This window comes from Kitasatospora sp. NPDC041988 (assembly GCF_055588525.1).
On the sequence record NZ_JBVJCO010000021.1, the window covers coordinates 1 to 55,426 of the forward strand.

The following is a 55,426-nucleotide window of genomic DNA, read 5'->3' on the forward strand; positions in this document are numbered from 1 at the left end:
CACCACGGTCGTCACGGTTGAAGCCACCGCCGCGGTTGTCACGGTCACCGAAGCCACCGGAACGGCCACCACGGTCGTCACGGTTGAAGCCACCGGAGCGGCCACCGCGGTCGTCACGGTCACGGTTGAAGCCACCGCCGCGGTTGTCACGGTCACCGAAGCCACCGGAACGGCCACCACGGTCGTCACGGTTGAAGCCACCGGAGCGGCCGCCACGGTCGTCACGGTCACGGTTGAAGCCACCCGAACGGCCACCACGGTCGTCACGGTCACGGTCACGGCCGAACGCCGGGCGCTCGGTGCGCGCCTCGCGGTACGCCGGGGTGCGCTCCTCGGCCACCGGGGCGGCGGTCTCGACGACGGTCTCCGAAGCCTCGGCGGAGTCGGCCTCGGCGGCCGGCGCCTCGTCCTCGATGCCCAGCTCGGCCCGCTCGCGCGCGGCACGGGCGGCCAGACGGTCGGCCTCCTCGCGCAGCTCGGTGGCGCGGCGCTGCGCGCGCTCCAGCTGGCGGGTCATGTCGGCGAGCTCGCGCTCGGCGGCACCGGCGATGCCGGCCGCGCTCTCGGCCTGGACCTCGATCAGCGAGCGGGCGCCGGTGATCTTGGCGACCTCGGCGTCGAAGGCGTGGTCGAGGATGTGGCGCGAGGCGTCCACGCCCGCGTCCTCCATCAGGCGGAACACGCCACGACGCTGGTGCGGCAGCACCAGGGTGACGACGGCGCCGGAGCGGCCGGCCCGCGCGGTGCGGCCGGAGCGGTGCAGGTAGTCCTTGTGGTCGCCGGCCGGGTCCACGTTCAGGACCAGGTCGATGCCGTCGACGTGGATGCCGCGGGCGGCGACGTCGGTGGCGACGACGACGTTGACGTAGCCGTCCTTGAAGTCGCCGAGGACGCGGGTACGGGCGCCCTGGGTCATGCCGCCGTGCAGCGCGTCGGCCTTCACGCCGGCCTCGATGAGCTGCTCGGCGACGCGGTCGGCGCCCATCTGGGTGCGGACGAAGATGATCGTGCGGCCCTTGCGGGCGGCGATCGCGTTGGTGATCGGCGCCTTGTCCTTGGGCTTCACCACGAGGATGTGGTGGGTCATGGTGGTGACCGCGCCGGCCGACGGGTCGACCTCGTGGGTGACCGGGTTCTTCAGGTAGCGCTTGACCAGGGTGTCGATCTCGTTCTCCAGGGTGGCGGAGAACAGCAGGCGCTGGCCGCCGGCCGGCACCTGGTCGAGGATCTCGGTGACCTCGGGCAGGAAGCCCATGTCGGCCATCTGGTCGGCCTCGTCGAGCACGACGGTCCGGACGTCGGCCAGCTTGGCGCTGCCGCGGTTCAGCAGGTCACGCAGACGGCCGGGGGTGGCGACGAGGATGTCGACGCCGCGCTCCAGCGCGTAGATCTGGTTCGACATCGAGGTGCCGCCGCAGACGACCTTGAGCTTGAGGCCGAGCACCGAGCCGAACGGCTCCAGGGCGTCGGCCACCTGCATGGCCAGCTCGCGGGTCGGGACCAGGATCAGGCCGCGCGGGTGCTTGGGCTTGGTGCGCTCGCCGTCGGCGAGGCGGGTCAGCAGCGGCAGGCCGAAGCTGAGGGTCTTGCCGGAGCCGGTGCGGCCACGGCCCAGCACGTCCTTGCCGGCCAGGGCGTCCGGGATGGTCGCGGCCTGGATCGGGAAGGGGGTGGTGACGCCACGCTTGGCGAGGGCGCGCACGACGTCGTCGTGCAGGCCCAGGTCGCCGAAGGTGATGGTGGGCTCGGTGTCCTCGGCCTCGTCCGCGACGTCGTCGTCGGCGGTGATCTCGGCGGAGTCGGCGATCTCGGCGACGGCCTCGGCGCCGTCGGTGGTGACGTCGATCAGCTCGGCGTCGGTTTCGGGGGTGGTGACATCGGCGGCGGACTCGCTCGCGGGCATGGCGAAGCGGGCGTCGTCAACGAGAGACATGCAAAACCTTCCGGAAGTGGCACGCGCCAAAGTCCGGGTTCTGTTTCACAACCGCCTCTATGCGGTCAGCCACGGATCGCCGGAACGCGCCAAGGGCGCCAGATGGGAATAGGGCGCCAATCAAATGAATCAAACGAACGATCTACCACCATAGACGAGCCTCGGGATCGGAGGCAAATGCGCTGGCCAGACTGCTAATGCCCGCCCGCGCCGGGGCTCGGGGCCGAAGATCCGGAACTTGCGGAGGAGGGCTCCGTGGTCGGCGGGACGGTCGCGGCGGGCGTGGTGTGGCCGGGATCGGGGGTGTTGGACGGCCGTCCGGTCGGGCTCGCCGCCGGGCTGGTGGGGGCCGTGCCGCCGCCGGAGCGCCCCTCGCCCGCCCCGCCGGCCGTACCGGCGGTGGAGCCGGCCCCGCCCGCCCCACCAGCACCGCCCGCGCCGCCCGTGGCACCGGCGCCACCGGTCGCCCCGCCGCCCGACGAGCCGCTGCCCGGCTGAGGTGCGGTGCTGGCGCTCACGCCCCCGGCAGCCCCGTTCGCGCCGGGGGCGACCTCACCGGGCGCTGCGCCCGGCAGCGCACCCGCGCCGTCGGCCGCGCCGTTCGCGCCGGGGGACGCCGCGCCCGGCGTGGAGGTCAGACCCGCCCCCGGCGCGCTCTCTGACTGCGCTCCCCCGGTGCGCTCCGACCGCCCGGTTGCACCACCCTGGTGGCTGCCGCCGCTCGGCGCCGCCGACCCGCCGCCCGCCGCCTTGCCCGGCGTCCCGGCCTGGCCGACCGGCACCGCGCCGTGCTTCTCGTCCGCCGCCGGCCCCACCGACATGCAGCCGGTCAGGCCCAGCCCGGCCACCGCCAGCACCGCCGCCGCCCGCACCACACCGTTGCGCACGGCCACCGCCCGCGGCTCGGCCTCCCGGACCGCCACCGCCCGCACCACCGCAGGACGGTCCTCCCGAGCGCCCACCTCGCGCACCGAACGCACCGAAGTCACCGCACGCACCGCACGCATTGCCGCCACCGCGATCCCTCTCCCGCCGCCCCACCCGGGCCACCCGCCGGCCGCCCACCGCGCCCGGCACTTCCGGTGCCCAACGCGCGCCCAGGGCGACGGGACACGGGCACCCCGGCAGGAAGCAGCCGGGGCCATCCGGCCGGCGCAACGCCGGTGGTCCGAACCTCCCCGGCCCTGCCGGAACCCCGCAGTCCCGGAACCTCGCCGGCCCCAGCCCCGCCGGCCCCCCGGCCCCTGCGAACCCCGGAACCCCGGAACCCGCCGAACCCCGGAACACGCCGGACCCGGAACCCCCCGCGGACCCGCTCAGCCCCAGAGCGCCGAGGCCAGCCCCGCCCCCGCGTAGACCGCCGCCAGCCCCACCGCCACGCTGCCCGCCACATTGGCCACCGCGTACCGCCCGGCCCCGCTCCCGGCCAGCCTCAGCGTCTCGTACGAGAAGGTCGAGTACGTGGTCAGCGCCCCGCAGAACCCCGTCCCGAGCAGCAGTTGGACGTGCGAGGACGCCGCGCCGGCCGCCACCGCCCCGGTCACCAGCCCGAGCACCAGGCAGCCGGCCGCGTTCACGGCGAAGGTCCCCCACGGGAAGACCGAGTCGTGCCGGGACTGCACCGCCCGATCGGTCAGGTAGCGCAGCGGCGCGCCGACCACCGCCCCGGCCAGCACCAGCAGCCAGTTCACTCCCCCACCCCCGCCCCTGACGCCGTGCCCTCGTCGGACCGGCCCCGCCCCACGTACCGGATCACCTCGCACGGGTCGAGCACCACCAGCCCCTCCGCCACCAGCTCGTCCAGCTGCGGCAGGAAGGCCCGCACCCGCTCCTCGGTGTCCACGACCACCACCGCCACCGGCAGGTCCTCGCTCATCGACAGCAGCCGCGCCGTGTGCACCAGCGACGAGGCCCCGAACCCCTCGATCCCCCGGAACACGCTCGCCCCCGCCAGCCCGGCGGCCCGCGCCCGGTGCACGATCTCGCTGTACAGCGGGCGGTGGTGCCAGCGGTCGTTCTCGCCGACCAGCACGGTCAGCCGCAGCGCGGGCCCGGTCAGCCTGGTCATCGCTTCTCCCTTGTCCCACGGCGGATCAGACGCCGCGTCACCCCGGCCGCCGCCCAGACCGCGGCCAGCGCCGCCACCGGCGTCAGCCCCAGACAGGCCAGCCCGGCCCCGGGCCGGCCCTCCACCAGCAGCCGCCGGGTGTCCACCGCGTACGTCGAGAACGTGGTGAACCCGCCCAGCACGCCCGTCCCGAAGAACGGCCGCAGCAGCGGATGCGCCGGCCGCCCCTCGGTGATCGCCACCAGGAAGATCCCGATCACCGCGCAGCCCACCACGTTCACCACCAGCGTGGTCCACGGGAACGCCGCCGGGCCGTCCGGCCAGAGCAGTCCGGCCCCGTACCGGGCCGACGCCCCGATCGCCCCGCCCAGCGCCACCACCGCCACCGCCGGCCCCTGCCCGCGCAGCACCGGCGGCCGCCGCGGCACGGCCGGCCCGGGCTCCACCCGCAGCGTGCCGTCCACCGCACTGCCCGCCGCACTGCCCGCCGCGCCGTCCGAGGTCGTCATAGGCCCATGAAACACCGGCCCCGACCGCCTGGCACACCGTCACCCCAGACCCGACAATGATCCGGTGGAGATGACCCGGGAAGAGTTCGAGACGCTGGTCAGTGACGCCCTCGACCAGATTCCCCCGCAGCTCGCGGCCATGATGGACAACGTCGCCGTCTTCGTCGAGGACGAACCCGACCCCGCCGACCCCGAACTCCTCGGCCTCTACGAGGGCACCCCCCTCACCGAGCGCGGCGAGTGGTACGCCGGCGTCCTCCCCGACCGGATCATCGTCTACCTGGGCCCGACCCTGCGGCACTGCGACACCCGCGAACAGGTGGTCGACGAGGTCCGCACCACCGTGATCCACGAGGTCGCCCACCACTTCGGTTTCGACGACCACGAACTCGACGAGCTCGGCTGGTCCTGACCCCCGCACGCGCCGTCCCGCCCGGTCGGCCGAAACCCGTTTTGGCGTTCGGCTCGCCATCCCATATGCTTCTCGACGTCCCCGAACGCCGGAAACGGCGGGACAGGCCGCAAGCCCTCATCGTCTAGTGGCCCAGGACGCCGCCCTTTCAAGGCGGTAGCACGGGTTCGAATCCCGTTGGGGGCACGCAGTACCGTAGTACCCGTAGTAAAGTGCAGTGCCGCAAGACCTAGTGGCGTCAAGCCACACAAGGTCCCGTGGAGCAGTTGGTTAGCTCGCCACCCTGTCAAGGTGGAGGTCGCGGGTTCAAGTCCCGTCGGGATCGCTCGTCTCGCAAGAGACGGTGTAGTACGGCCAGGTAGCTCAGTTGGTACGAGCGTCCGCCTGAAAAGCGGAAGGTCGCCGGTTCGACCCCGGCCCTGGCCACATAGCCTGACCAGGCACGATGCCCTCGAAGCAGCTCGCTTCGGGGGCATTTTCGTGCTGTTTGACGCCAACGGAACGGCGGACGGTCACCGTCCTTCCGCCCGACAGCGAGTACCAACAGTTCTGGACCGAAGGCCACTGACACGCTGCCCCCGCTACCGATTCAACGCGCCCAGCGTGCTGAGCTCCTATCCCGAGTCAGGGAGCTCCGAGGTGACTTCACCGCCACGGCGCGGCGCACATCGCCCTGTCGCTTGGGCGATCCCCTGGTCACCGGCCGGCCAGCAACGCGCTCGCCAGCGCAGTGGCCGTGCTCGGCCCCTTGCCGTGGCGCGGTCGTGCTCCGGACAGTGACGGCATGCGCTTGGGACCGCGTTCCCGGCGGGCCTTCTCGATGACCGTCGTCCCGGTCTCCGCCTCCAGCACGGGGGCGTAGCCGGCAGCCCGAAGCGCGGCAAGGGTTGCTTCGGGACCGGCCGTGCTGATCAGCACGGTCGGCGCGATCCGTCGCAACCCGAGCCTGGACAGCGCACGGGCCGCGGCGAGCTCCGACACCACTGCCTCGTCGTCGGAGCGGATGCAGCAGGCGGAACGCACCACTCGCATCCGGCCGTGGGTCCGCGCGGTGTCCTTGATCAGGTACTCCAGAGGCTGCGGAAGCGGCCGCCCGCCCTCGGAGACCTCGGCCAGCCGAGCCAGCAGGTCGGTGGCGTCCCATCCGGAGTCCAGCGCCCGGCGGACCGCCGCAGGGGTGATCCGCCACACCACGGCATGGCCCTCCGACTCCCGGTCCGCACAGGCGGCCAGCAGGTCGGTCAGCTCCGATGCGGCAGCTCCGGCGACCACGGCCGTAAGGTCCGCCTGGAACCGGGCGGTGGTCTGCGGCGCGGGCAGCAGCGCGTCCAGGGCTGTGGACAACTGCCGAACCGCGTCGTCCAGAGCAGGGCGGTCGCGCAGCGCCGGCCCGGCGCCCGGAACGGCGGGGAAGTGACGGTGTGCACCCGCCCTCAGGAGCCCGAGCACGGCGTGCCCGAGCGGAGTCAGCGCTCCGTGGGCGACGACCCCGAACAGCTCCGCCTCCGCCAGGGTCGCCTCGACCCGCTCAGCCTCCCACGAACCTTGGGCGAGGGCGGCCGGGCGGAACCAGGCCGCCGTGGTGATGAGACCGGCGAGAGCGGCCGCCCGAGCGCGAGCGGACTTGCCGGTGGGAACTCCGTGCCCGGCCGGGAGGGTGGCCAGAGCCTCCAGCACGGCATGGCGCAGATCGACAGCCTCGCCGTCCTCCGGCGTGATCAGCGCGACCGGGGTGTCATTCTCGTCCGGCCAATAGCCGAACACCTCGGGCACCACCGCCCAGGTGGCGACGAGCGGCAGCAGCCGCTGAGCGGGTGGAGCCGCCAGCCACTCGTCGTACCGCTCGGTGGGCAGCATCCGGGCAGGTGGCTGGGATTCCGGCCGACGCGCGCGGCCCCGTCCTCTCGCCGGAACCTCCGCTTCCTCGGCGCAAGGGGTGATCAGGTCGGCGTTGTTCGCCAGGTCGAGCCACAGCCGGGCTTGTTCCTCCGGCATGCCGACCGCCTTCGCCAGCCGGCGGGTGTCCCGGACTGCGATTCCGCCCGCCTTGCGCACAGCGAGCGGCCGCACGACCACCTGACGGAGCATCAGCTCGGCCCGGGAGGCCGCCTCGGCCAACGCCGCCTGCGCCTGGCTCTCGACTGCACCACCCGGGATCTCCACCGTGCCCTCGACCGGGGGCGGGGCAGACTGGTAGCTCGGCGCGCGGTCGTGGTCGCGCAACGCGTCGGCCACCTCGCGCGGCAGTTCCGCCAGGTCCTCATCCACCGGAAGGACCAGGCCGCGGGCGGCCAGCCAGTCCGTGCCGGGATCGCCCGAGCCGCCTTCCCGGAAGGTGAACTTGCCTCCGGAGCCCGGGTAGAAGCCGCCGCCGTACCGGGAGACGAAGCAGTGCGTGCGCAGCAGTGGCGGGCCCGGGACCAGTTTGTCCAGCAGGTCCAAGGCCGCGGACGGCGCCTCGGCGGCCATGGCGCGCACGCGCTTCGCGTCCCTGAGCACGTCCACGATCTGCCGCTGCGCCTCGTCCCGGGTCCGCGCCTTCGCGAGCCCCAGCCCCTGCGCGATACGGTGAATCTCCGGAGCGTTGAAGGCCTCGGTGAGCAGTTGTTCGGCGGGCCGGCCGTAACCGCCGCCTTCACCCGCCTGGCGGTGGACCAGGATCGGAACGATGACCCTGCTTCCGGACGAGGGCAGTACCAGGGCCCGCTCGGTCAGCCGGGACAGCGCGGCCTCGGCCGCGGACCGACCCGCGCCGTCGAGTTGCAGGAATCGGAAGAGCTGGTCCCGGGTCACGGACCGGTCAGCGGGGTCGACCGCAGGCGCGTCGAGCCGTGGTGAACGGCCGCCGTAGCCCATGAACAGGTGATGAGCAGGCGGAACGGCCGGTAGCGGACCGTGCAACCGTTCGGCCAAGGTCGCCACAGCGACCAGCAGTTGAAGGTCCCCGAGGCTGATCTCGCTCAGCCCCAGGGCCGTGGAGGCGTCCGTCAGCAGGTGGCCGGCCAGGTCGGTCAGGCTCGCCACCCTGGCCGCGTAGGGAAGTTCGCGCTGCTCCAGCAGTTCGGTCAGCTGCGAAGGAGTACGGTCGGCCAGCCAGATCGCGAGGCTTCGTGCGGCTTTCACCACACCTAGCGTAGTGAACCGCCAGCGGGGACGGGACCGGAGGTTTGAAGCCAGGGACCTTTCCACCGTCGCTTGACGCCGACGCCGACGCTGACGCAAACCGAAGTGGACGTGGGCATCCGAAGACGCACTCTCCCCCAGCCTTCGGCCGGGAGGTGCCCCCAGCGGACGGTGGTCCCTCGCGAAGTGACTGGCGTCAACCGCGCAGAGCCCGATCGTCGAGCCGGCGCAGCAGGCCGGGCAGGTGCCGGTACTGCTCGCGGAGCGCGGCCACTCGCTGCCGGAACTGAAGGCCGCGTCCGACGTGGTCACAGGCGTCACGGAGTTCGGCCAGGAGGGCCACGGCAACGTCGTAGCGGGCCACCTGCTTAAGCGCGACCTGGTTCTCGACCTCTCGCCAGATCGCTTCCTCATCGGCAGCCAGGGCGGGCAGCTTCGTCGCCCGTGCCTCGAATCGAACCCGCTCGGCGCGCTGTCGGCGTTCCGTGGCTCGCGCGTGCGCTGCGTCCAGCAGTTCTGCGGCGGAGCGCTGCCCCGGTACGGTCACGGCAGACGGTTCGCCGCGCAGTCGGCGCAGGAGTGAGGCTCCCAGCTGAGGCTCATCGCCCAGTGCCAGGCGCAACAGGAGGTCGTTCTTCTCCGTCTCGGGAAGTGCAGTGATCAACGGCGCCAGTTCCTTCTTCCCGGGCCGCTTCCAGGGCGCGGGGGCGGGCGGGCTGGCCTCGGCGGCGACCGCCAGCAGGTCGGCGTCGACACGCAGGAAATCCGCGAGCGCTCGCTGCGGGGCGGTGAGCCGGTCGAGCCCAGCCGGGACCGGGGGCTCGACCGCTTCCTGGTAAGCCTCCTCGTCGTCGTCCTGCAGCGCCCAGGCGCCGATGGCGGACAGCCATGCCAGGTACAGAGCGCGGTGATCCCCGGACGCCAGCTCGGCCCGAACCCCGGCGATGGCACCGAGCGAGTCCTCGGCGCCCTCCTCCCAGTCCCCGCCCTCGTCCTCGCTGCGCAGGTCGAGGACGAGGTGGGTCTTGGTCGTCCATGCCTCGACGTACTCGTCGACGCAGTACGGCTCCAACGCCCGAAGCGTGAGCTGCCCCTTGGGTACGCGCAGGGCCACCTGGTGGGTGCCCCAGTTGGCCAGGTAGAGGTGAGCGTCGTAGTACCGCTCCACCATCCGCCTCGGATCACCGCGGAAGTTGCCCCAGTGGTATTCGTTGGTGAAGCTGGTTGCGGTGATCCGGGCGCGAGTGGACAGCGCCCGCAGTTGCTCCTGCTCGTCACTGGTCAGCGGCCGGTCGATCGCCAGGAACTCGTAGTACTGGTACTCACTCATCGCTGCGACCCTAGCGGGACCCCCGATCCCCGATGATGAAATCCGCCAAGCCCGAGGCAGACATACGCCCACAGTCAGCTGCCGCGCCGTCCGTGGTACTCGTTTCACCCGTTACCGACACCGACCCGTGCACTTCTCGGCTGAACCTGCCGCGGAGATGAAAGACCCGGCCAACGGCGAACTCGCCGACTAGGCTGGAGCATCAGCTGACTCACCCGGAAGGGCACCGCGAATGAACCCCGAGCACTTCGCGCTCCTTGAAGAGGCCCGCAGGAGCCTGCCAGACGGGTTCAAGGTCGAACTCTCCGGCGACACCATTGTCATGATGGTCAGCCCCTCGGGTATTCACCAACGGAATCTCTTGGTGGTGCGCCGCCAGTTCGACGCGCACGCCCCGGCAGGACTACTGCCCAGCGAGAACACGGACCTCGTCTCGCCCAATGTCGGCAAGAGCCGCAATCCCGACCTGACGTACCTGCCGGACGATGCACTCACGACCAGGGACAACCAGGTTCCTGCCGAGGTTGCTGCGATTGCCGTCGAACTGGTCTCACCGTCCAACCCGGAGAACGACTGGGTGGGGAAGGTACGGGACTACCCGCTCATGAGAATCCCTCTCTACCTCGTGATCGACGCAAGAGAGAAGGCGGTCACGCTCTTCAGCCGACCCGACGGCACGAAGTACCACCGCCGCGAGGACATCGCGTTCGGCGAGACCATCCATATCCCGGAGCCGTTCGACTTCGAGCTGATCACGACCGGCCTGCTCCCCTACTGAGCACACCCAGCACATGCGAAGCTCCGCCGGTTGACGCCAACGCTGACGCCAATCGGCCCGAACGACGGTGTCCGAAGGCGGCCTTCTACGGACAGCAGGATCTCCCAAACTGGGGCATATCAACACCCCGGCTTGGCCTGAAAAGCGGAAGGTCGCCGGTTCGACCCCGGCCCTGGCCACCGTACGAAGAAGGCCCCGGAGAGTCCGCTCTCCGGGGCCTTCTGCATGCCCCTGCACGCACGTGAGTTCGTGCGCTGCCCTACCGGCCCCCGGCGAGGTGGGTGGTGAGCCAGTCCGCGGTGGGCGGGAGCCAGTCGGTGAGGGCGTTGCCGAGGAGGTGGTTGCCGTGGGGGACGAGGAGGAGCTCGGCCCGGGCGGCCTGGTGGGCCAGGGGTTCGGCGTTGGTGACGCCGGGGATCCGGTCCTCGCCGCCCTCGACGACCAGGAGGGGGCCGGTGACGGCCGGGGCCAGGCCGGTCAGGTCGACGCGGCGGGCGAACGCGCGGGCGGCCTCGGGGCTGCCGCAGCGCTGGGTGAGGGTCGCGGTGACGAACGGGACCAGCGCGTCCCAGTCCAGCCGGTACGGGCCGCTGACCACGGCCGTGGCGCGGACCCGCGGCTCGTGGGCGGCGGTGGTCGCGGCGTAGTAGCCGCCGAGGCTGAGGCCGATCACCCCGACGCGGTCGCCGTCCACGCCGTCCCGGGCCGCGAGGGCGTCGATCACCCGGCCGATCACGCGGTGGTAGTCCGGGTCGGGGGCGCTGGTCGCGGCGAGGACGCCCTGGCCCGGGCCGTCCATGGCGAACACGGCCGTGCCCCGGGCGAGCAGCGCCTCGGCGACGGCGTGGAACTCCTCCTTCGCGGAGTCCATCCCCGGCACGACGACCACCACCGGTGCCCGCCCGCCACCCGCGGGGCGGCGGAGCCAGCCGGCGAACGACGCGCCCTCGATCCGCTCGGCCGCCGGGTCGAGGTGGGCCAGCGCGCGGCGCATCGCCTCGTCCGCCTCGGTGGCGGCGAGGGCGGCGGCCGCCCGGTCGGGGTGCGGTAGCAGCCCGGCGAAGTGGAACCAGCGGGCGGCCGTCCGGTAGGCCTCGCCGGCCGTGCGGTGGCGGCCCTCTGCGGCGGCGCGGCCGGCGGTGTCGAGGTGCCGCCGGCCGGCGGCCCGGCAGGCCTGGGGCCAGTCGGGCAGGGATGGCAGCGCGGCGGTGACGCGGGTGTACTCGTGCGGGTCGAGCCCGGCTCCGGTGGCGCGCGGGCGGTTCTCCTCGACGAAGGCCGACAGCAGGTCCGGGTGGTCGAGGAAGGAGAGGTCGGGGGCATCGGTCATGGGGGCAACTCGCTTTCGACGGTGGGTCAGTGCGGGCCGGCGGTCGACGATCGGCCGCCTGGGGGTCAGGACAGGCCGGGGTCAGGACAGGGTTCAGGACAGGGTGAGGACGGCCTTGCCGCGGATCCGGCGCTCCCGCAGATCGGTGAGGACGGCGGCGGTCTCCGTCCAGGGCGCGATCCGGCCGATCTCCGGGGTGAGCCGCCCCTCCCCGACGAGGCGGACGAGGGTGGCGAGGTCGTCCCCGTCGGGCACGTCGGAGTCGGCGTAGTGGAAGTGCCGCAGGGTGGCGGACTCCGGGCCGGCGAAGAAGCCGAAGAAGTCGAGCGTCGCCGGTGTCCGGGAGGCCTGGCCGAACCAGATCAGCGTGCCGCGCCGGGCCAGCCGGGCGAGGGCCAGGGGCAGGTCGGGGCCGCCCGTCGACTCCAGCACCAGGTCGTAGGGGCCGCGCGCCGCGCCGACCTCGTGGACGACCTCCGCCGCGCCCAGCTCGGCGAGCCGCCGGCCGCGCTCGGGCGAGGCCGTGACCACGGTCAGTTCGGCGCCGGCGGCGGCGGCCAGCTCGGTGACGTAGTGGCCGACGCCCCCGGAGGCGCCGGTCAGCAGCACCCGGCGGCCGGCCAGCGCGCCGGCGGTGCGCAGCAGGCGCAGCGCGGTCAGCCCGGCCAGCGGGAGGGCGGCCGCGCGGACGCTGTCCAGCGCGTCCGGGAGCTCGGCGAGCGAGCCGGTGGGCACGCAGACGTACTCGGCCCAGCCGCCGGCGGGCGGGTGGCCGACCACCCGGCGGCAGGCGGCCGGGCCGGAGCCGTCGGCGGCGGCCTGCACGACCAGGCCGGCGATGTCCTTGCCGGGGCGCCAGCCCGGCTTGGGCGCCTCCAGCTGGAAGGTCTCGCCGCGGTTCACCGAGAACGCCTCGACCTTCACCAGCGCCTCGCCCGGCCCGGGCCGCGGCTGCTCCACCTCCGCGAACCCGACCACCGCATCCGCCCGCCCGGTCGCTGTCAGCGCCCTCATGACCCCTCGCCCTCCCTCGGCCCCCTCGCCGGCCGGTCCGGCCGAGGCGGTGCCCCCAGCAGACCGCGGGCGCCCGGACCCGGTCCAACAACCGCCCGGGTGCGACGACAACCGACCGTTGTCGCGCCGGGCCAGGCGCGGGCGGGAGGCATCGGCGGCCAGGCCAAGAAAAGCCAGGGAAGCCGGGCAGGCCGGTGGGACCAGGGAGACCAGGGACGCCGGTGGTGCGCACGGGCGCGCCCCGTACGCTGGGCTGCCATGGATCTCGATCTTGCCCAGGTCCGGGCCTTCGCCGTGGCCGCCGAGGAGCTGCATTTCGGGCGCGCCGCCGCACGGTTGGCGATCAGCCAGCAGGCGCTGTCGAAGCGGGTGGCCCGGCTGGAGGCGGCTCTCGACGCCCGGCTGCTGGACCGGGATGCCCGGGGTGTCGCCCTGACCGAGGCGGGGCGGCGGTTCCTGGAGCCGGCCCAACGGCTGCTCGTGCACGGGGACCACGCGGTGGCAGCGGTGGCCTGTACGCGGCGCCCGCTGCGGATCGACGTCTGGGGGCACCTGTACGCGCCGATGCGGACGGTCGCGCAGGCCGTCGAGGGGGTGTCGGGGCTGGAGGTGGAGCCGGTGCCGGGGCGGGACCTGCCGTCGGTGGCGGCGGCCCTGCTGCGGGGCGAGTCGGACGCGGGGTTCGGCCGGGTGCACCCGCTTCCGGACGGCCGGGACGCTGGGCTGGCGCACCGTCTGGTGCGGCTGGAGCCGGTGGACGCGTTGCTGAGCACCGATCACCCGCTGGCCGGCCGTGACGTGCTGCGCCCGGCCGACCTGCGGGACAGCGTGCTGCGCTACCCGGCCGCGGTGGACCGGCTGGACTTCCTGACCCGGTTCGCTGACCAGTTCGGCGTCGCCGGGCGGACCGGATCGACCAATCTGGGCCTGGAGCACTTCGTGGAGCGGGTCCGCACCGACCCGACGTGCTTCTCCCTCCTCCCCGCCGACTGCCCGCTCCCGGACCTGCCGTCCGGGCCCGGCCGCCCCGGCGTGCGGGCCGTCCCGCTCGCCGGCCCCACCCCGCTCTACGCCTGGTCACTGCTGTGGCGCGACGGCGACTCCACCGGCGGCGAGCAGCAGCATCCCCAACTGGAGCCGCTGCTGCGGGCGTTCGGCGAGGAGGCGCGGCGCAGCCGCTGGCTGGAGTACGACCCGGCCCGCGACTGGCTGCCCGGCCCCGACCAGGAAGCCCTGGACGCGTAGGCGGAGGGCCACCGGCAAGGGGACGGAGGTCAGCGCAGCCAGTCGGTGGTGGTGGCCAGCAGCGCGCCGTCCGCCCCGTAGACCTTGATGTTCCCGCCGGCCGAGGCGGCGGTCCGGGGGATGGCGACCCAGCGGACGGGCGAGTCGCCGACGGTGACCAGCGCCGGTTCGGTGGTGGTGCCGTCGGGGAGGGTCACGACCAGCTTCGCGGCGTCCGAGCCCACCTGGAGCAGCACCACGGTCGGTGCGTCCTTCATGGACGGGTCCGGCGCGTCCTTGGCCCGGGGGCCGAGGGCGGAGCCCGTCAGGTTGCCGTACGGGTCCGTGGCCCTCGGCGGCTCCCCACCCGGCGCGGGGGCCTCGTTCGTCGCGTCGACCGGGAGCCGCTTGCCGTCGAGCGTGACGTAGAGGTTCACCAGGTCCTGGCCCTCGTGCCAGTACTGGCGCACGAAGTCCTCGGTGGGCTCGGCCAGGTCGGGGCGGGCCGTGCGCTGGTCCTGCCAGACCAGCCGGGCCTGCTGGTAGGCCTGGTCCTTGCCGGCGGCGGGCCAGAGCGCCGCCCAGGCCGTCCACGCCCTGCCGTCGGACGTGCCCTCGGACAGCTTGACCCGGACCGGCGTGAACGGGTCCCGGGCGGCCGCCGCCGACGGCGAGGCCGACGAAGCCGACGCGACCGCCGACACCGGTGATCCCGAGCCCGCCGTGACCGGCCCGGCCGCCGCCGTCACCAGCGTGGGGGCCCCGGCTCCGCCGCCGTTCGCGCCCAGCATGACGCTGCCGCCGGCCACCGCGACCACCGCCAGCGCCAGGGCGCCCACCGCGGCCGACCGCCGCCGCAGCTGCCGCCGCCGGCCGCCGGCCACCACCAGGTCGTACGGCACGGGCCCGATCTCCACCTCCTCCGCCAGTCCGGCCAGCGTCCGCGCCACGGCGTTCTCGTCCTGCCCGCTCATACCGTTCCTCCGATACTCGTCATCCCGATGAGTGAGGTGGCGGCCCGGAGTTTGGCGATCCCCTTGGACGCCTGGCTCTTCACCGTCCCGACCGAGCAGCCCATCGCCGTGGCGGCCTGGCCTTCGCTGAGGTCCTCCCAGTACCGCAGGACGACCGCCTGCCGTTGCCGCGCCGGCAGCGTGCCGAGCGCGGCGAGCAGCGCCGCCCGCTCGTCCAGCCGTCCGAAGCCGTCCGGCCCGGCCTGCTCGGGCACGGCGGTGACCAGCTGCTCCGGCACCCGGCGGCGGAACCGCCGGGCGTGCTCGTTGACCAGGATCCGGCGCACGTAGGCGTGCGGATCGTCGGCCCGGCGGACCCGGCCCCAGGCGACGTAGGCCCGTTCCAGGGTCTGCTGGACCAGGTCCTCCGCCGAGTAGCGGTCCCCCGCCAGCAGGTACGCCGTCCGCAACAGCCGCGGCCAGGCGGCACCGGTGAACGCTCGGAACTCGTCGTCCCGCTCGGCCTTCTGGGCTCCCATGAGCACCTCCTCACTCCCCCAGAGCCCACCGGCCCCCCGAACCGTTGCCCCGCCGTCGTCACGGCCCCCGCACCCCCATCTGTCCCGCGTCCCGCACCCCACCCGTCCCGCGCCCCGCGCCACCCCCGGACGGGGTTCGCACATCCCCGGCGGCGGCTGTGACACTGGAGGGGCTCGAAAACCGAGGTGCGCGCCGCCGCATCTCCTTGCGAACCTAGAGGGATGCCCGCCGTGAGTTCTCCCGCAGTCCAGTCCGCCGACGCCCCCGCCCAGGGGCCCAGCATCGGCGAGCTGGCCGCCCGTCTCCCCGAGCTGACCCTGCGCGACGAGGTGCGGATCGGACGCCGGCTGGAGGGCGCCCGCCGGGTCCGCAAGCCCGACGCACGCCAGAAGATCGCCGCCGAGATCGCCGGTGACATCGACCGCGCCGAGCTGCTGGTCGAGCAGCGCCGCGCCGCCGTCCCGAAGATCACGTATCCCGCCGAGCTGCCGGTCAGCCAGAAGAAGGACGACATCCTCGCCGCGATCCGCGACCACCAGGTGGTGATCGTGGCGGGCGAGACCGGCTCCGGCAAGACCACCCAGATCCCGAAGATCTGCCTGGAGCTGGGCCGCGGCGTCCGCGGTCTGGTCGGCCACACCCAGCCCCGCCGGATCGCCGCCCGGACGGTGGCCGAGCGCGTCGCCGAGGAGATGAACACCCCGCTCGGCGAGGCGGTCGGCTGGAAGGTCCGGTTCACCGACCAGGTCGGCCCGGACACCCTGGTCAAGCTGATGACGGACGGCATCCTGCTCGCGGAGATCCAGACCGACCGCGAGCTGCGCCAGTACGACACCCTGATCATCGACGAGGCGCACGAGCGCAGCCTCAACATCGACTTCATCCTCGGGTACGTCAAGCAGCTGCTGCCCCGCCGCCCGGACCTCAAGGTCGTCATCACCTCGGCGACCATCGACCCCGAGCGGTTCGCCCGCCACTTCGGCGACGCCCCGATCATCGAGGTCTCCGGCCGTACCTATCCGGTCGAGGTCCGCTACCGCCCGGTCGTCGACGACGCCGACATCGACGACGACTCCACCGACGCCGACCGCGACCGCGACCAGATCCAGGCGATCTGCGAGGCCGCCGAGGAGCTCCAGGCCGAGGGCCCGGGCGACATCCTGGTCTTCCTCTCCGGCGAGCGCGAGATCCGCGACACCGCCGACGCGCTCAACAGACTGAAACTGAAGTTCACCGAGGTCCTCCCGCTCTACGCCCGGCTGAGCTCGGCCGAGCAGCACAAGGTCTTCCAACGCTCCAGCTCCCGCCGGATCGTGCTGGCGACCAACGTCGCCGAGACCAGCCTCACCGTCCCGGGCATCAAGTACGTGATCGACCCGGGCACCGCCCGCATCTCCCGCTACAGCCACCGCACCAAGGTGCAGCGGCTCCCGATCGAGGCGATCAGCCAGGCCAGCGCCAACCAGCGCAAGGGCCGCTGCGGCCGCACCTCGGACGGCATCTGCATCCGGCTGTACTCGGAGGAGGACTTCCTCTCCCGCCCCGAGTTCACCGACGCCGAGATCCTGCGCACCAACCTGGCCTCGGTCATCCTCCAGATGACGGCCGCCGGCCTCGGCGACATCGCCGCCTTCCCGTTCCTGGACCCGCCGGACTCCCGCAACATCAAGGACGGCGTCAGCCTCCTGCACGAGCTCGGTGCCCTCGACCCGGACGAGAAGGACGTCCGCAAGCGCCTCACCCCGCTCGGTCGTCAGCTGGCCCAGCTCCCGGTGGACCCGCGGATGGCCCGCATGGTGCTGGAGGCCGACAAGAACGGCTGCGTCCGCGATGTCATGGTGATCGCCGCCGCGCTCTCCATCCAGGACCCGCGCGAGCGGCCCACCGAGAAGCGCCAGGCCGCCGACGACCGGCACCGCCGCTTCCAGTCGGAGACCTCCGACTTCCTCTCCTACCTGGCCATGTGGCGCTACGTACGGGAGCAGCAGAAGGAGCTCTCCTCCTCGGCCTTCCGCCGGATGTGCAAGGCCGAGTTCCTCAACTACCTGCGGATACGGGAGTGGCAGGACATCTACTCCCAGCTGCGCACCGTCGCCAAGCAGCTCGGGGTCACGATCGAGGAGCCGCATCCCGACACCGAGCCGGACGCCGACCGGATCCACCAGTCGCTGCTGGCCGGCCTGCTCTCCCACATCGGCCTGTTCGACGTGGAGAAGCGCGAGTACGGCGGCGCCCGCGGCGCCCGGTTCGCGGTCTTCCCGGGCTCCGGCCTGTTCAAGAAGCCGCCGCGCTGGGTGATGTCGGCCGAGCTGGTCGAGACGTCCCGGCTCTGGGCCCGGATCAACGCCAAGATCGAGCCCGAGTGGGTCGAGCCCCTGGCCGGCCACCTGATCAAACGCAGCTACAGCGAGCCGCACTGGGAGAAGAAGGCCGGCGCGGTGCTGGCGTACGAGAAGGTGACCCTCTACGGGATGCCGGTCGTCGCCCAGCGCAAGGTCAACTACGGCCGGATCGACCCGGAGCTCTGCCGCGAGCTGTTCATCCGCAACGCGCTGGTCGAGGGCGACTGGGAGACCCACCACAAGTTCTTCGCCGAGAACCGCAAGCTGCTCAGCGAGGTCGAGGAGCTGGAGAACCGGGCCCGCCGCCGGGACATCATGGTGGACGACCAGACCCTGTTCGAGTTCTACGACGGCCGGCTGCCGGACGACATCGTCTCCACCCGGCACTTCGACTCCTGGTGGAAGAAGGCCCGGCACGACCAGCCGGACCTGCTCAACTTCGAGAAGTCGATGCTGATCAACGACGCGGCCGACGGCGTCACCGAGGCGGACTACCCGGACCACTGGCAGCAGGGCAAGCTCCGCTTCAAGCTGACCTACCAGTTCGAACCGGGCAGTGACGCGGACGGCGTGACCGTCCACATCCCGCTGCCGGTGCTCAACCAGGTCACCGCGGAGGGCTTCGACTGGCAGATCCCGGGCCTGCGCGAGGAGCTGGTCACCGCCTGGATCAAGTCCCTCCCCAAGGCGGTCCGGCGCAACTTCGTGCCGGCGCCGGACTTCGCCAAGGCTGCGCTGCGCCAGGTGAAGGACCGCCAGGAGCCTCTCCTCCCGACCCTGGAGCACATCCTCAAGCGCCTGACGGCGGTCACCGTCCCGCCGGAGGCCTGGGATGACGAGCGGGTGCCGGACCACCTCAAGGTGACCTTCCGGGTGGTGGACGGCCGCAAGAACCTCGCCGAGTCCAAGGACCTGGAGGACCTGCGGCTCCGGCTGAAGCCCAAGCTGAAGGAGACGCTCTCCTCGGCCGCCTCCGGCCAGGGCATCGAACAGTCCGGGCTGACCGCCTGGCCGGCCTCGCTCCCCGTCCTCCAGCGCACCTTCGAGCAGCGCTCGCGCGGCCACTCGCTGCGCGCCTACCCGGCGCTGGTGGACGAGCGGGACGCGGTCGGCATCAAGCTGTTCGACACCCCGGAGGCCCAGAGCAGGGCGATGTGGGAGGGCACCCGGCGGCTGTTGATGCTGACCACCAACTCGCCCGCCAAGTCGATCCAGGGCCGGCTGGGCAACCAGGCCAAGCTCGCCCTGTCGTACAACCCGCACGGCTCGATCCCGGCGCTGTTCGAGGACGTGGTGGCCTGCGCCACCGACCGGCTGATGACCCTGGCCGGCGGCCCGGCCTGGGATGAGGCGGCCTTCGGCAAGCTGCACGACAAGGTGCGGGCCGACCTCTACGACCTCTCGGCGGACACCACACTGAAGACGGCGACCGCGCTGATCGCCTTCCACAAGGCCTCGACCCGGCTGAAGTCGGTGAGCAGCCCGGTGCTGCTGACGGCGGTGAACGACATCCGGCTGCACCTGGCCTCGCTGGTGCACTCCGGCTTCGTCACCGAGACCGGCTGGCAGCGGCTGACGGACCTCAAGCGCTACCTGCTGGCGGTGGACCGCCGGCTGGAGGCGCTGCCCAACCACCCGCAGCGGGACGCCCAGCAACTGCTGAAGGTCCAGCAGGTCCAGCAGGAGTACGGGGAGCTGCTGGCGGCCGTGCCGGCCGGGCAGGAGCCGTCCGCGGAGGTGAAGGCGATCCGCTGGATGATCGAGGAGCTGCGGGTCAGTTTCTTCGCACAGTCGCTCGGTACGCCGACGCCGGTCTCGGAGAAGCGGATCACCAAGGCGATGGAGGCCGCCAGGGCCACGCTCTGAGCCGCCCTCGGGGACCGGCGCCGCGCCGGTCCCCGGGCTGGTCCCTGAGCTGGGCGGGGGCCCTCAGGAGCCAGTTCGACCTGGGGGCCCACCATGGGCTACGATCTGTCTTGTTCGCAGCGCAGCAAGCAAGCAAAGCGAACGGATCAGAAAACTCTGGTCCCGTGGAGCAGTTGGTTAGCTCGCCACCCTGTCAAGGTGGAGGTCGCGGGTTCAAGTCCCGTCGGGATCGCCGTAGCCGAGAGGCCCGGAACCGTTTGGTTCCGGGCCTCTCGCGTTTTGCCCGGGCGGTGCACTACCCCGGGCTAGGTCTAGACCACAAGTGACAGCCCGTGTGACCGTCGTCACTTATCTTTTCCTGAGACCAGCCGAGCGGACCCCCCTTCAAGGGGGTACTAATTTAATATGTAAAATTGTACTGCTATTAACTGTAAATCCCCCCCGCCACAGAAGCATCAAATCGTTATCCGGAGTTCAGCATTCCGGACGACCGGACGGGAACGGCCGGCGCAGTCCCGGCACGCACTCCGCGGACGCACTCCGGACGCGGACTCCGGGTACGACAAAGGGGCCGCTTACCGGACCCGGCGGAGTCCGGTAAGCGGCCCCTTTGAAAGAGCCTTCGGCCTATCAGGCCTCGGTGCGCTGAGCGGGAATACCGGCCAGCAGAGCGCGCACCTCCGCCTCGCGGTAACGGCGGTGCCCGCCGAGGGTGCGAATGGACGTGAGCTTGCCCGCCTTGGCCCAACGGGTAACCGTCTTGGGGTCCACGCGGAACATGGTGGCGACCTCTGCCGGCGTCAGCAGGGGTTCAGCATCAGGGGTACGAGCGGTCATGAGCGGCCTCCTCGGGAGAACCGAACCAGGGCGGTTCTATCCTTCAAATTCTGCACCTTGGCCCGCGATGCCCGAAATGGCATAGACGGGCCGAGTCGGTTATAGGACGAACGGCTTGTCCTGGTGTCTACAACTACACCATCCGTCCAGCCCTATCGACCAAACCGCCAAAATTGACCCCTCACGGGTTCAAGGCCGACGGATGGCGATGGACCACCCCATAACGGGCAGTCACCTTATAGTGACATCCGGTTACGGGGGGACCAGACCCGCCGTATCCCTGCAAAGCACGCATCGGTTCCAGAACCACCCAAAAGTGGGCAGGCTCACGTGAAGTTGGGCTGGTTGTCCCATTTTTGCACATAGGGGTAAGTTCGCGTCAACGGTGAGTAGTGTCACGTTCGACAGGTATTGACCCGAACCGGGACCTTGGTCATGCCGATCAGGCCGTAGGACCCTTCCAGTCTTACAAGTACCACCGACACCCGGCCCGGCCAGCAATGACGCCCCCTCAGCAGGCACCGCCGACCTCCGGCCCGGACACCGACCCGGCCCCGGACGCGGTCAGTTCGCGTACCGCAGCGCCAGCACCCGCCGCCAGCGCCCCGTCAGCTCCTCGTACGCCCGCACCGCCTCCGCCGCGTCCCCCGCCCGCAGCGCCCGCAGCCCGTCCTCCAGCTCCCCCGCCGAACGGTCCGCCAGCAGCCGCTCCGGCCCCAACAGATGTACCAGCCCCCCGTAGTCCAGCTCCACCAGCGAGCGCGGGTGGAACTCCTCCAGCCACCGCCCGACCTGCTCCGCCCCGCGCACCAGCTCCCCTTCCGGCACCGCCTCGCGCAGCGCCCGGTACGCCCGGGCCACCCGCCGGCGCGCCTGCGCCATCGGCGTCAGGTAGAACAGCGCCGCCTTCTCCCCTTCCTCCCCGCTCCCCTCTTCCGCCGCCCCCGCCGGCACGAAACAGCGGTCCTCCTCCCCGAACGGCAGGAACCACCGCACCGGCACCTCCCAGCGGCTGGTCAGGATCCACGGCCGGGCGTCCGGGTGCTCGGCCCGCCAGCGCTCCCGGTCCGCCTCCGCGGCCGCCCGGGTCGCCGGCGGCAGCGCGGTGTCCACCAACGCCACCGGCGCCCCCGTCCGAAGCTCCTCCAGCGCCTGCCAGCTCCGCAGCCGGGTCGCCCACGGGCAGACGTACAGCACCCCGTCCAGCGAGCGCACGAAGGCCCGCTCGCTCTCCCGCTCCGGCAGCGGCCGCGGCGTCCGGCCGACCAGCTCCGCCAGCGCGGCCCGCTGCTCCTCCAGCACCGCCGCGGCCACCGGTTGCCCGGCCTCCGCCGCGTCCGGGCCGTGCTCCGCCGCGTAGGCCTGCCAGCGTGCCCGGTCGGGCTCCGGGTAGGCGGCCAGCGGCTCGTAGACCCGCAGGTGCGCGGCGTAGGGCGGAAGTACGGAGGTGCGTACGACGGTCACGTTCTGCATCGTCGCACGCACCGGCCCTCCGCCGGGAGGCCTCCGGCCGGGAGCCGTTCGCGGACGCACTCCACGCGCCCCCGTCTCACCACGCGGACAGCCGCCCCGGGCTCGGACACAACGGCGGATCCCGGGCGCCCTCGCGACTACGCTTCGCCTTAGGCGCCCGCACCACAGCAGCGGGCCTCGGATACTGGAGTCACCACAGTGACCGACGTACAGACCGCATCCGCCACGCACCCCGCACCCGGTGTGCTCAGCAGGATCTTCCGTACCGAGCAGGACGGCGCCCCCGGCGACGGCCACGAGCAGGTCGTCCTCTGCCACGACCGCAGCTCCGGGCTCAAGGCGATCATCGCCATCCACTCCACCGCACTGGGCCCGGCCCTCGGCGGTACCCGCTTCTTCCCGTACGCCTCCGAGGAGGCGGCTCTGGAGGACGCGCTGAACCTCTCGCGCGGCATGTCCTACAAGAACGCGCTCGCCGGCCTCGACCTCGGCGGCGGCAAGGCCGTCATCATCGGCGACCCGAACAAGGACAAGAACGAGGCGATGCTCCGCGCCTACGGCCGCTTCGTCGAGTCGTTGCGCGGCCGCTACATCACCGCCTGCGACGTCGGCACCTACGTGCAGGACATGGACGTCATCGCGCGCGAGACCGAGTTCGTCACCGGCCGCTCGCCCGAGAACGGCGGCGCCGGCGACTCCTCCATCCTGACCGCGTTCGGCGTGTTCCAGGGCATGCGCGCCTCCGCCCAGGCCCGCTGGGGCCAGCCGACGCTGCGCGGCAAGCGGGTCGGCGTCGCGGGCGTCGGCAAGGTCGGCCACTACCTGGTCGGCCACCTGGTCGCGGACGGCGCCACCGTCGTCGTCACCGACGTCTCCGAGGCCGCCGTCAACCGCGTGCGCGCCGCTCACCCGGAGGTGGAGGTGGTCGCCGACACCGCCGCCCTGCTCCAGGCCAAGCTGGACGTCTACGCCCCCTGCGCCCTCGGCGGCGCCCTCACCGACGCCTCGGTGGCCGCGCTCGGCGAGCTCGGCACCTCCGTGGTCTGCGGTGCGGCCAACAACCAGCTGGCCCACCCGGGCGTCGAGAAGGACCTCGCCGACCGCGGCATCCTCTACGCCCCGGACTACCTGGTGAACTCGGGCGGCGTGATCCAGGTCGCCGACGAGATCGAGGGCTTCAACTTCGAGCGGGCCAAGAACAAGGCGACCAAGATCTTCGACACCACCCTGGAGATCTTCACCCGGGCCGCCGCCGACGGCGTCCCGCCGGCCGTCGCCGCCGACCGCCTGGCCGAGAAGCGGATGCGCGAGATCAGTGCGCTCCGCTCGGTGCTGCTGCCCGGCGCCCGCCGCGCCTGATCCGGCAGAGCCGTCCGATGATGCGCGGGGGTCGACCCTCCCTCCTTGCCCGCCGTCGGGCAGGAGGGGCCCATCGCCCCCCGCGCATCACGATGTGAAACCGGATTCTCACTTCTGCGCCCGATCGGGTGATCCAAGGCCCCCCTAGGGGGGATAATCGATCCGGGAACGACGGACCTGAGATACCTACGGACAGCGCGCAAAACGCCGCAAAACCTCCCCTGACCTGGGACGACCCGGTCGCGGGTGCGGCCGGTGCGCGCCACGTCACACCGACGACGTACCGTCCAGCGGCAGAAACAGGTACCGTTAATGCTCCAAGGGACGGTTCTCCCCATTCGGGCAGGCCGCTCTTGATCATGAACACGTGTCAGACTCGGGGCCGTGAGCCCCATCGTTGAGGGGGTCGACCCATGGGGCGCGGCCGGGCCAAGGCCAAGCAGACGAAGGTCGCCCGCGAGCTGAAGTACAACAGCGGCGGGTTCGACGCCAATCGTCTCTCCAGCGAGCTGGGCGTATCGCCGTCCACCGCCTCGATCGAGCCTGAGCCGATCGAGGAAGACGAGGACGACGACCCCTACGCGGAGTACGCGGCTCGCTACGCCGACGACGACGAGGACGAGGACACCGATTCGGGCACCGGGCCCTCCCAGGCCCGCCGTCGCGCGTAGTCCCAGTCTGGCCTGACCGGCCCGGACGCCATTGGGCGCCGGGCCGGTTTTCGGCGGGCCCGCCGGGTGGTCCACCCGAGGGCAGCCGTGCCGGCCGTGCAAGAGGGCCCCTCCACCGGAGGGGCCCTCTTTGCCGTGCTCTCAGCGGTCTGCTCAGCCCGCCGTGAAGCCCTCGTACGCGTTGTAGAGCGCCGCGCCGCCGTCGTGCTCGTCCGCACGGTCGACGATGTCGCCGAGCAGCCAGGCCTCGACGCCGCGGTCCTCCAGGATTGACAGCACGACGTCCACCGAGTGCGGCGGGACGACCGCGACCATGCCGACGCCCATGTTGAGCGTCTTCTCGATCTCCAGGGTGGCCACCTTGCCGACCTCGGCGACGGTCTGGAAGACCGGCAGCGGGGTCCAGGTGCCGCGGTCCAGGCGGGCGTGCAGGCCGTCCGGGACGACCCGGGCCAGGTTGGCCGCCAGGCCGCCGCCGGTGACGTGCGAGAAGGCGTGGATCTCGGTGGCCCGGGTGAGCGCCAGGCAGTCCAGCGAGTAGATCCGGGTCGGCTCCAGCAGCTCCTCGCCGAGGGTGCGGCCGAACTCCTCGACCTTGCGGTCCAGCTTCCAGCCGGCCTCGTTCAGCAGCACGTGGCGGACCAGCGAGTAGCCGTTGGAGTGCAGGCCGGAGGCGGCCATCGCGATCACCACGTCGCCGGCCCGGACGCGCTCCGCGCCCAGCAGCGCGTCGGCCTCGACCACACCGGTACCGGCGCCCGCGACGTCGTACTCGTCCGGCCCGAGCAGGCCCGGGTGCTCGGCGGTCTCACCGCCGACGAGGGCGCAGCCGGCCAGCGCGCAGCCCTCGGCGATGCCCTTGACGATCGCGGCGACCCGCTCCGGCACGACCTTGCCGACGCAGATGTAGTCGGTCATGAACAGCGGCTCGGCGCCGCACACCACCAGGTCGTCCACGACCATGCCGACCAGGTCGTGGCCGATGGTGTCGTGCTTGTCCATGGCGGCGGCGATGGCGACCTTGGTGCCCACACCGTCGGTGGCCGAGGCCAGCAGCGGCCGCTCGTAGCGCTTGAAGGCGGACGCGTCGAAGAGCCCGGCGAAGCCGCCGAGGCCGCCGACCACCTCGGGGCGGTTGGCCTTCTTCACCCACTGCTTCATGAGCTCGACGGCGCGGTCGCCCGCCTCGATGTCGACGCCGGCGGCGGCGTAGGTGGCGCCGTTCTGGTTCGTGGTCACTGCGGTGCGGCCCTTTCGGGTCTGTGCCCCCGCGGGTCTTGGTGCCCTCGTGGGTCAGGGGGATGGAACAGCGGTGGGGCCCCGGGTTCCGGGACCCCACCGTCGGGTCGTTACGGGCGGCGCAGGGCGTCGGCCGCGCCCGCTCCGCCGAGCAGGGACTGGACGCCGTCCACGTCGCTGCCGCTGGTCGGCTTGCCACGGACCGCCGGGGGCTGCTGGCTGCCCTTGATCTCTGCCTCCAGGAGGAGCTTGCCGAGCAGCGCCGGGTCGGGCAGCTCCATCGGGTACTCCCCGTCGAAGCAGGCCCGGCAGAGCCGGTCCTTCGGCTGCTTGGTGGCCTCGATCATGCCGTCGATCGAGATGTAGGAGAGGGAGTCCGCGCCGAGGGTGCGGCCGATCTCCTCGATGGTCATGCCGTTGGCGATCAGCTCCGCGCGGGTGGCGAAGTCGATGCCGAAGAAGCAGGGCCACTTCACCGGCGGCGAGGAGATCCGGATGTGGACCTCGGCCGCGCCGGCCTCGCGCAGCATCTTCACCAGCGCGCGCTGGGTGTTGCCGCGGACGATCGAGTCGTCCACGACGACCAGGCGCTTGCCCTGGATGACCTCGCGCAGCGGGTTGAGCTTGAGCCGGATGCCCAGCTGGCGGATGGTCTGGCTGGGCTGGATGAAGGTACGGCCCACGTAGGCGTTCTTCACCAGGCCGGAGCCGTACGGGATCCCGCTGGCCTCGGCGTAGCCGATGGCGGCCGGCGTGCCGGACTCCGGGGTCGCTATCACCAGGTCGGCCTCGACGGGCGCCTCGACGGCGAGCCTGCGGCCCATCTCCACGCGGGAGAGGTGCACGTTGCGGCCGGCGATGGAGGTGTCGGGGCGGGCCAGGTAGACGTACTCGAAGACGCAGCCCTTGGGCTTGGCCTCGGCGAAGCGGGAGGTCCGCATGCCGTTCTCGTCGATGGCGATGAGCTCGCCGGGCTCGACCTCGCGGATGAAGGAGGCGCCGCAGATGTCGAGCGCCGCCGTCTCGGAGGCGACGACCCAGCCGCGCTCCAGCCGGCCGAGCACCAGCGGGCGGATGCCCTGCGGGTCACGGGCGGCGTAGAGCGTGTGCTCGTCCATGAAGACGAGCGAGAACGCGCCCTTGACCTTGGGCAGGACCAGCTTGGCCGTCTCCTCGATGGAGAGGTCCGGGTGGCCTGCGAGCAGGGCGGTCACCAGGTCGGTGTCGTTGGTCGCGGCCGTCCGGCCCGAGCGGGAGACGTGCTCCTCGCCGGGGAGTTCGGCGACCATGGCCGCCAGTTCGGCGGTGTTCACCAGGTTTCCGTTGTGCCCGAGGGCCAGCGAACCGTGAACGGTCGCCCGGAAGGTCGGCTGGGCGTTCTCCCAGACCGAGGAACCGGTGGTCGAGTAGCGGGCGTGTCCGACGGCGATATGCCCGTGCAACGACCCCAGGGAGGCCTCGTCGAAGACCTGGGAGACAAGTCCCATGTCCTTGAAGACGAGAATCTGGGAGCCGTTGCTCACTGCGATGCCCGCGGATTCCTGACCGCGGTGCTGCAGGGCGTAAAGGCCGAAGAACGTGAGCTTGGCGACCTCCTCGCCGGGAGCCCAGACACCGAAGACGCCGCAAGCGTCCTGGGGGCCTTTCTCGCCGGGAAGAAGATCGTGGTTGAGTCTTCCGTCACCACGTGGCACGCCTTCGAGTCTAGGGCAGTTGGCACAGGCTTCCGGAACCCGGGCGGCCGGGATTGTTGGGCGATCGTTCGGCAACGCGCGTAGACAAAACCCCTTACCCGGTGCGGATTTCGGGAGGCCGGAATTCGGCCGAGGGGCGCTTGGCCTTGCGGTTCGCGCCCGTTGGTGCGCTGCCGGTGCGTCGTCGGTGCGTTCCGTGTGCGGACGGCGCGCAGGTGAACGGCGGGGAACGTGAGCCTGCTCACCCGGCCTCATCCGGGCTCAGACCGCGGGCAGCAGCAGCCCCCAGGCGCCCGGGTGGACCGTCCAGGTGCGGGCGCGGACCGGGCCCACCGGGTGGCCGTCGACCTCGTAGCCGAAGCCGCGCCCGGCCACCGAGATGCTCGCCGCCCGGGCGCGCACCAGTGCGCCCGGCGCGCGGACGACGATCTCCATCACGCCGGCGCCGACCGCCTCGCCGGCCGGCAGGGTCACCTGGACCACCCGGACCGGGCGGTGGACGTCGGCGAGGAGCTTTCCGTCCGCCTCGATGCGGAGCCGGGAGCTGTGCTCGCCCTTGCCGGCCGCTCCGGCCGCTCCGGCCGCTCCGGCTTCGGAGGTGAGTGAGATCCCCTGCTCGGCCGCAGCCAGTTTCGCCCATAGCGAACGCCAGCCACCCGTCCGGCCCACCACCCGGCGCGCGCCGCCACCGGAGATCCGCACCCCGCCGAGCGCCACCCCACCGCCGTCGTCCACCAGCAGGTCGAGCTTGCGCGGCACGCCCGAGAGCACCGCCCGGGCCGCCGGCACCGGCTCCCCCGGAACACCCAGCGCACGGGCCGCCACCAGCTCGTTCGCCCGGCCCACCGGAACCATGCCCACCGGGTCCGCTCCCAGCTCACGCTGCCGGTACAGGGCCTGGAGCACCCGTTGCAGCGCAAGATCGGAACCGATCACCACCGGTCGCCGCCGGCCCCGGTGCGAAAGCACCCGGTCGAGCTCGGACGGGCTCTCCGGATACGCCACCTTGACGTCCGCCCCTCCGCAGAGGACGTCCTTCGCGATCCGCACCGACTCGCCGTCGGTCTGCCGGGCCGCCGGGTCGAGGAGCAGCAGGAGCGGCTCGGGGCCGCCGGTTGCAGGCGTGGACAGGGACGACACGACCGGTCCTTCCTCAGGTAATCTCTCGGTGCAAGAGCCCCTTGCGCTATTGCGCCAGGGGCTTCGTCTATCTCGGGGCAGACTGCGGCCTACGCAGGATGCCCCAACCGGAAGGGGTGTACGCCTGTGCCGGCACTCGTGCTCGTTGGCGCTCAGTGGGGGGACGAGGGCAAGGGGAAGGCGACCGACCTCCTCGGTGGCTCCGTCGACTACGTCGTCCGCTACCAGGGCGGCAACAACGCCGGTCACACGGTGGTCATCGGCGACCAGAAGTATGCCCTGCATCTGCTCCCTTCCGGCATCCTCAGCCCGAATGTGACGCCGGTGATCGGCAACGGCGTCGTCATCGACCCGGGCGTGCTGCTCTCCGAGCTCAGCGGCCTGAACGAGCGCGGCATCGACACCTCCAAGCTGCTGATCTCGGGCAACGCCCACCTGATCACGCCGTACCACCGCACCCTGGACAAGGTCACCGAGCGCTTCCTCGGCAAGCGCCGGATCGGCACCACCGGCCGCGGCATCGGTCCGACCTACGCGGACAAGATCAACCGCGTCGGCATCCGCGTGCAGGACCTCTTCGACGAGTCGATCCTGCAGCAGAAGATCGAAGCCGCGCTGCACGACAAGAACCAGCTGCTGGTCAAGCTCTACAACCGCCGCGCCATCCCGGCCGAGCTGGTGCTGGAGGAGTACCTCGGCTACGCGGACAAGATCAAGCCGTTCCTGGCCGACACCACGCTCGTCCTGGACGAGGCGCTGAAGGCGGGGAAGGTCGTCCTGCTGGAGGGCGGCCAGGGCACCCTGCTCGACGTCGACCACGGCACGTACCCCTTCGTGACCTCGTCGAACCCGACCGCGGGCGGCGCCTGCACCGGCGCCGGCATCGGCCCGACCAAGATCGACCGGGTCATCGGCATCCTGAAGGCGTACACCACCCGCGTCGGCTCGGGCCCGTTCCCGACCGAGCTGCTGGACGCCGACGGCGAGGCCCTGCGCCGGATCGGCGGCGAGCGCGGTGTCACCACCGGCCGCGACCGCCGCTGCGGCTGGTTCGACGCGGTGATCGCGCGCTACGCGACCCGGGTCAACGGCCTCACCGACTTCTTCCTCACCAAGCTCGACGTGCTCACCGGCTGGGAGCAGATCCCGGTCTGCGTCGCGTACGAGATCGACGGCAAGCGGGTCGAGGAGCTGCCGTACAACCAGTCGGACTTCCACCACGCCAAGCCGATCTACGAGACGCTGCCGGGCTGGACCGAGGACCTCAGCAAGGCCCAGACCTTCGCCGACCTGCCGAAGAACGCGCAGGCCTACGTGAAGGCGCTGGAGGAGATGTCGGGCGCGCCGATCTCCGCCATCGGCGTCGGCCCGGGCCGGTACGAGACGATCCAGATCAACTCGTTCATCTGAGCCTGACTCTTCGCGGTTGAGAGGCCCTGCGGGACTACGCGTCCCGCAGGGCCTTCTCTTTGGGGATTCCTCTCTGCACTAGTGCAACAACCCATTGCATCTAGTGCAGAGTGGCGCTACTTTCGGGATCATGACTGCGAAGCTGCCTGCCCCCGTGACCCTGACCGGCCACCACGTCCGCCTGGAGCCGCTGAGCCGGGGCCACCTCCCCGACCTCTGGGCCACCGTGGGGCCGGACCCGGACGTCTGGCGCTGGATCCCGTTCCTCCCGCCGGCCACCGAGGAGGAGCTCGGCGCGATCCTCGACGTCCGGCTCGGCGAGGTGGCCGCGGGGAACGCCGTGAAGTTCGCGGTGATCGACCTCGCGAGCGGGCGCGCCGTCGGGATCACCGGGTACTACGACTTCAGCGCCGTGGACGAGCTGGTCGAGATCGGCGGCACCTGGTACGCGCAGTCGGTGTGGCGGACGGCGATCAACACCGAGTCCAAGCTGCTGCTGCTCGTCCACGCCTTCGAGGAGCTGGGCATGGGCCGGGTGATGTGGAAGACGGACGCACTCAACGACCGCTCGCGCAACGCCATCCAGCGGCTGGGCGCGCAGTACGAAGGCACCCACCGACGGGAGAAGCTGCGGGCCAACGGGGTATGGCGGGACACCGCCTACTTCTCGATGCTCGCCGACGAGTGGCCGGCCGCACGTGAGCGCCTGACCGAGCGGCTGACCGCCGGATAGCCGCGCACCTGCTGCTCAGCACTGACGGACGAGCCGTCCGAGTCCAAGTCCCTTGTGACAGTGCGCCTTTCGCGCGGCTGATGGCTCGCGGTGATCTGTGCGAGGACTCCGACATAGACCACGGAGACGAAGAGACCCGCCAGCGCCACGACATCCATCAGCCACCGACCGCCGCAACTGCCCAGACTGCCTTGCCGTACGACCCGATGAGTTCCACACCCCACTCATCGGCAAGCGCGTCCACGAGGTCAAGCCCCCGCCCGCTCGTTCGAGTGCCATCCGACGTACGCCGGATGACCGGATCGACGGAGGCGTCGGAAACGGTGATGTAGAGCCTCCCGCAACGGAGTTCGAGCACGACGGTCGGGGGGCCGTCGCCGTGCACCAGGGCGTTGGTGACCAGCTCGGAGAGGATGAGGCAGGGGGCGTCGGGGTCCAGGCCGATGGTGCGGAGGGTGTCCCGGAGGAGTCGGCGGAGCGCCCCGACCATCTCCGGGACGGCCGGCGGGAAGAGGTCGAGCCGGAACTCGCGGACGGGGTCGGATTCGAGCGGGCGCATGAGGGGAAGCAACATCGACTGTCTCCAGTCCAGTTGAGGTGAGGGTGTTGACGAAGGGCCATCCACCCGTGGCCTGCCCCCGCCGACGATGAGGAGGGCAGGCGTCGGCAGCCTGCACTCGCCCATCCGGGGTGCACTTCGGGACCACTGACAGCACTTCGCGTAAGCGGTTCGCTACATAACGTAGGGCATGAAGGGGCGCTCATGCCACACGAACAGAGGCATTAGTGCCGGTTCATTTTGGGGAACTTGTGCCCCATAGCTACCTTGTCCCACCGAGCCAAGTGGACTGCCCCACCCGGACACGGGAGACTGCCCGCATGCCGCCGAGGAGTACACCGAGCGCCCGTCAGATGCGCGTTGGCCTGGAGCTGCGGAAGATGCGCGACTCCGCCCGAAAGACCAGCGCTGACGCTGCATCGACCCTCGGGCTCGATCGAACGAAGATCACCCAGATCGAGAAAGGGCTCTACCCGGTCTCGCCTGACCGCGTCCGCACTCTCGCCTGCGAGTACCAGGAGGGCGACTCCGCTTACGTCGAAGCGTTGGCCGACATCGCCGCCGAACGCGGAAAGGGCTGGTGGGAGGAGTACCGAGGCGTCCTGCCGGCCGGACTTCTCGACATCTCGGAGCTCGAACACCGGGCCGTCGGCCGGATAAGGACTCTTCAGATCGGCCACGCTCCAGGCCTGCTGCAGACCGAAGAGACCGCCCGCGCAATCTTCGAGATCGTCCACCCGCGCCTCCCGGCCCGCGACCTCTGGGCCCGAATCTCACACCGAATGGACCGCACACAAGTCCTCACCAGACCGGACGCCGTTCAGTACGAGGCGATCGTCCATGAAGCGGCTCTGCGTATGCGGTTCGGCGGGAGAGAAGTCGCTCGGGCTCAGCTTGAGCACATCCGCTCGATGATCGAACGCCCCAACATCACCATCCGGGTCATCACCTTCGATGCTCCCGGGTTCGCCGGCGCGGGGCACGCGATCCTCCACGTCGGAGGCGCCGTCCCACGGCTGGACACCGTGCAGGTCGATTCCGTCCACGGGCCGATCTTCATCGATGATTCGAACCAGCTCGGGAACTACCGGGAGACGCTGGACGCCATGGAGAGATCGGCACTCAGCCCTGTCGACTCGGCCACCTTCATCGATGATCTTCTGAAGACATCCTGATGGGAGAAGCATGGAAGAGCTCGACTGGCGAACCCCCAGCATCTGCGGCCAGGGCAACAACTGCCCCGAAGTAGCGATCACCCCGGATGCCGTACTCATCCGAAGCAGCCTCGCCCGCGATGCACCGCCCGCTGTCCTCACTCACCAGGAGTGGCGAGACCTTGTCGACGGCATAAGGAAGGGCGAGTTCACCGTCTGACCCACCTGGCACACCTCTCATACAGGCCCGTCCAACACGATCACCACGGGAGGCCGGCATGAACGACTGGCAGAAGTCCTCGCCCGGCGGCGGACCCGAGGAGTCCCTCGAAGTCCGCACCGCCGACGGCATGGTCGAGATCCGCGACCCCGACACCGGCGACATCATCGTCCGCACCACCCCCCGCAAGTGGGAGGCCTTCCTCCTCGGAGTGAAGGCCGGCGAGTTCGACCACTTCGTCGCCTGATGAGCCGCTTCGGTGGCCCCTTGCGCAAGGGGCCACCGGACATGCGAACTCCCGCACGAACGTGGACTATCCGTTCGATCAACTCTCCCTGCCGGTTTCCAGTAGTGGAAACTCTGCCCCCTTGCGCCCCACTCTCAAGGCCCGGGAGGATCGGCGCTGACACCGGAACCTTGCAGAGGGGGCACCGTGCTGGTCCGAAAGCTCGTCAGCTCGTGCGAAGACGGAGAATGTCCGACGTTGTACGCCACCGACCGAGGGACCATTCTCGTCCAGGGCGAGACTCCGGCGAACCACGGTCTGGAACTTCCCGGGCACGAGACGGTCGTGGAGATCCCGGCTGACCTCATCCGAAAGGCCATCCGTGACAACCTCATCTAGGACGCTTGCCCAGTGGTTCGATGAGTTCGAGGCGGAGGCGTTCAGGCTGGAGACCCTCGACGACTACAGCCAGTCCGGTGGAATCGACGCCTACCAAGCCTTTCTCGCCGGCGAGCCCCAACCCGAGTCGTTCAAGTCGGCGGCATGGCTGGACACCGTGCGCAATGCCACCGATGCGGGCAAGCGCATGTATCGGGTCCACATCCTCTCCCGCCCGCTCACACCGTACCTCCGGTTTGAACTCGGGTGGGGCTATCGGCGGAACGTTGAAGCCGGCGAGGAGTTCTTCATCCTCGACACGACCGACCGGGAGAACCCGATCCCGGATGCACCGGATTTCTGGATGTTCGACAACCGGACCATCGGAGCCATGAACTACGACGATCACGGAAAGTACCTCGGCGCGGACTTCCTGACTGTCGAGCGCGTGCGCGAATTCGTCGCCTACCGGGACGTCGCGCTGGCGCACGCGGAGCCGTTCGCCGAATGGTGGGCAAAGCACAGCGAGTGAACAGAACCAACCTGGGAACGGCGCTGCGGGCACTGCGGCAGGCATCCGGCAACGAAGCCAAGGCCATCGCCCGCAGCGCCGTCATGTCTGCGAGCAAGCTGAGCAAGATCGAGAACGGGCGGGTGGCGCCGACGGTCATGGACGTCGATCGCATCCTCACCGCCATAGGCGTTTCGGACGAGGTCAAGACGGAGTACCTGGCGGCAGCCCGGGCAGCAGCCACGGAAGCCGTGGCGTGGCGCGAGTACCGGCGTCTCGGCTACCACAGGAAGCAGCAGCAGATCATGGCGCTCGACCAATCCATGACCGCACTGAAGCTGTTCCAGCCATCATTGGTCCCAGGCCTGTTGCAGACTCCGGAATATGTCCGATCCATTCTGACCAGGAAGAACCTGGGAGATGAATCTCTCAGCCGTACAGTCAGCGCTCGGATCGAGCGGCAAGGAGTCATCTATGACTCCGCCAAGACTCTGAGCTTCGTCATCACCGAGCCGGTTCTTCGCTGGCGCATACTTCCACCTGCGATGATGGCCGGGCAGCTCGACAGAATCATCTCCGTGTCCCGGCTGCCCAACATCGATATCCGGGTCGTTCCACTCGCGGCGGAGCAGGTGGACGTGCCAGGGCACTCGTTCGTGATCCGAGACGACCGAGTAGTGACGGTGGAGACAGTCCATGCCGAACTCGTCGTAACCGACCCCCGGGATGTCTCCTCCTATCTGGACAAGTTTGACAGATTCGCAGAGATGGCCGCTACCGGCGACTTGATGCGGCTGCTGGTTGAGCAAATTCGAGACGAGTATTTGCAAGGATAGAAAGCGGCTGCACGCAGCCCCCTCTCCAAGGGCCCCGACACAGATTCTTTCCGGAACTGGAAATCTATGTAAGGCCTCGGGTTTTCCGGCCTACCTTGGTTCCCGTCCAGAGGAGCCACCGTCACGGGGAGCCACGACATGGCCGAAGCCACGAGATCGCCACAGCCCGAGCCGGCGGTGCCGCACAGTCGGCGCGACTGGGCGTCAACGCTTCACAGGATCCAGAACAGCCCGATCCGGCTGGACCTGACGACTGGTTCTCTCGTCGAACTGGTCAGCGAGGACGGCGGGGTGGCCGTCGTGCACCCGCTCTTCCAGCCGGCTGGGCCGCGACGGACGGTGCCGTCCGATCGACTCGTTCGCCGGCTCAGCGACGGGATCGGCCGTGGCTGAGGCATGGGTGCCCAGGGCCGGGCAGCGGGTGTACGAGCGCGGGACCGGGGCCGCCGTCGAGGTGATGGAGATCTGCCAGTTCAGCGTCTACGTCCGGCCGTTGAGGGGTGGGCGGGAACGGGTCGTCCGCGCCTCCGACCTCATTCCACCGGACGACGCGCCCGGTGGCTTCTTCGACTGGCAGGCGGCACGCGGGTAGTCGTCGCGCGGCTTGTGAACAACAACGCGCAGAGAGAGGGAGATTCATGTCCATCGCAACCTTGAACCGCCACCCCCAGAGCGGCCACGCCTTCGACCGGCCCGAGTCGCGGCTGCCGCTGAGCACGGCCGGAGCCACGCCGCTGCCCGCGCTGGACGACCAGCTCGGGCCCGCAAACCCGTTCGCGTTCCGCTTCCTCGTCCCGGTCACCGGTGCCGGCGGCATCCTGCCGGCCGACCTCGCGTACGACGAGGACTCGCAGACCTGCACCTACGAAGGCCTGCCGCCCGGCGTCTACCTGACCAGCGCGCCGCCCAAGACCTTCGGCCCGACCCAGCCGAGCGGCCAGATGGACGCGCCGGACGACCCGGGAAGCAGCAACGACTGAGATGGCGACTTCCGGCGCTGTCCTCGTCCTCACGGGGGCGTTCGATCCGACCGCAGATCTCGTGATCGAGGAGCTGAACCGGCGTGCGGTGCCCGTCTTCCGAGCCGACACGGCCTGGTTCCCGTCGAGGCTGGCCCTGGCGGCCGGCCTCGACGGGAACGGTTGGCGCGGCACGCTCGCCACGGACCGCCGCACGCTCGACCTGGCCACTGTCCGTGCGGTCTACTATCGCCGGCCCACGCCCTGCGAGTTTCCGGAGTCCATGCCCCGGGAGGCACGGGCGGTGGCGATGGCCGAGGCGCGACGCGGATTCGGCGGGCTTCTGTCGGCGCTTCCGGCCCGGTGGCTGCCGCCTCCGGGCCGGGCTGCGGATGCCGAGTACAAGCCGCTCCAACTCCGCGTCGCGGCCGAGTGCGGGCTACGCGTTCCTCGAACGCTGATCACCAATAGTCCGGTGGAGGCAGCGGCGTTCGCCGAGCGGATCGGTACGCCGGTGGTCTACAAGCCCTTCACTCCGATCCGGGGGACGGTCGACGGGCAGTCGGTGGCGGTCTACGCGGGCCTGCTCCGGCCCGGCGATGCCGGCCACCCCTCCATCGCCACCACGGCCCATCTGTTCCAGGAGTGGGTGCCCAAGGCGCACGAGGTCCGACTGACTGTCGTCGGCCGCAGGTTGTTCGCCGCCCAGATCCACGCGGGCTCGGCAGCCGCCCGCGTGGACTGGCGCAGCGACTACGACAGCCTGACCTACCGCGTCTGCGAGCCACCGGCACACGTGGCGGCTGGAGTTCACCGCGTGCTCGACCAACTCGGCCTTCCGTACGGCGCGTTCGACTTCGTTGTCACGGCGTCGGGTGACTGGACGTTCCTGGAGGTGAATCCCAACGGGCAGTACGGGTTCATCGAGCAGGCGACCGGACTGCCCATCACCGCCGCCATCTGCGACTACCTGCAAGGAACCGACACATGACCGAAACCGTGGAGACCGAGAGCCGGATCCTCCACGCCCGGGTCGGGCTCGTCTCCGACATCGAGCGCTGCAGTGCCGTCCTCTCCTCGCGGGTGGTGGAGGCGTTCCTGAATGTGCCCCGGCACCCGTTCGTGCCGGTGTTCCACTCCTCCGACCGCACGGGCCGCCTCACGAGTGCGGACGGTGAGGTGTGGCTGCGCGAGGTCTATGCGAACCGGGTGCTGGTCACCGAAGTGGATGACGTGGGCGGAACGGCGACGTCCTCCTCCACGCTGCCGAGTCTGATGGCCGACATGCTCGACGCCCTGGACATCCGCCTGGGCGACCGGGTGCTGGAGATCGGCACCGGTACCGGTTACAACGCCGCGCTGCTCTGCCACCTCGCGGGCGCGGAGAACGTCACCACCCTCGACTGCGCCGCTCCGCTGGTCACCGCTGCCCGGGACCGCCTTCGCGAGGTCAGCTTCGAGCCGGACGTCCTCGCGGCTGACGGCGCCGCCGGGCACCCCGGCGGCGCCCCGTACGACCGGATCATCGCCACCTGCTCCGTCCGGCGCATCCCGCAAGCCTGGCTCGACCAGTGCGCACCCGGTGGGACCATCGTCGCCCCGATCGGCGGTGCGCTGGACGGCGGGGCCGTCGCCTGCCTGACCAAGCTGCCGGACGGGCGCGCGGTGGGCCGCTTCCTGGCCGCGCCCGCCGCGTTCATGCCCCTGCGGTCGGGGGCGGCCACCACGCCCGCCGTCCCCGGGAGCGTCGAGGGGCAGCAGCGCACCACGGCCGTCGGCGCCCGCGTCCTGGACGACTACGGCTTCTCCTTCTGGGTGTCCCTCCACCTGCCGCCGAACGTCGTCCGGCAGGCGGGCACGCTTCACGACCCGGTCGACGGCTCGGCCGCCCAGGTGCAGGACCATCCCGACGGCCCGGCCACGGTGACGACGGCCGGGCCGCAGGACCTCTGGCAGATCGTCGAAGCCGCCCACACCGCATGGCAGCGCCACCACCGGCCGCGCCGGGAGTGGCTCACCATCGAGGTGACGGCCGGCGGCCAGTCCGTCGGCTGGGTGGCGGCGGACGCCACGACGACGGCGTGGGTGCTCTGAGGGCGGTGGGGCCCCGGCCGTCCGGGTCGTGAAATGGGCGGGAGGGGGAGGGCCGGGCTTCGATAGGATTGGGGCGCCCACAGTGGAACTTCGCTCTGTGTGGCAGCCCGGGAGCCGGCGAACGCGTCTGGCTTCCGTTGCGGCCCCCAGACCCTGCGCCTGTCACGGCACTCCGGGTAGGGGTGCGTGCGGGAGAAATTGGAGCATCCGAGGATGGCTCGGCACCTGATCACCAGCGCCCTTCCGTACATCAACGGGATCAAGCACCTGGGCAACATGGTCGGGTCGATGCTCCCGGCGGACGTCTACTCGCGGTATCTGCGGCAGCGCGGGCACGAGGTGCTGTACATCTGCGCGACGGACGAGCACGGGACGCCGGCCGAGCTGGCCGCGCAGGAGGCGGGGCTGCCGGTCGCGGACTTCTGCGCGCAGGCGCACGAGCAGCAGAAGGCGGTCTACGACGGGTTCCGCCTGTCGTTCGACCACTTCGGGCGCAGCTCGTCGCCGCAGAACCGGGAGATCACCCAGGAGATCGCGCGCGAGCTGCACGCCAATGGGTTCATCGAGGAGCGGGCGATCCGCCAGGTGTACTCGGTGACGGACGGGCGGTTCCTGCCGGACCGGTACATCGTCGGCACCTGCCCGCACTGCGGCTACGACAAGGCGCGCGGCGACCAGTGCGAGAACTGCACCCGGGTGCTGGACCCGACGGACCTGCTGGAGCCGCGTTCCGCCATCAGCGGCAGCTCGGACCTGGAGGTGCGCGAGACCAAGCACCTGTTCCTGCTCCAGTCGAAGCTGACCGACCAGGTCGAGGAGTGGGTGGCCGCGCACGGCGACCAGTGGCCGGTGCTGGCCTCCTCGATCGCCCGCAAGTGGCTGACCGAGGGCCTGCAGGACCGCGCGATCACGCGTGACCTGGAGTGGGGCGTGCCGGTGCCGGCCGACGTGTGGCCGGAGCTGGCGGCGGAGGGCAAGGTCTTCTACGTCTGGTTCGACGCCCCGATCGAGTACATCGGCGCCACCAAGGAGTGGGCGGACGCGGCGGCGGACGGCGAGCTCCGGGACTGGAAGTCCTGGTGGTACGAGGCCGACGAGACCGTCCGGTACACCGAGTTCATGGCCAAGGACAACGTCCCGTTCCACACGGTGATGTTCCCCGCGACCATCCTCGGCTCGCGCAAGCCGTGGAAGAAGGTCGACTACGTCAAGGCCTTCAACTGGCTGACGTACTACGGCGGCAAGTTCTCGACCAGCCAGAAGCGGGGCATCTTCACCGATGTCGCGCTGGAGCTGCTGCCGGCCGACTACTGGCGCTACTTCCTGATGGCGCACGCCCCCGAGTCGGACGACTCCAGCTTCACCTGGGACCTCTTCGCCTCGGTGGTCAACAAGGACCTCGCCGACACCCTCGGAAACTTCGTCAACCGGGTGCTCTCCTTCAGCCGCAAGCGGTTCGGCGACGACGTCCCGGCCGGGCACGCGGCGGGCGAGGCGGAGGAGCGGCTGGGCGCGCAGATCGCCGAGCTGCTGGCCGAGTACGAGACCCAGCTGGACGCGCTGAACTTCCGCAAGGCGGCGCAGAGCCTGCGCACGCTGTGGAGCGCGGGCAACGCATACCTGGACGAGAAGGCTCCGTGGCTCCAGGTGAAGACGGACCCGGAGGCGGCCGCGCTGACCCTGCGGACGGCGATGAACCTGATCCACCTGTACGCGGTGGTGTCCGAGCCGTTCATCCCGGCCGCGGCCCAGGCGATGCGCGAGGCGTTCGCGCTGCCCGCGGAGGCGCCGGCGCGCCGGCAGGCATGGGTGAGCGCGGAGGAGGCGCGCGCGCTGGACTTCGTGCCGGCGGGTACGGCGTTCACCGTGCCGCCGGTGCTGTTCGCGAAGATCACCGACGAGGACCTGGCGGCCTGGTCGACCCGGTTCGGCGGCGAGTAGCCGAGCAGGCCAAGAGCCGAGCGGGCGAATAGGCCAGCAGGCGAATAGCCGAGCAGGGACAGCAGTAGGCCGAGTGGCCCCCGTTGCGACGGCGCGACGGGGGCCGCTCGCATGGGTCAGGGGGCCGTTTCGGCGGCCACCCAGGCGAGGTAGTCGCTGCTGCCGGCGATCACCGGGACGGCGACGACCTCGGGGGTGTCGTAGTCGTGGTGCCCGGTGATGAAGGCGGTGAGGCGGGCGGCGAGGTCGGCGCGGGTCTTGAGGTCGACGCGCCACTCGGGGCTGTCCCGCACCTCGCCGTCCCACCAGTAGACCGACTGGACCGGGTAGACCTGCGCGCACGCGGCCAGGCGTTCGCGCACCACGGCGGCGGCCAGGGTGCGGGCCTTGGACTCGGCGTCGTGGGTCGTGGTCACCACGACGACATCGGGGGTCGGAGCTGCCATGCGGCGACCGTACCGCCCGGCTGCCCGGCGCAGGGCCGCACAGGAAGTCGGCCAGGTCGACTTCCTGTGCGCGCGGCAGGGAGGCGCTCAGCCGAGGGAGCGGCGGGCCGTAGTGAGGAGCGGGGCGAGGTCGGGGGTGGCCGCGGTTTCCTCGTCCAGGGTGCTGCTGAGGGTCTCCTCGTAGGTGGCGCGGGCCTCCTGGTGGCGGGCGCGCCCGGTGGCGGTGATCACGGTGTAGACGCCGCGCTTGTCGTCCGGACAGAGGTCCCGGTAGGTGAAGTCCGCGGCGTGCAGGCGGGCGACCAGGCGGGTGACGGAGCTCTGGTTGAGGCCGAGGCTGGTGGCGAGGTCCTGCATGCGCAGCTCGCCCTTGGGGGCCTCGGCGAGGAAGCCGAGGGCGCGGTACTCGGAGAGGCCGAGGCCGTGCCGGCGCTGGAGGGCGGTGGTGAGGCGGCTCTCGACGTGCGCGTGCAGCGCGGTGAGCCGGCTCCACATCCGGGAGTCCGACGCCTGGTCCTCCGGCGTCCCGGCGTCCGAGTCGCCGCTGGTGGGGCTGGGTTCCGAGTCCATGGGCTGCTCCTGGCACAGGCGGGGCGGTTGACACAGATTACTTGTACATGCATGCTCTTGCCCAGTCGACATTAATTTGCACATACATGCAACAAGTAACGTCACGACGAACCCGGGGGGTTCCCATGGCCTGGATCTACCTGCTCATCGCCTCGGTCTTCGAGGTCGTCTTCGCCCTCGCGACCAACGCCACCCACGGCTTCACCGTCCTGGGCCCGTCCCTGCTGACCGCCGCGGCGGCCGCGGGCGGGATCTTCTTCCTCAGCCTCGCCCTGAAGACCCTCGACGTCGGCGTCGGCTACACGGTGTGGACCGGGATCGGCTCGGTCGGCACCGTCATCCTCGGCTCGGTCATCTTCCACGAGTCGATGAACCTCGGGAAGGCGGCGGCCTTCGTCCTGATCATCGGCGGCGTGCTCGGTCTCAAGCTCGCCGACAGGCTCAGCGGCTCCGAGCCGCCGGCCACCGCCTGATCCCGCGCAGCCACCGACCCCAACCGACCAAGGAGCACACCGTCATGGCCTGGATCTTCCTCGCGATCGCCGTCGTCTTCGAGATCGCCTTCGCCCTCGGCACCAACGCCACCAACGGCTTCACCAAGCTCTGGCCGTCCGTCCTCACCCTGGTCGCGGCCGCGGGCGGCATCTTCACCCTCAGCCTCGCGCTCAGGACGCTGGACGTCAGCGTCGGCTACACCATCTGGACCGGCCTCGGCTCGATCGGCACCGTCGTCTTCGGCGCGCTGATCTACAAGGAGCGGATCACCCTGCCCAAGCTGCTCTCCTTCGCCTCGATCATCGCCGGAGCCGTCACCCTGAAGCTTGCATCGGGACTCTGACGGTCAGTCACCTTCACTCGATCGTGGACTCGACCCGCCCTCCCCCGTCGGCCAGACTGGCGGGACCGGCTCCGGCCGACGTGAGGGAGGTGGCGGTGAGCGCCGAGGACGAGCCCCTGGCCGAGTGGTACGCGCGACGGGCGGACCGGCGCCGCGCCCCCGGCACGCGGGACGCGATCACGCTGGCCGCCGGCCCGCGCCGCGGTGCCCACGTACTCCGGGACGTGCCACGGCTGGTGGTCGAGTGGGACGGCTTCGCCTGGCAGCCGGTCGGCGTGGCCGCGAACTACGCGGAGGCGTACCCGCTGATCGTCCGCACCGGGCCGGCCGAGGCGTTCCCGCAGGCCGACACCCCGGTGCCGCTGTTGCGCAAGGGCACCGGGCGGCACCGGAAGCCGGACCAGGCCGGCTGACCCCGGCGCCCAGGCCGGCCGACGGCGCCCGGGGCCGGCCCCGGGCGGCGAATCACTGCCGCAGCAGGGCCTTCTCAGCCCGCTGCCCGGGCGGTGTGGACGGTGGTGGCGGTCAGGTAGAAGGCGTCGGGGCGGGTGAGGATGCCGGTGGGGGCGTCGCGGTCGAGCAGGGCGTCCAGTGTGGCGAGGTCCTCGGCGTCCAGGCTCTCGTCCAACTGGGCCCGGCGGCGGTCGAGATGGGCGTGCAGGTGCTCGCGGGCCGGGGCGGCGAGCGGGGCCGGCCACTCGACGAGGAAGGTGTGCGAGCCGGCGGGGGTCAGGCCGGCCCGGGTCAGCATGGCCGGCCAGTCCTCCACCTCCTCGATGCTGCCCGGGAGTTGGGCGCGCATCGCGGCGAAGGTGTCCTCGTGGGCGGCGTCCATCCGGGCCTGGAGCCCGGGGCGGCCGAGGCCGAGGTCCCGCGGCAGGAACCGCAGCGGCAGCCCGCGTTCGGCGACGGCGAGCAGGCCGCCCGGGCGCAGCGAGCCGGCCAGGGCGGTCAACGCCGCCTGCTGGTCGCCGAGATGGTGGATCGCCTGGGACGACCAGATCAGGTCAGCCTCACCGAGCAGGCCGAACTCGGCCGGCAGGTCGGCCTGCTGGGTGGTGATCCGGCCGGACGAGCGGGCCTCGGCGCGGGCCAGCAGCGCGGCCGACTGGTCGACGGCGACCACCTCGGCGGCCGGGAACGCGTCGGCGAGCAGGCCCGCGACGACGCCCGGGCCGCTGCCGACATCCAGCACCCGCCCGACGGGGGTGCCGTCCACCGACTCGCGCAGCCACCGGACGGCCTGGGCGAATGCCGGGGTGTTGAGTTCGCCCTCGCGCTCCAGGAGGGTGGCGAGCGCCGACCAGTCCATGTCGGGCGCGGGCGTGTGGTGGCCGTGGTGCGCCGAGGTGTGGGCGGGGGCGTGATGGTGCGGTCGGTTCATGACGTACTCCGTTCGGATCGGTACCGGCTTCACAGCGAGGCGGCGGCGAGCGCCTGGTCGACCCCACTCACCGCGATCACCTCCACCGCCAGGCTGCGACCGCCCCCGCACCACCGGCAAGCTTTGTTGCCGGTTCCGCAAACAGCGCCGCCCGCCCGTCACCCAGCGCGCCGCCCATCCGTCACCCGGTGCGCCGCCCGCCCTTCACCCAGCGCGGCGACCTCCCGTCACCCAGCGCGCCGCCCATCCGTCACCCGGTGCGGCGCCAGTACGAACGCGCGGCGGCCGCGAGGGCCACGCCGTAGACGGCGAAGGCGCCGAGACCGATCCAGCAGACCAGCAGCACGTCCGCCTCGGTGGGGAACTCCCCGCGCGACACGCTCACCACGCCCATGGTGGCGAGCGCCGCGTAGCCGATGCCGAAGATCCCGTACGGCGCGAGGGTGGCGGCGCCGAGCAGCGCGGGGGTGAGCGGCAGCCAGCGGGGGACGCGACGGCCGCGCAGCAACGGCGTCCAGCGCGGGAACACCTGGCCCCACGGGCGGACCAGACCCCAGAGCAGGAACACGCCGAGCGCCGCCAGCAGCGCCGTCGCGTCGATGCCCCAGGACGCCAGGGTGAGCCAGAGCCCGGAGGCGCCGTTGCGTTCGGCGTCGGCCCGCATCGCGGCCCCGCTCAGACCGGCGAAGGTGCCGCCGAGGGCCCAGGTCGTCTTCATCACGGCGTACGGCACGAACGCCACCGTCCCGGCCAGGGCGGCCAGTTGGACCTGCCCCGAGGCCGCCGACGGCGCCGGGAGTGCGTCTGCTCCGGCCGCCCGGGCGGGCGAACGGCCGGTGCGCGCGGTGGCCGCCAGCAGGACGGCGCCGAGCGCGGAGAGAGCGCGCTGGGCCGCGCTCGGCCAACTGTCCACGTTCTGGCTGAAGACCAGCGTGATGACGTCCATCAGCAGACTGAACGCCGCCGCGCCGGCCAGGACGCAGAGCGTCCGGAGCACCGCCCGCAGCGCCGGGCGCAGCCCGCACCACGCCGTCGCGGCCCCGGCGAGGGCGGCGGCAACACCCACCGTGGCGACCGTCCACCCCAGCCAGGTCACCCCGAACAGGGCCGTCCCGGTCGCCGCGCAGCCGACCCCGAAGGCCGCGTACGCGACGCCCCAGACGGCCACCCCCCGGCCGTCCCCGACCCACGCGGACGCACCCGGCCCAGCCGCACCCCGCCCGGGCGCGCCCCGCTCGCCCGCCCCCCGCACCGTCGCCCAACCGCTCGCTGCTGTCATGCCCCCAAGCTCGCACCGGACGCCCCGCCCGGCCTCCCCCTCCCAGGGGAGCCCCTCCCCCTCAGGGGGGACATCGGCCGGATTCCGGCGGAGGCCGGCCCCGGCAGTCCCTTGCCCTGGAGCGCACTCCAGGCCCTACCGTCGGGACCAGGAGCACGGATCCCGACCAGGGACACGGCCACCCACCCACCACCAGGGGGACCAGAACCATGCGCTACCGCGTCCTCGGCGGCACCGGCATCGAGGTGAGCGCCTACTGCCTCGGCACCATGATGTTCGGCGCGGTCGGCAACCCCGACCACGACGACTGCGCCCGGATCATCCACACCGCCCTCGACCAGGGCATCAACTTCGTCGACACCGCCGACATGTACTCGGCGGGCGAGTCCGAGGAGATCGTCGGCAAGGCCCTGGAGAGCCGCGGCAACCGCGACGACGTCGTCCTCGCCACCAAGGTGCACTTCCCGATGGGCGAGGGCCGCAACCGGGGCGGCAACTCCCGCCGCTGGATCGTCCGCGAGGTGGAGGAGAGCCTGCGGCGGCTGCGGACCGACTGGATCGACCTCTACCAGGTCCACCGGCCCGACCACACCACCGACATCGAGGAGACCCTCTCCGCGCTCGGCGACCTCGTCCGGGCCGGCAAGATCCGCGCCTTCGGCTGCTCGACCTTCCCCGCCGAACAGATCGTCGAGGCGTACCACGTCGCCGACCGCCGCGGCCTGCCGCGCTTCCGCACCGAGCAGCCGCCGTACTCGCTGCTCGCCCGCGGCATCGAACGGCACGTGCTGCCGACGGTGCAGCGGCTCGGCATGGGCGCGCTGACCTGGAGCCCGCTCGCCTCCGGCTTCCTCACCGGGCGCTACCGCAAGGACCGCCCGATCGACCTCACCACCGGCCGGGCCGCCCTCACCCCGGCCCGCTTCGACCCGGCACTGCCGGTCACCGCGGCCAAGCTCGACGCCGTCGAGGAGCTGACCGCACTTGCCGACGACCTCGGCCGCACCCTGCCCGAGCTGGCCCTCGCCTTCCCGCTGGCGCACCCGGCCGTCACCTCGGTGATCATCGGCCCGCGCACCGGGGAGCAGTTGGCGGCGGCCCTCAAGGGCGCCGACCTCGTCCTGGACGATGCCGCCCTCGACCGTATCGACGCGATCGTCCCTCCCGGCACCGACCTCTACCACCCGGACGGCGTCTGGCAGCCGCCCGCCCTCACCGAGCCGGCGCTGCGCCGCCGCCCCGTCACCGACCGCCCGGCGGGGTAGCGGGCCTACCGCCGCAGCAGGTCGATCACCCCGGTGAGGTCCTCCGCCCCGTCGCCCTCGGCGAGGCGCCGCTCCATCAGGGCCAGGTAGGGCGTGAGCAGTTCGGCGCTGACGCCTTGCTCCTCGGCGGTGCGCAGCAGGGTGGACGTGCCGGCGACCTGCATGGCGAGGTTGGAGACGACGCCCTCGGTGTAGTCGCCGCTCTCCAGCTGCTCGGCGGTCCTGGCCGCCGATCCGGCCATCGCACCGATCCAGGAGGTGAGCAGCGGGGCGAGGTCGCCGGGGGCGACGGACTCCTTGCGGATCAGCGCGAAGGCGTGCGCGACCCCGGCGAACATGCCGTACATCGCGCTCAGCAGCGCCACGTCGTGCAGCGCGGCGAAGCCGGCATCCGCTCCGACATAGGTGGTGCCGGCCGGGACGGCGAGGGTGTCCCGGTGCTCCTCGAACAGCTCGGGCGAGCCGCTGTAGAAGACGTACGGGCCGGCCGCCGGGACGCCGATCATCGGCGGTACGGCCATGATCCCGCCGTCCAGGTAGCGGGCGCCGCGCTCGCGGGCCCACTCGGCGCGGGCGCGGGCCTGGCCGGGGGTGCCGGTGATCAGGTTGACCACGTCCTTGCCGGCCAGGTCGACGCCGTCCAGCGCCTCGTCGACGGAGGCGTCGTCCAGCAGGCAGACGACGAGCAGCCGGTTGGCGGCGACCGCCTCGGCGGCGGTGGCGGCGACGGTGGCGCCCTGCGCGGCGAGCGGTTCGGCCCGGGCGGGGGTGCGGTTCCAGACGGTCAGCGGGTGCCCGGCGGCGAGCCAGGTGCGGGCGAGCGCGGCGCCCATCGCGCCGAGGCCGAGCAGGGTGACGGGGGTCTTCGAAACGGGGTCAACGATGTTCTGTGTCATGCCGATCAGGCTCGTCGCAGGCCCCGGGCGTGATCAAGTACGCACTTCGAAGTGGGTGGTTACCCTGAAGTGAGCAAGCAGGTCGGGCCGGGGTGAGGGGTGGGGCATGGCGACGGTGCCGAGGCCGGGCGCGTACGTCTGCGGGATCGACGCCGCGATGGACGTGATCGGCGGCAAGTGGAAGGTGCTGATCCTCTGGGCGCTGGACGAGCGCCCGGACTGCCGGTTCGGCGAGCTGCGCCGCCGGGTACCGGGCATCACCGAGAAGGTGCTCGCCGCCCACCTCCGCGAGCTGGAGGCGGACGGCATCGTGCACCGCGAGGTCTACGACGAGGTACCGCCGCGGGTCGAGTACTCGCTGACGCCGGTCGGCGCCCGGCTGAACGCGGCGCTGGCGCCGCTGGGCGCGTGGGGCCGCGAGCACGTTCTCGGCGGGGTGGCGCACCCGGCCTGACCGGGCGGCCCCACCCGGGCCCGTCAGGCGGGGTGGGCTCAGGCGATCGACGCCGCCACGATCGCGGCCACCGCGAGGTTGCAGCTGGCCGAGACCCAGACCGCCGGGTGCGGCTCGGGGTCGACCAGGATCGCGCCGAGCTTGCCCGGCGTCAGCACGTCCACCACCCAGAACGCGACGGCCATCAGGACCAGGCCGAGCAGACCGAAGCAGGCGGTGGAGACCAGGCCCTTCCCGAAGTCCTCGTAGGTGTAGAGGATCGCGGTGAAGACGATGCCGCCGATGCCGAGCAGCGCCGAGCTGAGCAGCACGGCGGCGTTGCGGTTGCGCTCGACCCAGATCTGGTGGCCGAGCTTGCCGGGCGTCAGCACGTCCACCAGGCAGACGCCGAGGAGCAGCAGCACCACGCCGACGGCGCCGAAGGCGGCGGCCGCGCCGAGGCCGTGCAGGATGTCGTTCATGGGTGTCTGACCCCCCGGGTCCAACGGTCAAGGATCGGCAAAACATATCCCATCGGACCGCGCCACAGTCGGGGCCCCGGGACCCCTCCCGTACCATCCGGCCCCACGCGCACCATCGGGCGCCATGACGTCGCCATCGCGCTCCGCCGCAGCCACCGGGTCCGACACCCCGTGACCGGACGGCCGCGAGACCCGGCTCGCCGACTGGGCCGGCGACCCGGACAGCTACGGCCCCGAGGGCCACTGCTACCAGCAGTACCACCCGCTGCCCGACTTCGACGGCAACCGCCCGGTGCTCGGCGCCTGGGTGGTCGACGGCGAGGCGGCGGGCCTCGGCATCCACGAGACGGACGACAGCCCGATCACCCACCGGGGCGCCCGCTTCCTGCCGCACATCATCGTGGGGCCGAACCCGCCGACCCCGAATCACTGACTACGCTCCACTGACCAATGGCGTCCGAACTCATGGGCCCCTCATCGGGCACTCAGGGCCGTCACCTGATTGACATGCACCGATTGCCCTGATTTTTCGAGCACCCTACGTTGTTGACCATGGCAGGGGCCGAGGACGATACCGGACGGGTGGTCGCAGGGCGCTACACCCTGGTGCGACGGCTCGGCGCCGGGGGCATGGGCCGGGTCTGGCTCGCCCATGACGAGGTGTTGGCCTGCGATGTCGCGCTCAAGGAGATCGACGTCCCGCCGGGCCTGCCGGAGCAGGAGATGAGCGCCCGTATCGCCAGGGCCCGCAGTGAGGCGCGGCATGCCGCCAGGCTGCGGAACCACCCGCATGTCGCCACGGTGCACGACATCGTCGAGGAGAACGGTCTGCCGTGGATCGTCATGGAGTACGTGCCCGGCGCGACGGACCTGGAGGCCCTCGTGCACGAGCACGGGCCGCTGCCGCCCGCGGAGGTCGCGCGCATCGGTCTGGCCGTCCTCGATGCCCTGACGGAGGGCCATCGGCTCGGCATCCTGCACCGGGACGTCAAGCCGGCCAACATCCTGCTGACGAGCCCCGCACCGCGGACGTCGCGCCCCGGGGAAGGCGGAGGGGTGCTGCTGGCCGACTACGGCATCGCGCTGGAGCCGGCCTCGGGTGAGCCGCGGCTCACCTCGGCTTCCGGGATCGTGGGGACTCCCGGCTACCTGGCCCCGGAACGGGCGCGCGGCGGGGAGCCGAGCCCGGAGTCCGACCTGTTCTCCCTCGGCGCCACGCTGTACTTCGCGGTCGCGGGCAGAGGCCCCTTCGACGCGGACAGCGACGCCGCCTCCCTGACCGCGCTCCTGTTCGGGGAACCCGCGCTGCCGGCCCACGTCACGGGGCCCCTGGTGCCTGTCATCAAGGGCCTGTTGGCCAAGGACCCGGCGGAGCGGATGACGGGTGAGGAGGCGGCCGAGAAGCTCGCCGAGGCCTCCGCTGCGCCCGAGCCCGCCCCGACGCCCGAACCCGCCCCGACGCCCGAGCCCGCCCCGACGATCGTGACCCCCACGGGCCCGCCTCCGCCACCGCCGTCACCTCCGACGGTCCAGCAGCTGCCTCCCCTGCCGGGCACACCGGGGCCCAAACCCCGTCGTAAGATCCCGGCCGGCCGTACCGTGGCCATCGTCGTGGCCGCGGCACTGGTCCTGGGCGGCGCCGTGTGGGCAGGGGCGACCCTGCTCGGCGGCTCGGGCACGTCCTCAGCCCCGGCTGCCGCCTCGGGCACGTCCTCAGCCCCGGCTACCAGCCCCGGCACATCCTCGCCCCCGGCTTCTGTCGGCCCGGTACCGCCCTACGGGGACGCCGTGGGTCTGCAGCAGGAACTGAAGCGGGGCGACTGCGTCACCGCCGTGTGGAACGGCGCGAAGTTCCAAGGGCTGCCCAAGCTCGGCGTCCTGGACTGCATCAAGGAGACCCCGGACGGTCAGGTGGTCGATATGGCCGACGTGAACTCCCTGGACGATGCGACGCAAAACGGCAATGCCATCTGCGATGCACGGCTGCGGACCACCGTCCAGTCGCTGGCGGACGCACAGTCGTATGCCGTTCCGCCGAGCAAACAGGGCTGGGACAGCGGCGTGCGCGCCATGCCCTGCCTGGTCTTCGGCAAGTCCATCGGAATCGTGGGGCCGGTGGGCGCGTTCCGCCAGATCGGCCTGGAGCTCTACCTGGCCGACACGTCGGTCGGCGACTGCATCGACACGCAGAAGGAGCAGAACAACACAACTCCGATCACCCTCGCGGACTGCAACGTGCCACACCAGGAACAGGTGCTGGGCTTCGTCCTGCCACCCGCCGGCGTGACCTACAAGTCGGTGAGCGAGACGGACGCGCCCAAACTCTGCACGCAGCAATACGGCGCCTACAAGAACGGCGGCCACGATCTCAACGCCTGGACGACGAGCGACGAAAACGAATGGAATCAAGGGTTCCGCTACGTGATGTGCACGCTGATCATGGCTGACGCCTCAAAGCTCCCCGCCGGCACGGTGAAGTCCGCGGCAGTGAGCCGCTGACGCGCGAAGGGCCAGGCTTTGTGCGAGCGTGCCCCCGCCCGCCGTTCGACCCGATCCATGGCCCGGCGCGAAGCACCGCCGCGCCCCGGCGTTGAATGCCCCCACGGATCCCGGCACCGCCGACACCGCCGCCGTCGCCCGCGCCCTCGGCCTCACCCCCACCGACGAGCACCAGGACGGCGAGATCCGCCGGCGGCCGGAATACCCTCCCGCCGGGTGGGGTTTGATTGCCTCATGGCATCTCGTGCACGTGTACGCGCCCCCGAGCTGGTCGGGGCAGGCGGTTGGCTGAACACCGGCGGCAAGGAACTGGCGCTCGCCGACTTCCGCGGCAAGATCACCATCCTGGACTTCTGGACCTTCTGCTGCATCAACTGCCTGCACGTCCTGGACGAGCTGCGCGAGCTGGAGGAGAAGCACCGTGACACGGTGGTGATCGTCGGCGTGCACTCGCCGAAGTTCGTGCACGAGGCCGACCACCAGGCCGTGGTGGACGCCGTGGCGCGGTACGAGGTGCACCACCCGGTGCTGGACGACCCGGCGCTCGCGACGTGGAAGCAGTACGCGGTGCGGGCGTGGCCGACGCTGGTGGTGATCGACCCCGAGGGGTACGTGGTCGCCCAGCACGCCGGTGAGGGGCACGCGCACGCCATCGCCCGGCTGGTGGAGGAGCTGGAGGCGGAGCACGCCGCCAAGGGCACGCTGCGCCGCGGCGACGGCCCGTACGTGGCGCCGGAGCCCACCGCGGGGGACCTCAAGTTCCCGGGGAAGGCCATCCGGCTGCCGAACGGCCACTTCCTGGTCGCCGACTCCGGGCACCACTCGCTGGTCGAGCTGGCCGAGGACGGCGAGACGGTCGTCCGGCGGATCGGCGACGGCGTCCGCGGCCTGGTGGACGGCGCCGACCCCCGGTTCAGCGAGCCGCAGGGCTTGGCGCTGCTGCCGGAGGGGGGCGAGTACGACGTGATCGTCGCCGACACCGTCAACCACGCGCTGCGCGGCGTCCGGCTGGCCGACGGCAGCGTCACCACCCTGGCCGGCACCGGCCGGCAGTGGTGGCAGGGCTCCGCCACCGAGGGCCCGGCCCGCGAGGTGGACCTCTCCTCGCCGTGGGACGTGGCCTGGTTCGACGGCAAGGTGTGGATCGCCATGGCCGGCGTCCACCAGCTGTGGGCGTACGACCCGGCGGCCGGCACCGTCGGCGTCGCGGCCGGCACCACCAACGAGGGCTTGGTCGACGGCCTGGCCGCCGAGGCCTGGTTCGCCCAGCCGTCCGGCCTGGCCGTCTCGGCGGACGGCGAGAAGCTCTGGGTGGCCGACTCGGAGACGTCCGCGCTGCGCTGGCTCAGTCGGTCAGAAGGGGCACGTGGAACGACGACGGTCCACACTGCCGTCGGCACCGGCCTGTTCGACTTCGGCCACCGCGACGGCACGGCTGACCAGGCGCTGCTCCAGCACCCGCTCGGCGTCACCGTGCTGCCCGACGGCTCGGTGGCCGTCAGCGACACCTACAACCACGCGCTGCGCCGCTTCGACCCGGCGACCGGTGAGGTCACCACGCTGGCCACCGACCTGCGCGAGCCCTCGGGCGCGGTGCTGGTCGACGGCGACATCGTGGTGGTCGAGTCGGCCCGGCACCGGCTGACCAGGCTGCGGCTGCCCGAGGAGGCCGTCCGGGTCGAGTCGGTCGCGCACCGCACCCAGCGGGCCGCCACCGAGGTCGCGCCGGGCGCGTTCCGGCTGGACGTGGTCTTCTCGGCGCCGACCGGCCAGAAGCTGGACGAGCGGTACGGCCCGTCCACCCGGCTGCTGGTCAGCTCCACCCCGCCGGAGCTGCTGGTCTCCGGCGCGGGCGCCGACTCCGCGCTCTCCCGCGAGCTGGTGCTCTCCGACGAGGTGGCCGAGGGCGTGCTGCACGTCTCGGCGATGGCCGCGTCCTGCGACGACGACCCGGAGATCGAGTTCCCGGCCTGCCACGTCCACCAGCAGGACTGGGGCGTCCCGGTGAAGCTGGCCGCGGACGGCGCGCGCCGGCTGCCGCTGGTGCTGGCGGGCCTGGAGTAGGCGCCGCCCGGTACGGCGAAGGGCCCGGCGGGTGCGCCGGGCCCTTCGTCATGCCGCTGCTCAGCCCTCCAGGAAGGCCTTGATCGCGCTCGCCAGCAGGTACGGGTCGTCCGCCCCGCACAGCTCGCGCGCCGAGTGCATGGAGAGCGCGGCGATGCCGCAGTCCACCGTCTGGATGCCCAGGCGGGCCGCGGTGATCGGGCCGATCGTCGTACCGCAGGGCATGGCGTTGTTGGAGACGAAGGTCTGCCACGGCACGCCGGCCTTCTCGCAGGCCGCCGCGAACACCGCCCGGCCGATGCCGTCGGTGGCGTACCGGTTGTTGACGTTGACCTTGAGGATCGGCCCGCCGTTCGGCATCGGGTGGTGCCCCGGCTCGTGCCGCTCGCTGTAGTTCGGGTGGACGGCGTGGCCCATGTCGGAGGAGAGGCAGACGGTGCCGGCCAGCGCCCGGGCGCGGTCCTCGGGGCTACCGCCGCGCGCGTAGACGGTGCGCTCCAGCACGTTGCCGAGCAGCGGGCTCTGCGCGCCGGTGTCCGACTCGCTGCCGGTCTCCTCGTGGTCGAAGGCGGCCAGCACCGGGATGTACGGCAGACCGGCGCCGTCCGCCCCGGCGGCGGTGGCCACCGCGGCGAGAGCGGCGGCGGCGGCGTGCACCGAGAGCAGGTTGTCCAGTCGCGGGCCGGCCAGCAGCTCGCGGTCCCGGCCCAGGTAGGTGGCGGGCTGGACGTCGTGGGTCATGAGGTCCCAGCCGGCCACGTCGGCGGCCTCGACACCGGCCCGCTGCGCGACGTACTCGATCAGCGAGCCCTCGTCGACCGGGCCGAGCCCCCAGATCGGGGTGAGGTGGCGCTGCTTGTCGAGCTTCATGCCCTCGTTGACCTGGCGGTCGAGGTGGATGGCCAGCTGCGGCACGCGCAGCAGCGGCTCGTCCAGCTGCACCAGCCGCGAGCTGCCGTCGCGCAGCGCGAGCCGCCCGGAGAGGCCGAGGTCCCGGTCGAGCCAGGTGTTCAGCGGCACGCCGCCGTAGATCTCCACGGCGACCTGCCGCCAGCCCGCGGAGCCGGTGTCCGGCAGCGGCTTGACCCGCAGGTTCGGCGAGTCGGTGTGGGTGCCGACCACCCGGAACGGCGTCTCGGGCCCGGCACCCTCCGGCACGTACCAGGCGATCAGCGCACCGCCGCGGATCAGGTACCGACCGCCGGCCGCCGCGTCCCAGGCGTCCGTCTCGGAGACCTGCCGGAAGCCCGCCTTCTCCAGCCGCTCCGCGGCGCTGGCGACCGCGTGGTACGGCGACGGTGAGGTACCGAGGAAGGCGATCAGATCATCGGTGTGCGTCCGGTCGAAGAAGGCCTGGCGGGCGGCGGTCGACATGCTGCTCCTGAGTCGAGGGAGGGCCGAAGCCGGATGGGGGGTCGGCTTCGCACCTTGAGCATATGCCCGTACACGGACATGACACTGGGAACCTCCCAACGGATGCAGAACGCAGACAGAACCGTGAACTGACGCCGCGGCGGGTGCCCGCGACCCTGCGATTGCGCCCGGTCGCGGACGGTCATGGCGAACCGTCGGAAGGCCGTCCAGCGGGGACCGGGCCGGAATCGGCCGTCCCCTGACGGTGAAACACCGAAGGGCCCGGTCGGAACCGGGCCCTTCGGCGTGAGGGTTGGGTCAGGCGGTCAGAGAGGTGTCACGCGCAGCCTGGCCGATGAGGGAGCGGCGGCGGGCGACGGGTGGGGCCGAGGCTAGAACGCCTCCTCCGCCAGCTCCATGATCTCGTTGTCGATGCCCTCGGCGATCAGGCGCTGCGAGGCGACGGTCGGCAGGATGTTCTTGGCGAAGAAGCGGGCCGCCGCGACCTTGCCCTGGTAGAAGGGGACGTCCTTCTCGGAGGCGCCGGCCTCCAGCTTGGCCAGGGCCACCGCGGCCTGGCGCAGCAGCAGCCAGCCGACCACGACGTCGCCGGAGACCATCAGCAGGCGGGTGGTGTTGAGGCCCACCTTGTACATGTTCTTGACGTCCTGCTCGACCGAGGAGAGGTCGGCCAGCAGCTTGCCGACGATGGCCTCCAGGTCGCCGGCGGCCTTGGCGAGAAGCTCGCGCTCGGCGGCCAGGGCGTCGCCGCCCGCGGCCGAGCCGAGGAACTTCTGGATCTGCTCGGACAGCGCGGTGAGCGCCTGGCCGCCGTCCTTGACGATCTTGCGGAAGAAGAAGTCCTGGCCCTGGATCGCGGTGGTGCCCTCGTAGAGGGTGTCGATCTTGGCGTCCCGGATGTACTGCTCGATCGGGTACTCCTGCAGGTAGCCGGAGCCACCGAAGGTCTGCAGGGACTGGGCGAGCTGCTCGTAGGACTTCTCGGAGCCGTAGCCCTTGACGATCGGCAGCAGCAGGTCGTTCAGGCGCTCGGCGGCCTCGTCGGTCTCGCCGCGCAGGCGGGCGGCCAGCACGTCGTCCTGGGTGGAGGCGGTGAGCAGCACGAGGGCGCGCATGCCCTCGGCGTACGCCTTCTGGGTGAGCAGCGAGCGGCGCACGTCCGGGTGGTGCGTGATGGTGACGCGCGGGGCGGTCTTGTCCAGGAACTGCGAGATGTCCGCGCCCTGCACGCGCTCCTTGGCGTACTCCAGCGCGTTGAGGTAGCCGGTGGAGAGGGTGGCGATGGCCTTCGTACCGACCATCATCCGGGCGAACTCGATGATCTTGAACATCTGGCGGATGCCGTCGACCTTCTCGCCCAGCAGCCAGCCCTTGGCCGGGTGCTTGGCACCGAAGGTCATCTCGCAGGTGTTCGAGGCCTTGAGGCCCATCTTGTGCTCGACGTTGGTGGCGTAGACACCGTTGCGCTCGCCGAGCTCGCCGGTCTCCCAGTCGAAGTCGTACTTCGGCACGATGTAGAGGCCGAGGCCCTTGGTGCCCGGCTTGCCGCCCTCGGGGCGGGCCAGCACCATGTGGATGATGTTCTCGGACATGTCGTGCTCGCCCGAGGTGATGAAGCGCTTCACACCCTCGATGTGCCAGGAGCCGTCCTCCTGCTTGATCGCCTTGGTGCGGCCGGCGCCGACGTCCGAACCGGCGTCAGGCTCGGTCAGCACCATGGTGGAGCCCCAGAGGCGGTCGGTCATCCGCTTGGCGACCTCCAGCTGCTCCGGGGTGCCCTCGTCGGCGATGACACCGGCGAACGCCGGGCCGGAGGAGTACATCCAGATGGCCGGGTTCGAGCCGAGGATCTGCTCGGCGAAGCCCCAGATCAGCGAGGACGGGGTGACCTGGCCGCCGATGGACTCCGGGATGCCCAGGCGCCACCACTCGGCGTCCATGAAGGCCTGGTAGCTCTTCTTGAACGAGGCCGGGATCGGCGCGGTGTTGGTCTCCGGGTCGAACACCGGCGGGTTGCGGTCGGTGTCGGTGAAGGACTCGGCGAGGTCGTTCTCGGCGAGGCGCGCGATCTCGCTCAGGATGCTCTTCGCGGTCTCGACGTCCATGTCCGCGAACGGTCCGGTGCCGTACACCTGGTCGCGGCCGAACACCTCGAAGAGGTTGAACTCCACGTCCCGCAGGTTGGACTTGTAGTGACCCATGGCCGTTTTCTCCGGTTCGTCGCTTCCGGGAGACCGCCGCGTTCGGGCGCCCCGTACCCACCAGTAGGCATCATGATGCTACCCAGCGGTAACTTGTTTCAAGCCCCTGGCGGCGAATCCGCTATGAACGTGGTCACGTCCCACAAGCCGGGACGCCCACTCCTTGTCAGGATCGACGCCCGCACGAGCGGCCGCGCTCCCGATAGCCTGTCCGTGTGTACGGCTATGACCAGAACGCATACCCGGGCGATCCCTACCAGCAGCAGGCGGGACCGCAGCCGGGAATGAACGGCATGCCCGGCCCCGGCCCGTACGGCGAGCAGCCGCAGGCGTCGCAGCAGTCCCTCTACCCCGAGCCGTCGCCGCCCTCGCTGGCGGACGCCGTCCGGGCCTTCACCACCGGGTCGATGGCGGTGGAGGACTTCCAGGCCATCTTCATCACCTCCAAGGTGCACTGCCCGCGCGGCGACCGCCCCGGATTCCTGGCGCTGCACAACACGCCGACCCCGGTGATCCCGATGTTCAGCTCGCTGAAGGAGCTGCGCCGGTACGCCGGCAAGGACTCCAAGCACTTCACCGTCACCGGCGCCGAGGTCCTCGACCTGCTGCCGACCGGGTACGGCTTCGCGCTGGACATGGAGGGCGAGCACCGGATGGTGTTCGACGCGAAGGCGGTCGAGCAGATGGTCGACTTCACCATGCGCCGCATGTACGGCTGACAGCCGCTTCGCGTCCGCCGGCCATGGCCGGCGGACGGCCGACCCACCCCGGAAGGAGCCCCGCGGCCCCGCCGTCGCCATATGGTTCAAAATTCAACTTGCTTCTTGTTGAGAATTGAA

At 71.4% G+C, this 55,426-nt stretch carries 52 protein-coding genes, 4 tRNA genes and 1 pseudogene; 32 read left to right on the forward strand and 25 right to left on the reverse strand.

Features of this window, described 5'->3' with window-relative positions; genetic code table 11:
* The 5 genes from ACZ6NC_RS21360 to crcB (ACZ6NC_RS21380) form a co-directional block, all read right to left on the reverse strand.
* Positions 1-1,933, reverse strand: a 1,933-nt coding sequence (locus ACZ6NC_RS21360) for a DEAD/DEAH box helicase (protein WP_465735006.1), incomplete at its 3' end; no start/stop codon positions are given.
* Between the two features lie 194 nt (positions 1,934-2,127).
* Entirely contained in the window at positions 2,128-2,922 is a 795-nt protein-coding gene (locus ACZ6NC_RS21365; RefSeq protein WP_465735008.1) for a hypothetical protein, read from the reverse strand.
* A 327-nt stretch (positions 2,923-3,249) separates the two neighbouring features.
* A complete protein-coding gene (crcB, locus tag ACZ6NC_RS21370) occupies positions 3,250-3,624 on the reverse strand; it encodes a fluoride efflux transporter CrcB (RefSeq protein WP_465735010.1) in 375 nt (124 codons plus the stop codon).
* On the reverse strand, positions 3,621-4,001 hold the full coding sequence (locus ACZ6NC_RS21375; protein WP_465735012.1) for a DUF190 domain-containing protein: 381 nt from the start codon (positions 3,999-4,001) through the stop codon (positions 3,621-3,623). The genes crcB (ACZ6NC_RS21370) and ACZ6NC_RS21375 overlap by 4 nt, the downstream gene beginning before the upstream one ends.
* Positions 3,998-4,510, reverse strand: coding sequence for a fluoride efflux transporter CrcB (gene crcB, locus ACZ6NC_RS21380; protein WP_465735014.1), 513 nt, complete (start codon positions 4,508-4,510; stop codon positions 3,998-4,000). The genes ACZ6NC_RS21375 and crcB (ACZ6NC_RS21380) overlap by 4 nt, the downstream gene beginning before the upstream one ends.
* A gap of 70 nt (positions 4,511-4,580) precedes the next feature.
* On the opposite strand from crcB (ACZ6NC_RS21380), the gene ACZ6NC_RS21385 reads away from it, so the two are divergent.
* From ACZ6NC_RS21385 to ACZ6NC_RS21400, 4 genes are all read left to right on the forward strand, one after another.
* Positions 4,581-4,922 (forward strand): metallopeptidase family protein, encoded by a 342-nt coding sequence (locus tag ACZ6NC_RS21385; RefSeq protein ID WP_465735281.1) that lies wholly within the window; start codon positions 4,581-4,583, stop codon positions 4,920-4,922.
* A gap of 113 nt (positions 4,923-5,035) precedes the next feature.
* A tRNA-Glu gene (locus tag ACZ6NC_RS21390) sits at positions 5,036-5,108 on the forward strand.
* Positions 5,109-5,173: 65 nt separating this feature from the next.
* A tRNA-Asp gene (locus tag ACZ6NC_RS21395) sits at positions 5,174-5,247 on the forward strand.
* A 27-nt stretch (positions 5,248-5,274) separates the two neighbouring features.
* Positions 5,275-5,348 (forward strand) — tRNA-Phe (locus ACZ6NC_RS21400).
* A 270-nt stretch (positions 5,349-5,618) separates the two neighbouring features.
* Here the strand turns inward: ACZ6NC_RS21400 and ACZ6NC_RS21405 are convergent.
* Positions 5,619-8,045, reverse strand: coding sequence for a helicase-associated domain-containing protein (locus ACZ6NC_RS21405; protein WP_465735016.1), 2,427 nt, complete (start codon positions 8,043-8,045; stop codon positions 5,619-5,621).
* A 196-nt stretch (positions 8,046-8,241) separates the two neighbouring features.
* Positions 8,242-9,375: a hypothetical protein gene (locus ACZ6NC_RS21410; protein ID WP_465735018.1), complete on the reverse strand. Its 1,134-nt coding sequence runs from the start codon at positions 9,373-9,375 to the stop codon at positions 8,242-8,244.
* Positions 9,376-9,607: 232 nt separating this feature from the next.
* Between ACZ6NC_RS21410 and ACZ6NC_RS21415 the strand changes: the two genes are divergently transcribed.
* Complete coding sequence (locus ACZ6NC_RS21415) at positions 9,608-10,153, forward strand: Uma2 family endonuclease (RefSeq protein ID WP_465582212.1); 546 nt, start codon at positions 9,608-9,610, stop codon at positions 10,151-10,153.
* Between the two features lie 259 nt (positions 10,154-10,412).
* Here the strand turns inward: ACZ6NC_RS21415 and ACZ6NC_RS21420 are convergent, their stop codons facing one another.
* Entirely contained in the window at positions 10,413-11,483 is a 1,071-nt protein-coding gene (locus tag ACZ6NC_RS21420) for an alpha/beta hydrolase family protein (protein WP_465735020.1), read from the reverse strand.
* 93 nt (positions 11,484-11,576) lie between these two features.
* Entirely contained in the window at positions 11,577-12,497 is a 921-nt protein-coding gene (locus tag ACZ6NC_RS21425; RefSeq protein ID WP_465735022.1) for a zinc-binding dehydrogenase, read from the reverse strand.
* 258 nt (positions 12,498-12,755) lie between these two features.
* Between ACZ6NC_RS21425 and ACZ6NC_RS21430 the strand changes: the two genes are divergently transcribed.
* Complete coding sequence (locus ACZ6NC_RS21430; protein WP_465735024.1) at positions 12,756-13,742, forward strand: LysR family transcriptional regulator; 987 nt, start codon at positions 12,756-12,758, stop codon at positions 13,740-13,742.
* 29 nt (positions 13,743-13,771) lie between these two features.
* Here the strand turns inward: ACZ6NC_RS21430 and ACZ6NC_RS21435 are convergent, their stop codons facing one another.
* Both ACZ6NC_RS21435 and ACZ6NC_RS21440 read right to left on the reverse strand, forming a co-directional pair.
* On the reverse strand, positions 13,772-14,695 hold the full coding sequence (locus tag ACZ6NC_RS21435; RefSeq protein WP_465735026.1) for a hypothetical protein: 924 nt from the start codon (positions 14,693-14,695) through the stop codon (positions 13,772-13,774).
* Complete coding sequence (locus ACZ6NC_RS21440; protein WP_465735028.1) at positions 14,692-15,213, reverse strand: SigE family RNA polymerase sigma factor; 522 nt, start codon at positions 15,211-15,213, stop codon at positions 14,692-14,694. Before ACZ6NC_RS21440 ends, ACZ6NC_RS21435 begins: the two co-directional genes overlap by 4 nt.
* 222 nt (positions 15,214-15,435) lie before the next feature.
* Between ACZ6NC_RS21440 and hrpA the strand changes: the two genes are divergently transcribed.
* Positions 15,436-19,422 carry an ATP-dependent RNA helicase HrpA gene (gene hrpA / locus ACZ6NC_RS21445; protein WP_465735030.1) on the forward strand — a complete coding sequence of 1,329 codons (3,987 nt, stop codon included), beginning with the start codon at positions 15,436-15,438 and terminating at the stop codon, positions 19,420-19,422.
* A gap of 158 nt (positions 19,423-19,580) precedes the next feature.
* Positions 19,581-19,654: transfer RNA gene (locus ACZ6NC_RS21450), tRNA-Asp, on the forward strand.
* Positions 19,655-20,052: 398 nt separating this feature from the next.
* Here ACZ6NC_RS21450 and bldC read toward each other — a convergent pair.
* A complete protein-coding gene (bldC, locus tag ACZ6NC_RS21455; protein ID WP_014137253.1) occupies positions 20,053-20,259 on the reverse strand; it encodes a developmental transcriptional regulator BldC in 207 nt (68 codons plus the stop codon).
* Between the two features lie 564 nt (positions 20,260-20,823).
* On the reverse strand, positions 20,824-21,723 hold the full coding sequence (locus ACZ6NC_RS21460) for a DUF8083 family protein (protein ID WP_465735032.1): 900 nt from the start codon (positions 21,721-21,723) through the stop codon (positions 20,824-20,826).
* A 207-nt stretch (positions 21,724-21,930) separates the two neighbouring features.
* Between ACZ6NC_RS21460 and ACZ6NC_RS21465 the strand changes: the two genes are divergently transcribed.
* Positions 21,931-23,091, forward strand: coding sequence for a Glu/Leu/Phe/Val dehydrogenase dimerization domain-containing protein (locus tag ACZ6NC_RS21465; RefSeq protein ID WP_465735034.1), 1,161 nt, complete (start codon positions 21,931-21,933; stop codon positions 23,089-23,091).
* 413 nt (positions 23,092-23,504) lie between these two features.
* Complete coding sequence (locus ACZ6NC_RS21470; protein ID WP_465735035.1) at positions 23,505-23,762, forward strand: DUF3073 domain-containing protein; 258 nt, start codon at positions 23,505-23,507, stop codon at positions 23,760-23,762.
* 153 nt (positions 23,763-23,915) lie between these two features.
* On the opposite strand, the gene purM is transcribed toward ACZ6NC_RS21470, so the two are convergent.
* From purM to ACZ6NC_RS21485, 3 genes are all read right to left on the reverse strand, one after another.
* Positions 23,916-25,001, reverse strand: coding sequence for a phosphoribosylformylglycinamidine cyclo-ligase (gene purM, locus ACZ6NC_RS21475; RefSeq protein ID WP_465735037.1), 1,086 nt, complete (start codon positions 24,999-25,001; stop codon positions 23,916-23,918).
* 110 nt (positions 25,002-25,111) lie between these two features.
* Positions 25,112-26,695 carry an amidophosphoribosyltransferase gene (gene purF / locus ACZ6NC_RS21480; protein ID WP_465735039.1) on the reverse strand — a complete coding sequence of 528 codons (1,584 nt, stop codon included), beginning with the start codon at positions 26,693-26,695 and terminating at the stop codon, positions 25,112-25,114.
* Positions 26,696-26,956: 261 nt separating this feature from the next.
* On the reverse strand, positions 26,957-27,835 hold the full coding sequence (locus ACZ6NC_RS21485; protein ID WP_465735041.1) for a diacylglycerol kinase family protein: 879 nt from the start codon (positions 27,833-27,835) through the stop codon (positions 26,957-26,959).
* 126 nt (positions 27,836-27,961) lie between these two features.
* On the opposite strand from ACZ6NC_RS21485, the gene ACZ6NC_RS21490 reads away from it, so the two are divergent.
* Together ACZ6NC_RS21490 and ACZ6NC_RS21495 are read left to right on the forward strand one after the other, a co-directional pair.
* The gene (locus ACZ6NC_RS21490) at positions 27,962-29,245 is read left to right on the forward strand and encodes an adenylosuccinate synthase (RefSeq protein ID WP_465735043.1); all 1,284 of its coding nucleotides are present in this window, start codon (positions 27,962-27,964) and stop codon (positions 29,243-29,245) included.
* A gap of 130 nt (positions 29,246-29,375) precedes the next feature.
* Positions 29,376-29,978: a GNAT family N-acetyltransferase gene (locus ACZ6NC_RS21495; protein WP_465735045.1), complete on the forward strand. Its 603-nt coding sequence runs from the start codon at positions 29,376-29,378 to the stop codon at positions 29,976-29,978.
* 157 nt (positions 29,979-30,135) lie between these two features.
* On the opposite strand, the gene ACZ6NC_RS21500 is transcribed toward ACZ6NC_RS21495, so the two are convergent.
* A complete protein-coding gene (locus ACZ6NC_RS21500; protein WP_465735047.1) occupies positions 30,136-30,537 on the reverse strand; it encodes an ATP-binding protein in 402 nt (133 codons plus the stop codon).
* A gap of 353 nt (positions 30,538-30,890) precedes the next feature.
* Here ACZ6NC_RS21500 and ACZ6NC_RS21505 point away from each other — a divergent pair, with 353 nt between their 5' ends.
* The 11 genes from ACZ6NC_RS21505 (at position 30,891) to metG (ending at position 38,856) form a co-directional block, all read left to right on the forward strand.
* A complete protein-coding gene (locus ACZ6NC_RS21505; protein WP_465735049.1) occupies positions 30,891-31,712 on the forward strand; it encodes a helix-turn-helix domain-containing protein in 822 nt (273 codons plus the stop codon).
* A 10-nt stretch (positions 31,713-31,722) separates the two neighbouring features.
* Positions 31,723-31,911 carry a DUF397 domain-containing protein gene (locus tag ACZ6NC_RS21510; protein WP_465735051.1) on the forward strand — a complete coding sequence of 63 codons (189 nt, stop codon included), beginning with the start codon at positions 31,723-31,725 and terminating at the stop codon, positions 31,909-31,911.
* Between the two features lie 58 nt (positions 31,912-31,969).
* A complete protein-coding gene (locus tag ACZ6NC_RS21515; protein WP_465546761.1) occupies positions 31,970-32,158 on the forward strand; it encodes a DUF397 domain-containing protein in 189 nt (62 codons plus the stop codon).
* 186 nt (positions 32,159-32,344) lie between these two features.
* Positions 32,345-32,536: a hypothetical protein gene (locus ACZ6NC_RS21520; protein WP_465735053.1), complete on the forward strand. Its 192-nt coding sequence runs from the start codon at positions 32,345-32,347 to the stop codon at positions 32,534-32,536.
* Positions 32,520-33,047 (forward strand): DUF6879 family protein, encoded by a 528-nt coding sequence (locus ACZ6NC_RS21525; RefSeq protein ID WP_465735055.1) that lies wholly within the window; start codon positions 32,520-32,522, stop codon positions 33,045-33,047. The genes ACZ6NC_RS21520 and ACZ6NC_RS21525 overlap by 17 nt, the downstream gene beginning before the upstream one ends.
* The gene (locus ACZ6NC_RS21530; RefSeq protein WP_465735057.1) at positions 33,044-33,862 is read left to right on the forward strand and encodes a helix-turn-helix domain-containing protein; all 819 of its coding nucleotides are present in this window, start codon (positions 33,044-33,046) and stop codon (positions 33,860-33,862) included. Before ACZ6NC_RS21525 ends, ACZ6NC_RS21530 begins: the two co-directional genes overlap by 4 nt.
* Before the next feature lie 385 nt (positions 33,863-34,247).
* Complete coding sequence (locus ACZ6NC_RS21535; RefSeq protein WP_405360839.1) at positions 34,248-34,454, forward strand: hypothetical protein; 207 nt, start codon at positions 34,248-34,250, stop codon at positions 34,452-34,454.
* 46 nt (positions 34,455-34,500) lie between these two features.
* On the forward strand, positions 34,501-34,842 hold the full coding sequence (locus ACZ6NC_RS21540) for a hypothetical protein (protein WP_465735059.1): 342 nt from the start codon (positions 34,501-34,503) through the stop codon (positions 34,840-34,842).
* A 1-nt stretch (position 34,843) separates the two neighbouring features.
* Entirely contained in the window at positions 34,844-35,812 is a 969-nt protein-coding gene (tgmB, locus tag ACZ6NC_RS21545) for an ATP-grasp ribosomal peptide maturase (RefSeq protein ID WP_465735060.1), read from the forward strand.
* On the forward strand, positions 35,809-36,915 hold the full coding sequence (locus ACZ6NC_RS21550) for a methyltransferase domain-containing protein (protein ID WP_465735062.1): 1,107 nt from the start codon (positions 35,809-35,811) through the stop codon (positions 36,913-36,915). Before tgmB ends, ACZ6NC_RS21550 begins: the two co-directional genes overlap by 4 nt.
* Positions 36,916-37,128: 213 nt before the next feature.
* Positions 37,129-38,856 carry a methionine--tRNA ligase gene (metG, locus tag ACZ6NC_RS21555; protein WP_465735064.1) on the forward strand — a complete coding sequence of 576 codons (1,728 nt, stop codon included), beginning with the start codon at positions 37,129-37,131 and terminating at the stop codon, positions 38,854-38,856.
* A gap of 116 nt (positions 38,857-38,972) precedes the next feature.
* Here metG and cutA read toward each other — a convergent pair whose 3' ends face one another.
* The gene (gene cutA / locus ACZ6NC_RS21560) at positions 38,973-39,302 is read right to left on the reverse strand and encodes a divalent-cation tolerance protein CutA (protein ID WP_465735066.1); all 330 of its coding nucleotides are present in this window, start codon (positions 39,300-39,302) and stop codon (positions 38,973-38,975) included.
* An 87-nt stretch (positions 39,303-39,389) separates the two neighbouring features.
* Positions 39,390-39,872, reverse strand: coding sequence for a MarR family winged helix-turn-helix transcriptional regulator (locus ACZ6NC_RS21565; protein WP_465735068.1), 483 nt, complete (start codon positions 39,870-39,872; stop codon positions 39,390-39,392).
* Positions 39,873-39,997: 125 nt separating this feature from the next.
* Between ACZ6NC_RS21565 and ACZ6NC_RS21570 the strand changes: the two genes are divergently transcribed.
* The 3 genes from ACZ6NC_RS21570 (at position 39,998) to ACZ6NC_RS21580 (ending at position 41,123) form a co-directional block, all read left to right on the forward strand.
* Positions 39,998-40,345, forward strand: coding sequence for a DMT family transporter (locus tag ACZ6NC_RS21570; protein WP_465735070.1), 348 nt, complete (start codon positions 39,998-40,000; stop codon positions 40,343-40,345).
* Between the two features lie 44 nt (positions 40,346-40,389).
* Entirely contained in the window at positions 40,390-40,710 is a 321-nt protein-coding gene (locus ACZ6NC_RS21575; protein WP_465735072.1) for a DMT family transporter, read from the forward strand.
* 95 nt (positions 40,711-40,805) lie between these two features.
* Positions 40,806-41,123 (forward strand): DUF6087 family protein, encoded by a 318-nt coding sequence (locus ACZ6NC_RS21580; RefSeq protein ID WP_465735074.1) that lies wholly within the window; start codon positions 40,806-40,808, stop codon positions 41,121-41,123.
* A gap of 74 nt (positions 41,124-41,197) precedes the next feature.
* Here ACZ6NC_RS21580 and ACZ6NC_RS21585 read toward each other — a convergent pair whose 3' ends face one another.
* Positions 41,198-42,094 carry a class I SAM-dependent methyltransferase gene (locus ACZ6NC_RS21585; RefSeq protein WP_465735076.1) on the reverse strand — a complete coding sequence of 299 codons (897 nt, stop codon included), beginning with the start codon at positions 42,092-42,094 and terminating at the stop codon, positions 41,198-41,200.
* Positions 42,095-42,344: 250 nt separating this feature from the next.
* Positions 42,345-43,262: a hypothetical protein gene (locus ACZ6NC_RS21590; protein WP_465735078.1), complete on the reverse strand. Its 918-nt coding sequence runs from the start codon at positions 43,260-43,262 to the stop codon at positions 42,345-42,347.
* Between the two features lie 320 nt (positions 43,263-43,582).
* On the opposite strand from ACZ6NC_RS21590, the gene ACZ6NC_RS21595 reads away from it, so the two are divergent.
* The gene (locus tag ACZ6NC_RS21595; protein ID WP_465735080.1) at positions 43,583-44,638 is read left to right on the forward strand and encodes an aldo/keto reductase; all 1,056 of its coding nucleotides are present in this window, start codon (positions 43,583-43,585) and stop codon (positions 44,636-44,638) included.
* A gap of 5 nt (positions 44,639-44,643) precedes the next feature.
* Here the strand turns inward: ACZ6NC_RS21595 and ACZ6NC_RS21600 are convergent, their stop codons facing one another.
* Positions 44,644-45,534 carry an NAD(P)-dependent oxidoreductase gene (locus tag ACZ6NC_RS21600; RefSeq protein ID WP_465735082.1) on the reverse strand — a complete coding sequence of 297 codons (891 nt, stop codon included), beginning with the start codon at positions 45,532-45,534 and terminating at the stop codon, positions 44,644-44,646.
* A 106-nt stretch (positions 45,535-45,640) separates the two neighbouring features.
* On the opposite strand from ACZ6NC_RS21600, the gene ACZ6NC_RS21605 reads away from it, so the two are divergent.
* Entirely contained in the window at positions 45,641-45,988 is a 348-nt protein-coding gene (locus tag ACZ6NC_RS21605; RefSeq protein ID WP_465735084.1) for a winged helix-turn-helix transcriptional regulator, read from the forward strand.
* Positions 45,989-46,026: 38 nt separating this feature from the next.
* Here ACZ6NC_RS21605 and ACZ6NC_RS21610 read toward each other — a convergent pair whose 3' ends face one another.
* Entirely contained in the window at positions 46,027-46,449 is a 423-nt protein-coding gene (locus ACZ6NC_RS21610) for a DUF350 domain-containing protein (RefSeq protein WP_465735085.1), read from the reverse strand.
* Positions 46,450-46,660: 211 nt separating this feature from the next.
* Between ACZ6NC_RS21610 and ACZ6NC_RS21615 the strand changes: the two are divergent.
* The 3 genes and pseudogenes from ACZ6NC_RS21615 to ACZ6NC_RS21625 form a co-directional block, all read left to right on the forward strand.
* Positions 46,661-46,882: pseudogene (locus ACZ6NC_RS21615) on the forward strand (glutathionylspermidine synthase family protein); the annotation flags it as partial.
* Between the two features lie 119 nt (positions 46,883-47,001).
* Positions 47,002-48,948 (forward strand): serine/threonine-protein kinase, encoded by a 1,947-nt coding sequence (locus ACZ6NC_RS21620; RefSeq protein ID WP_465735087.1) that lies wholly within the window; start codon positions 47,002-47,004, stop codon positions 48,946-48,948.
* 234 nt (positions 48,949-49,182) lie between these two features.
* Entirely contained in the window at positions 49,183-51,012 is a 1,830-nt protein-coding gene (locus ACZ6NC_RS21625; protein ID WP_465735089.1) for an NHL domain-containing thioredoxin family protein, read from the forward strand.
* A gap of 60 nt (positions 51,013-51,072) precedes the next feature.
* Here the strand turns inward: ACZ6NC_RS21625 and ACZ6NC_RS21630 are convergent, their stop codons facing one another.
* A complete protein-coding gene (locus ACZ6NC_RS21630) occupies positions 51,073-52,386 on the reverse strand; it encodes a M18 family aminopeptidase (RefSeq protein WP_465735091.1) in 1,314 nt (437 codons plus the stop codon).
* Between the two features lie 371 nt (positions 52,387-52,757).
* Positions 52,758-54,587: an acyl-CoA dehydrogenase gene (locus ACZ6NC_RS21635; RefSeq protein WP_465735093.1), complete on the reverse strand. Its 1,830-nt coding sequence runs from the start codon at positions 54,585-54,587 to the stop codon at positions 52,758-52,760.
* A 215-nt stretch (positions 54,588-54,802) separates the two neighbouring features.
* Here ACZ6NC_RS21635 and ACZ6NC_RS21640 point away from each other — a divergent pair, with 215 nt between their 5' ends.
* Positions 54,803-55,306 carry an SseB family protein gene (locus ACZ6NC_RS21640; RefSeq protein ID WP_374106062.1) on the forward strand — a complete coding sequence of 168 codons (504 nt, stop codon included), beginning with the start codon at positions 54,803-54,805 and terminating at the stop codon, positions 55,304-55,306.
* Positions 55,307-55,426: the final 120 nt, after the last annotated feature.

What these genes read in the sequence shown, in the direction of transcription:
- ACZ6NC_RS21375 (WP_465735012.1), bottom strand. Translation starts at nt 4,001, where the DNA reads ATGACCAGGCTGACCGGGCCCGCGCTGCGGCTGACCGTGCTGGTCGGC.
- crcB (WP_465735014.1), bottom strand. Translation starts at nt 4,510, where the DNA reads ATGACGACCTCGGACGGCGCGGCGGGCAGTGCGGCGGGCAGTGCGGTG.
- ACZ6NC_RS21385 (WP_465735281.1), top strand. Translation starts at nt 4,581, where the DNA reads ATGACCCGGGAAGAGTTCGAGACGCTGGTCAGTGACGCCCTCGACCAG.
- ACZ6NC_RS21410 (WP_465735018.1), bottom strand. Translation starts at nt 9,375, where the DNA reads ATGAGTGAGTACCAGTACTACGAGTTCCTGGCGATCGACCGGCCGCTG.
- ACZ6NC_RS21415 (WP_465582212.1), top strand. Translation starts at nt 9,608, where the DNA reads ATGAACCCCGAGCACTTCGCGCTCCTTGAAGAGGCCCGCAGGAGCCTG.
- ACZ6NC_RS21420 (WP_465735020.1), bottom strand. Translation starts at nt 11,483, where the DNA reads ATGACCGATGCCCCCGACCTCTCCTTCCTCGACCACCCGGACCTGCTG.
- ACZ6NC_RS21425 (WP_465735022.1), bottom strand. Translation starts at nt 12,497, where the DNA reads ATGAGGGCGCTGACAGCGACCGGGCGGGCGGATGCGGTGGTCGGGTTC.
- ACZ6NC_RS21430 (WP_465735024.1), top strand. Translation starts at nt 12,756, where the DNA reads ATGGATCTCGATCTTGCCCAGGTCCGGGCCTTCGCCGTGGCCGCCGAG.
- ACZ6NC_RS21435 (WP_465735026.1), bottom strand. Translation starts at nt 14,695, where the DNA reads ATGAGCGGGCAGGACGAGAACGCCGTGGCGCGGACGCTGGCCGGACTG.
- ACZ6NC_RS21440 (WP_465735028.1), bottom strand. Translation starts at nt 15,213, where the DNA reads ATGGGAGCCCAGAAGGCCGAGCGGGACGACGAGTTCCGAGCGTTCACC.
- hrpA (WP_465735030.1), top strand. Translation starts at nt 15,436, where the DNA reads ATGCCCGCCGTGAGTTCTCCCGCAGTCCAGTCCGCCGACGCCCCCGCC.
- bldC (WP_014137253.1), bottom strand. Translation starts at nt 20,259, where the DNA reads ATGACCGCTCGTACCCCTGATGCTGAACCCCTGCTGACGCCGGCAGAG.
- ACZ6NC_RS21470 (WP_465735035.1), top strand. Translation starts at nt 23,505, where the DNA reads ATGGGGCGCGGCCGGGCCAAGGCCAAGCAGACGAAGGTCGCCCGCGAG.
- ACZ6NC_RS21495 (WP_465735045.1), top strand. Translation starts at nt 29,376, where the DNA reads ATGACTGCGAAGCTGCCTGCCCCCGTGACCCTGACCGGCCACCACGTC.
- ACZ6NC_RS21500 (WP_465735047.1), bottom strand. Translation starts at nt 30,537, where the DNA reads ATGCGCCCGCTCGAATCCGACCCCGTCCGCGAGTTCCGGCTCGACCTC.
- ACZ6NC_RS21505 (WP_465735049.1), top strand. Translation starts at nt 30,891, where the DNA reads ATGCGCGTTGGCCTGGAGCTGCGGAAGATGCGCGACTCCGCCCGAAAG.
- ACZ6NC_RS21510 (WP_465735051.1), top strand. Translation starts at nt 31,723, where the DNA reads ATGGAAGAGCTCGACTGGCGAACCCCCAGCATCTGCGGCCAGGGCAAC.
- ACZ6NC_RS21515 (WP_465546761.1), top strand. Translation starts at nt 31,970, where the DNA reads ATGAACGACTGGCAGAAGTCCTCGCCCGGCGGCGGACCCGAGGAGTCC.
- ACZ6NC_RS21540 (WP_465735059.1), top strand. Translation starts at nt 34,501, where the DNA reads ATGTCCATCGCAACCTTGAACCGCCACCCCCAGAGCGGCCACGCCTTC.
- tgmB (WP_465735060.1), top strand. Translation starts at nt 34,844, where the DNA reads ATGGCGACTTCCGGCGCTGTCCTCGTCCTCACGGGGGCGTTCGATCCG.
- ACZ6NC_RS21550 (WP_465735062.1), top strand. Translation starts at nt 35,809, where the DNA reads ATGACCGAAACCGTGGAGACCGAGAGCCGGATCCTCCACGCCCGGGTC.
- metG (WP_465735064.1), top strand. Translation starts at nt 37,129, where the DNA reads ATGGCTCGGCACCTGATCACCAGCGCCCTTCCGTACATCAACGGGATC.
- cutA (WP_465735066.1), bottom strand. Translation starts at nt 39,302, where the DNA reads ATGGCAGCTCCGACCCCCGATGTCGTCGTGGTGACCACGACCCACGAC.
- ACZ6NC_RS21565 (WP_465735068.1), bottom strand. Translation starts at nt 39,872, where the DNA reads ATGGACTCGGAACCCAGCCCCACCAGCGGCGACTCGGACGCCGGGACG.
- ACZ6NC_RS21570 (WP_465735070.1), top strand. Translation starts at nt 39,998, where the DNA reads ATGGCCTGGATCTACCTGCTCATCGCCTCGGTCTTCGAGGTCGTCTTC.
- ACZ6NC_RS21575 (WP_465735072.1), top strand. Translation starts at nt 40,390, where the DNA reads ATGGCCTGGATCTTCCTCGCGATCGCCGTCGTCTTCGAGATCGCCTTC.
- ACZ6NC_RS21585 (WP_465735076.1), bottom strand. Translation starts at nt 42,094, where the DNA reads ATGAACCGACCGCACCATCACGCCCCCGCCCACACCTCGGCGCACCAC.
- ACZ6NC_RS21595 (WP_465735080.1), top strand. Translation starts at nt 43,583, where the DNA reads ATGCGCTACCGCGTCCTCGGCGGCACCGGCATCGAGGTGAGCGCCTAC.
- ACZ6NC_RS21600 (WP_465735082.1), bottom strand. Translation starts at nt 45,534, where the DNA reads ATGACACAGAACATCGTTGACCCCGTTTCGAAGACCCCCGTCACCCTG.
- ACZ6NC_RS21605 (WP_465735084.1), top strand. Translation starts at nt 45,641, where the DNA reads ATGGCGACGGTGCCGAGGCCGGGCGCGTACGTCTGCGGGATCGACGCC.
- ACZ6NC_RS21610 (WP_465735085.1), bottom strand. Translation starts at nt 46,449, where the DNA reads ATGAACGACATCCTGCACGGCCTCGGCGCGGCCGCCGCCTTCGGCGCC.
- ACZ6NC_RS21620 (WP_465735087.1), top strand. Translation starts at nt 47,002, where the DNA reads ATGGCAGGGGCCGAGGACGATACCGGACGGGTGGTCGCAGGGCGCTAC.
- ACZ6NC_RS21625 (WP_465735089.1), top strand. Translation starts at nt 49,183, where the DNA reads ATGGCATCTCGTGCACGTGTACGCGCCCCCGAGCTGGTCGGGGCAGGC.
- ACZ6NC_RS21630 (WP_465735091.1), bottom strand. Translation starts at nt 52,386, where the DNA reads ATGTCGACCGCCGCCCGCCAGGCCTTCTTCGACCGGACGCACACCGAT.
- ACZ6NC_RS21635 (WP_465735093.1), bottom strand. Translation starts at nt 54,587, where the DNA reads ATGGGTCACTACAAGTCCAACCTGCGGGACGTGGAGTTCAACCTCTTC.